Origin of the sequence: Liquorilactobacillus sicerae, assembly GCF_029916425.1 — a bacterium.
Classification (GTDB): Bacteria; Bacillota; Bacilli; order Lactobacillales; family Lactobacillaceae; genus Liquorilactobacillus; species Liquorilactobacillus sicerae.
In genome coordinates this window covers 173015-214888 of the sequence record NZ_JAHAVQ010000003.1, presented here as the reverse complement: position 1 = coordinate 214888, position 41874 = coordinate 173015, and the positions used below count along the sequence as shown (strand labels likewise).

Annotated in this window: 48 protein-coding genes, 17 tRNA genes, 1 rRNA gene and 2 pseudogenes (1 of these 68 running past the window's edge); 58 read left to right on the top strand and 10 right to left on the bottom strand. The window is 39.0% G+C overall.

Translation table 11 applies throughout. The features are described from left to right. Window positions 1–8: 8 nt before the first annotated feature. From rrf to KH893_RS03220, 18 genes are all read left to right on the top strand, one after another. Window positions 9–125 (top strand): 5S ribosomal RNA (gene rrf, locus KH893_RS03305). A gap of 6 nt (window positions 126–131) precedes the next feature. After that, window positions 132–204: transfer RNA gene (locus KH893_RS03300), tRNA-Val, on the top strand. A gap of 2 nt (window positions 205–206) precedes the next feature. Further along, window positions 207–279 (top strand) — tRNA-Lys (locus KH893_RS03295). 73 nt (window positions 280–352) lie between these two features. Continuing rightward, window positions 353–425 (top strand) — tRNA-Thr (locus KH893_RS03290). 9 nt (window positions 426–434) lie between these two features. Continuing rightward, window positions 435–506 (top strand) — tRNA-Gly (locus KH893_RS03285). Between the two features lie 9 nt (window positions 507–515). Continuing rightward, window positions 516–589, top strand: a tRNA-Arg gene (locus KH893_RS03280). Window positions 590–596: 7 nt separating this feature from the next. Continuing rightward, window positions 597–670, top strand: a tRNA-Pro gene (locus KH893_RS03275). Between the two features lie 35 nt (window positions 671–705). Continuing rightward, a tRNA-Met gene (locus tag KH893_RS03270) sits at window positions 706–779 on the top strand. A 17-nt stretch (window positions 780–796) separates the two neighbouring features. Further along, window positions 797–870 (top strand) — tRNA-Ile (locus KH893_RS03265). A gap of 45 nt (window positions 871–915) precedes the next feature. After that, a tRNA-Ser gene (locus KH893_RS03260) sits at window positions 916–1005 on the top strand. 6 nt (window positions 1006–1011) lie between these two features. Beyond that, window positions 1012–1085, top strand: a tRNA-Met gene (locus KH893_RS03255). A 2-nt stretch (window positions 1086–1087) separates the two neighbouring features. After that, window positions 1088–1161: transfer RNA gene (locus tag KH893_RS03250), tRNA-Asp, on the top strand. A 17-nt stretch (window positions 1162–1178) separates the two neighbouring features. Continuing rightward, window positions 1179–1251: transfer RNA gene (locus tag KH893_RS03245), tRNA-Phe, on the top strand. A gap of 10 nt (window positions 1252–1261) precedes the next feature. After that, window positions 1262–1332: transfer RNA gene (locus KH893_RS03240), tRNA-Gly, on the top strand. A 4-nt stretch (window positions 1333–1336) separates the two neighbouring features. Then, window positions 1337–1424, top strand: a tRNA-Ser gene (locus KH893_RS03235). Window positions 1425–1432: 8 nt separating this feature from the next. Beyond that, window positions 1433–1504, top strand: a tRNA-Glu gene (locus tag KH893_RS03230). A gap of 11 nt (window positions 1505–1515) precedes the next feature. Further along, a tRNA-Met gene (locus KH893_RS03225) sits at window positions 1516–1589 on the top strand. Window positions 1590–1591: 2 nt separating this feature from the next. After that, window positions 1592–1665: transfer RNA gene (locus KH893_RS03220), tRNA-Asp, on the top strand. On the opposite strand, the gene KH893_RS03215 is transcribed toward KH893_RS03220, so the two are convergent. From KH893_RS03215 to KH893_RS03210, 3 genes and pseudogenes are all read right to left on the bottom strand, one after another. Further along, window positions 1647–2003: a transposase gene (locus tag KH893_RS03215; protein ID WP_427859749.1), complete on the bottom strand. Its 357-nt coding sequence runs from the start codon at window positions 2001–2003 to the stop codon at window positions 1647–1649. The two genes, KH893_RS03220 and KH893_RS03215, sit on opposite strands and share 19 nt — an antisense overlap. After that, window positions 1993–2262 (bottom strand): annotated as a pseudogene (locus KH893_RS13170) (transposase); the annotation flags it as partial. The pseudogene KH893_RS13170 and the gene KH893_RS03215, both read right to left, overlap by 11 nt. Before the next feature lie 224 nt (window positions 2263–2486). Continuing rightward, window positions 2487–2858, bottom strand: coding sequence for a PaaI family thioesterase (locus KH893_RS03210; protein WP_281164731.1), 372 nt, complete (start codon window positions 2856–2858; stop codon window positions 2487–2489). Between the two features lie 59 nt (window positions 2859–2917). On the opposite strand from KH893_RS03210, the gene menB reads away from it, so the two are divergent. From menB to KH893_RS03190, 4 genes are all read left to right on the top strand, one after another. Next, the gene (menB, locus tag KH893_RS03205) at window positions 2918–3736 is read left to right on the top strand and encodes a 1,4-dihydroxy-2-naphthoyl-CoA synthase (protein ID WP_281164730.1); all 819 of its coding nucleotides are present in this window, start codon (window positions 2918–2920) and stop codon (window positions 3734–3736) included. Window positions 3737–3763: 27 nt separating this feature from the next. Further along, the gene (locus tag KH893_RS03200) at window positions 3764–5215 is read left to right on the top strand and encodes an o-succinylbenzoate--CoA ligase (protein WP_281164729.1); all 1452 of its coding nucleotides are present in this window, start codon (window positions 3764–3766) and stop codon (window positions 5213–5215) included. A gap of 149 nt (window positions 5216–5364) precedes the next feature. Further along, window positions 5365–5553, top strand: a complete 189-nt coding sequence (locus KH893_RS03195) for a hypothetical protein (RefSeq protein ID WP_281164728.1) — start codon at window positions 5365–5367, stop codon at window positions 5551–5553. Between the two features lie 147 nt (window positions 5554–5700). Next, window positions 5701–5883 carry a hypothetical protein gene (locus KH893_RS03190; RefSeq protein ID WP_281164727.1) on the top strand — a complete coding sequence of 61 codons (183 nt, stop codon included), beginning with the start codon at window positions 5701–5703 and terminating at the stop codon, window positions 5881–5883. A gap of 60 nt (window positions 5884–5943) precedes the next feature. On the opposite strand, the gene KH893_RS03185 is transcribed toward KH893_RS03190, so the two are convergent. Next, window positions 5944–6645, bottom strand: coding sequence for a hydrolase (locus KH893_RS03185; protein ID WP_281164736.1), 702 nt, complete (start codon window positions 6643–6645; stop codon window positions 5944–5946). A 325-nt stretch (window positions 6646–6970) separates the two neighbouring features. Between KH893_RS03185 and KH893_RS03180 the strand changes: the two genes are divergently transcribed. From KH893_RS03180 to KH893_RS03165, 4 genes are all read left to right on the top strand, one after another. Then, a complete protein-coding gene (locus tag KH893_RS03180) occupies window positions 6971–8422 on the top strand; it encodes an amino acid ABC transporter substrate-binding protein/permease (RefSeq protein WP_281164726.1) in 1452 nt (483 codons plus the stop codon). Beyond that, entirely contained in the window at window positions 8422–9162 is a 741-nt protein-coding gene (locus KH893_RS03175; RefSeq protein ID WP_281164725.1) for an amino acid ABC transporter ATP-binding protein, read from the top strand. The genes KH893_RS03180 and KH893_RS03175 overlap by 1 nt, the downstream gene beginning before the upstream one ends. Window positions 9163–9221: 59 nt before the next feature. After that, complete coding sequence (locus KH893_RS03170) at window positions 9222–9485, top strand: LysR family transcriptional regulator (protein WP_281164724.1); 264 nt, start codon at window positions 9222–9224, stop codon at window positions 9483–9485. A gap of 143 nt (window positions 9486–9628) precedes the next feature. Further along, window positions 9629–10813, top strand: coding sequence for an MFS transporter (locus KH893_RS03165; protein WP_281164735.1), 1185 nt, complete (start codon window positions 9629–9631; stop codon window positions 10811–10813). A 1-nt stretch (window position 10814) separates the two neighbouring features. On the opposite strand, the gene KH893_RS03160 is transcribed toward KH893_RS03165, so the two are convergent. Next, the gene (locus KH893_RS03160) at window positions 10815–11144 is read right to left on the bottom strand and encodes a hypothetical protein (RefSeq protein WP_281164723.1); all 330 of its coding nucleotides are present in this window, start codon (window positions 11142–11144) and stop codon (window positions 10815–10817) included. 97 nt (window positions 11145–11241) lie between these two features. On the opposite strand from KH893_RS03160, the gene KH893_RS03155 reads away from it, so the two are divergent. Together KH893_RS03155 and KH893_RS03150 are read left to right on the top strand one after the other, a co-directional pair. Continuing rightward, window positions 11242–11925 carry a histidine phosphatase family protein gene (locus KH893_RS03155; RefSeq protein ID WP_281164734.1) on the top strand — a complete coding sequence of 228 codons (684 nt, stop codon included), beginning with the start codon at window positions 11242–11244 and terminating at the stop codon, window positions 11923–11925. A gap of 35 nt (window positions 11926–11960) precedes the next feature. Next, window positions 11961–12929, top strand: coding sequence for a serine hydrolase domain-containing protein (locus tag KH893_RS03150; protein WP_345803723.1), 969 nt, complete (start codon window positions 11961–11963; stop codon window positions 12927–12929). Between the two features lie 72 nt (window positions 12930–13001). On the opposite strand, the gene KH893_RS03145 is transcribed toward KH893_RS03150, so the two are convergent. Together KH893_RS03145 and KH893_RS03140 are read right to left on the bottom strand one after the other, a co-directional pair. Further along, window positions 13002–13706, bottom strand: a complete 705-nt coding sequence (locus KH893_RS03145) for a type 1 glutamine amidotransferase (protein ID WP_281164721.1) — start codon at window positions 13704–13706, stop codon at window positions 13002–13004. A gap of 1 nt (window position 13707) precedes the next feature. After that, window positions 13708–15054 (bottom strand): Mur ligase family protein, encoded by a 1347-nt coding sequence (locus KH893_RS03140; protein ID WP_281164720.1) that lies wholly within the window; start codon window positions 15052–15054, stop codon window positions 13708–13710. Between the two features lie 164 nt (window positions 15055–15218). Here KH893_RS03140 and KH893_RS03135 point away from each other — a divergent pair, with 164 nt between their 5' ends. The 26 genes from KH893_RS03135 to KH893_RS03010 all read left to right on the top strand — a co-directional run bounded on the left by KH893_RS03135 (window position 15219) and on the right by KH893_RS03010 (window position 37146). Then, window positions 15219–15806: a thymidine kinase gene (locus KH893_RS03135; RefSeq protein WP_281164719.1), complete on the top strand. Its 588-nt coding sequence runs from the start codon at window positions 15219–15221 to the stop codon at window positions 15804–15806. Between the two features lie 32 nt (window positions 15807–15838). Then, a complete protein-coding gene (gene prfA, locus KH893_RS03130) occupies window positions 15839–16921 on the top strand; it encodes a peptide chain release factor 1 (RefSeq protein WP_281164718.1) in 1083 nt (360 codons plus the stop codon). Beyond that, window positions 16914–17768 carry a peptide chain release factor N(5)-glutamine methyltransferase gene (gene prmC, locus KH893_RS03125; RefSeq protein ID WP_281164717.1) on the top strand — a complete coding sequence of 285 codons (855 nt, stop codon included), beginning with the start codon at window positions 16914–16916 and terminating at the stop codon, window positions 17766–17768. Before prfA ends, prmC begins: the two co-directional genes overlap by 8 nt. 2 nt (window positions 17769–17770) lie before the next feature. After that, window positions 17771–18802 carry an L-threonylcarbamoyladenylate synthase gene (locus tag KH893_RS03120; protein ID WP_281164716.1) on the top strand — a complete coding sequence of 344 codons (1032 nt, stop codon included), beginning with the start codon at window positions 17771–17773 and terminating at the stop codon, window positions 18800–18802. 49 nt (window positions 18803–18851) lie between these two features. Then, window positions 18852–19481, top strand: coding sequence for a uracil phosphoribosyltransferase (upp, locus tag KH893_RS03115; RefSeq protein ID WP_281164715.1), 630 nt, complete (start codon window positions 18852–18854; stop codon window positions 19479–19481). Between the two features lie 320 nt (window positions 19482–19801). Further along, window positions 19802–20515 (top strand): F0F1 ATP synthase subunit A, encoded by a 714-nt coding sequence (gene atpB, locus KH893_RS03110; RefSeq protein WP_281164714.1) that lies wholly within the window; start codon window positions 19802–19804, stop codon window positions 20513–20515. Between the two features lie 17 nt (window positions 20516–20532). Further along, window positions 20533–20754 (top strand): F0F1 ATP synthase subunit C, encoded by a 222-nt coding sequence (gene atpE, locus KH893_RS03105; protein ID WP_281164713.1) that lies wholly within the window; start codon window positions 20533–20535, stop codon window positions 20752–20754. Window positions 20755–20800: 46 nt separating this feature from the next. Continuing rightward, window positions 20801–21322 (top strand): F0F1 ATP synthase subunit B, encoded by a 522-nt coding sequence (gene atpF, locus KH893_RS03100; protein ID WP_281164712.1) that lies wholly within the window; start codon window positions 20801–20803, stop codon window positions 21320–21322. Continuing rightward, a complete protein-coding gene (atpH, locus tag KH893_RS03095; RefSeq protein WP_281164711.1) occupies window positions 21309–21851 on the top strand; it encodes an ATP synthase F1 subunit delta in 543 nt (180 codons plus the stop codon). Before atpF ends, atpH begins: the two co-directional genes overlap by 14 nt. A gap of 23 nt (window positions 21852–21874) precedes the next feature. Next, window positions 21875–23386, top strand: a complete 1512-nt coding sequence (gene atpA / locus KH893_RS03090) for a F0F1 ATP synthase subunit alpha (protein ID WP_281164710.1) — start codon at window positions 21875–21877, stop codon at window positions 23384–23386. A 19-nt stretch (window positions 23387–23405) separates the two neighbouring features. After that, entirely contained in the window at window positions 23406–24356 is a 951-nt protein-coding gene (locus KH893_RS03085; RefSeq protein WP_281164709.1) for a F0F1 ATP synthase subunit gamma, read from the top strand. Between the two features lie 22 nt (window positions 24357–24378). Then, on the top strand, window positions 24379–25791 hold the full coding sequence (atpD, locus tag KH893_RS03080; RefSeq protein WP_281164708.1) for a F0F1 ATP synthase subunit beta: 1413 nt from the start codon (window positions 24379–24381) through the stop codon (window positions 25789–25791). A gap of 13 nt (window positions 25792–25804) precedes the next feature. Further along, on the top strand, window positions 25805–26230 hold the full coding sequence (locus KH893_RS03075; protein WP_281164707.1) for a F0F1 ATP synthase subunit epsilon: 426 nt from the start codon (window positions 25805–25807) through the stop codon (window positions 26228–26230). 130 nt (window positions 26231–26360) lie between these two features. Then, window positions 26361–26591, top strand: coding sequence for a DUF1146 family protein (locus KH893_RS03070; protein WP_281164706.1), 231 nt, complete (start codon window positions 26361–26363; stop codon window positions 26589–26591). 22 nt (window positions 26592–26613) lie between these two features. After that, window positions 26614–27918, top strand: a complete 1305-nt coding sequence (murA, locus tag KH893_RS03065) for a UDP-N-acetylglucosamine 1-carboxyvinyltransferase (RefSeq protein ID WP_281164705.1) — start codon at window positions 26614–26616, stop codon at window positions 27916–27918. A 174-nt stretch (window positions 27919–28092) separates the two neighbouring features. After that, window positions 28093–29079: a rod shape-determining protein gene (mreB, locus tag KH893_RS03060; protein WP_281164704.1), complete on the top strand. Its 987-nt coding sequence runs from the start codon at window positions 28093–28095 to the stop codon at window positions 29077–29079. Window positions 29080–29106: 27 nt separating this feature from the next. Then, the gene (gene yidD / locus KH893_RS03055; RefSeq protein ID WP_281164703.1) at window positions 29107–29409 is read left to right on the top strand and encodes a membrane protein insertion efficiency factor YidD; all 303 of its coding nucleotides are present in this window, start codon (window positions 29107–29109) and stop codon (window positions 29407–29409) included. Further along, a complete protein-coding gene (locus KH893_RS03050) occupies window positions 29384–29614 on the top strand; it encodes a DUF2969 domain-containing protein (RefSeq protein ID WP_281164702.1) in 231 nt (76 codons plus the stop codon). The genes yidD and KH893_RS03050 overlap by 26 nt, the downstream gene beginning before the upstream one ends. Before the next feature lie 41 nt (window positions 29615–29655). Beyond that, on the top strand, window positions 29656–30855 hold the full coding sequence (locus KH893_RS03045) for an FtsW/RodA/SpoVE family cell cycle protein (protein ID WP_281164701.1): 1200 nt from the start codon (window positions 29656–29658) through the stop codon (window positions 30853–30855). Window positions 30856–30953: 98 nt separating this feature from the next. Further along, entirely contained in the window at window positions 30954–31310 is a 357-nt protein-coding gene (locus KH893_RS03040) for an arsenate reductase family protein (RefSeq protein WP_281164700.1), read from the top strand. Between the two features lie 161 nt (window positions 31311–31471). Next, window positions 31472–32251 (top strand): Fe-S cluster assembly ATPase SufC, encoded by a 780-nt coding sequence (sufC, locus tag KH893_RS03035; protein ID WP_281164699.1) that lies wholly within the window; start codon window positions 31472–31474, stop codon window positions 32249–32251. Window positions 32252–32266: 15 nt separating this feature from the next. Further along, window positions 32267–33556 carry a Fe-S cluster assembly protein SufD gene (gene sufD / locus KH893_RS03030; RefSeq protein WP_281164698.1) on the top strand — a complete coding sequence of 430 codons (1290 nt, stop codon included), beginning with the start codon at window positions 32267–32269 and terminating at the stop codon, window positions 33554–33556. Next, window positions 33537–34775, top strand: coding sequence for a cysteine desulfurase (locus tag KH893_RS03025; protein ID WP_281164697.1), 1239 nt, complete (start codon window positions 33537–33539; stop codon window positions 34773–34775). Before sufD ends, KH893_RS03025 begins: the two co-directional genes overlap by 20 nt. Continuing rightward, the gene (gene sufU, locus KH893_RS03020; RefSeq protein ID WP_281164696.1) at window positions 34762–35235 is read left to right on the top strand and encodes a Fe-S cluster assembly sulfur transfer protein SufU; all 474 of its coding nucleotides are present in this window, start codon (window positions 34762–34764) and stop codon (window positions 35233–35235) included. The genes KH893_RS03025 and sufU overlap by 14 nt, the downstream gene beginning before the upstream one ends. Before the next feature lie 24 nt (window positions 35236–35259). Further along, entirely contained in the window at window positions 35260–36672 is a 1413-nt protein-coding gene (gene sufB / locus KH893_RS03015) for a Fe-S cluster assembly protein SufB (RefSeq protein ID WP_281164695.1), read from the top strand. A 270-nt stretch (window positions 36673–36942) separates the two neighbouring features. Then, window positions 36943–37146: a hypothetical protein gene (locus KH893_RS03010; RefSeq protein WP_281164733.1), complete on the top strand. Its 204-nt coding sequence runs from the start codon at window positions 36943–36945 to the stop codon at window positions 37144–37146. A 347-nt stretch (window positions 37147–37493) separates the two neighbouring features. Here KH893_RS03010 and KH893_RS03005 read toward each other — a convergent pair whose 3' ends face one another. Then, window positions 37494–38267 carry an alpha/beta fold hydrolase gene (locus KH893_RS03005; RefSeq protein ID WP_281164694.1) on the bottom strand — a complete coding sequence of 258 codons (774 nt, stop codon included), beginning with the start codon at window positions 38265–38267 and terminating at the stop codon, window positions 37494–37496. A 295-nt stretch (window positions 38268–38562) separates the two neighbouring features. After that, window positions 38563–38895, bottom strand: coding sequence for a heavy metal-binding domain-containing protein (locus tag KH893_RS03000; RefSeq protein WP_281164693.1), 333 nt, complete (start codon window positions 38893–38895; stop codon window positions 38563–38565). A gap of 379 nt (window positions 38896–39274) precedes the next feature. Here KH893_RS03000 and KH893_RS13300 point away from each other — a divergent pair. The 3 genes and pseudogenes from KH893_RS13300 to KH893_RS02985 all read left to right on the top strand — a co-directional run. Continuing rightward, window positions 39275–39427, top strand: a pseudogene (locus KH893_RS13300) (sunset domain-containing protein); the annotation flags it as partial. Next, complete coding sequence (locus KH893_RS02990; RefSeq protein ID WP_427859744.1) at window positions 39427–40251, top strand: DNA/RNA non-specific endonuclease; 825 nt, start codon at window positions 39427–39429, stop codon at window positions 40249–40251. The pseudogene KH893_RS13300 and the gene KH893_RS02990, both read left to right, overlap by 1 nt. Before the next feature lie 12 nt (window positions 40252–40263). Next, window positions 40264–40791 carry an O-acetyl-ADP-ribose deacetylase gene (locus KH893_RS02985; RefSeq protein ID WP_281164691.1) on the top strand — a complete coding sequence of 176 codons (528 nt, stop codon included), beginning with the start codon at window positions 40264–40266 and terminating at the stop codon, window positions 40789–40791. Here the strand turns inward: KH893_RS02985 and KH893_RS02980 are convergent. Then, entirely contained in the window at window positions 40772–41092 is a 321-nt protein-coding gene (locus KH893_RS02980; protein ID WP_281164690.1) for a magnetosome magnetite crystal formation protein family, read from the bottom strand. The genes KH893_RS02985 and KH893_RS02980 overlap by 20 nt on opposite strands. A 149-nt stretch (window positions 41093–41241) precedes the next feature. Here KH893_RS02980 and KH893_RS02975 point away from each other — a divergent pair, with 149 nt between their 5' ends. Further along, window positions 41242–41874 carry the 5' portion of a phosphotransferase gene (locus KH893_RS02975; protein ID WP_281164689.1) on the top strand. The gene runs 207 nt beyond the window's last position, so the window shows 633 of its 840 coding nt (coding positions 1–633); the start codon lies at window positions 41242–41244; its stop codon lies beyond the right edge, outside the window.

Genomic DNA, 41874 nt, shown 5'->3' with positions numbered 1-41874 from the left:
AAGAGAAGTGCGGTGGCGATAGCAAGAAGGATACACCTGTACCCATGCCGAACACAGAAGTTAAGCTTCTTAACGCCAAGAGTAGTTGGGGGATCGCCCCCTGCGAGGGTAGGAAGCTGCCGTGCTTAAATGGAGGATTAGCTCAGCTGGGAGAGCGTCTGCCTTACAAGCAGAGGGTCACAGGTTCGAGCCCTGTATCCTCCATTGAGTCGTTAGCTCAGTTGGTAGAGCATCTGACTTTTAATCAGAGGGTCGACAGTTCGAGCCTGTCACGACTCATTGTGGCAAAAAGGTATTGACATTGTGGCATCAATTTGTTATTATAATTAAGTCGTTGTGTTAATTAACTTCTGCCGACTTAGCTCAGTTGGTAGAGCATCTGATTTGTAATCAGAGGGTCGGGCGTTCGAATCGTCTAGTCGGCATTTGCTTATGCGGAAGTAGTTCAGTGGTAGAACATCACCTTGCCATGGTGGGGGTCGCGGGTTCGAATCCCGTCTTCCGCTTAGTAATATGCACCCATAGCGCAATTGGATAGAGTGTCTGACTACGAATCAGAAGGTTGTAGGTTCGACTCCTACTGGGTGCATTATTAACGGGAAATAGCTCAGCTTGGTAGAGCACCTGGTTTGGGACCAGGGGGTCGCAGGTTCGAATCCTGTTTTCCCGATGAGTGATTTTTTCACTAATGTAATTTATTTAGATCGCGGCGTAGCTCAGCTGGCTAGAGCGTCCGGTTCATACCCGGGAGGTCAGGGGTTCGATCCCCTTCACCGCGATATTCATGATGGAGCTTGGACCTTTAGCTCAGTTGGTTAGAGCAGACGGCTCATAACCGTCCGGTCGTAGGTTCGAGTCCTACAAGGTCCATAGAGGTTAAATGTAGCCTTGTAGGAAGTCATTGATTATTTATATGGAGGATTACCCAAGTTTGGCTGAAGGGAACGGTCTTGAAAACCGTCAGGTGGGTAAAACCACGCGAGAGTTCGAATCTCTCATCCTCCTTATTATCGCGGGATGGAGCAGTCTGGTAGCTCGTCGGGCTCATAACCCGAAGGTCGTAGGTTCAAATCCTGCTCCCGCAATTGGTCCTATGGTGTAGGGGTCTATCACGCCTGCCTGTCACGCAGGAGATCGCCGGTTCAAATCCGGCTAGGACCGTTTCATATTTTTTTGATGGCTCGGTAGCTCAGTCGGTAGAGCAATGGATTGAAGCTCCATGTGTCGGCAGTTCGATTCTGTCCCGCGCCATAGTTAAAATGCGGGTGTAGTTTAGTGGTAAAACCACAGCCTTCCAAGCTGTTGTCGCGAGTTCGATTCTCGTCACCCGCTTATTGGAGAAGTACTCAAGTGGCTGAAGAGGCGCCCCTGCTAAGGGTGTAGGTCGTGAAAACGGCGCGAGGGTTCAAATCCCTCCTTCTCCGTTTTTTTTGACCCGTTGGTCAAGTGGTTAAGACACCGCCCTTTCACGGCGGTAACATGGGTTCAAATCCCGTACGGGTCACTTTTAATTATCGCGGGATGGAGCAGTCTGGTAGCTCGTCGGGCTCATAACCCGAAGGTCGTAGGTTCAAATCCTGCTCCCGCAATTGGTCCTATGGTGTAGGGGTCTATCACGCCTGCCTGTCACGCAGGAGATCGCCGGTTCAAATCCGGCTAGGACCGTTATCAAATCGGATTAGTAGAGCCATGGAGTCCTCTGAGTAGGGGGGCTTTTTTATTTTACAATTAAAAGAATTCTGGCATAGAAAATGGTCTATATTTTTGAATCCGTAGCAGATCCGTTTAAGTGCTTTAGTTTTGCGATTGATTCCTTCAATCGGTCCGTTGGAAAACGCTGATTCACAGCTGCTTGAAATATATTTTAAGTTTTTCTTCAGGGTTGTAATTGAAGCATCCATTGGTGAACTTTGCTTTTGATAATTGTTCAAGATAAGGCAGAGCTTTTTCACATCATGCTTTTTAATTGACACTTGAATTTGTTGTGCTGCTTTATAAAGCAGATTTAAGCTTTGGAATAGCGCTGAATCTTAAAGCAATTAGGTTTTGTTGTGTCATATATTCATTGATTCCCCTGAAATATTTCACTTTAGAATCATCAACTTTTTCTGCATCTTTATGAAACAAGCGCCAATTGATTTTTAAAGCTTTGTAAATCCGGCTATGCTTATCGCTTTGTTGCTTTAAAATCGTAACCCTAAGCTGATCGAAAGCCTGATTTACCAATTGAACAATGTGAAAGCGATCAATAATGATTTTGGCATGCGGGAAAAGTAATTGGCATTTAAATCAATGACAACCGCCTTGAAATGATAAACAGCGCTAGATCTAACAGTTCTAAGGCCTTCAACTTTAAAAAAACTGATATTGGATTTTATGTTTCACCAATATCAGAAAGTATAGACCCTTTTCTTTTAGCTAGTGTTAGCCAGCTTCTAAATAACGCTGACTTCAGTTCTGTGCTAAAATAAAATGTTGTGTGATACTTACCTTTTATTAACTAGTTTAGTTGTCACGATGCTGTAGCTGGTTAGTACTGCATTATTTTTTAAAAAGGTTTTAACTGACCAGGTTTGGAGGGATCTTCCTAGTTGCAAAGGAATCGCTTCAGCAATGAGAACACCGTTAGTAACTGTTTTTAAGTGATGAGTATCGATTGAAACACCGATGGCAATCTGTTTTGGATTGGCTAACTGATTAGCTGCCAGGCTGGCGGCTGTTTCTGCCAAAACTGCATTGATCCCGCCGTGCAAGTAGCCAAATGGTTGTTTCAATTTATCACTGACCAACAGTGAGAGGACGGTTTTTTCACTAGATTTTTTAATGATCTTGATTCCTAAGTTAGTTAACAAATTCATAGTTAAGTCTCCATTTCGATTGATATTATGTATGATAGCAGAAAGGATGAATTAAATAAATGAGGCAAAAATGGCAAAAAGTTAAAGATTATCAAGAAATTATTTTCGAAAGAACTGGTAAAATAGCCAAAGTTACGATTAATCGACCTGAAAAACGCAATGCTTTTACTCCGTTAACAGTTAATGAAATGATCGATGCCTTTACTATTTGTCGTGATGACAGCTCAGTTGGAGTCATTATTTTAACTGGGGCTGGTGATTTGGCTTTTTGCTCTGGCGGTGATCAATCCGTTCGCGGGAATGGCGGATACGTTGGTTCAGACAAGATTCCGCGTTTAAATGTTTTAGATTTACAACATTTGATCCGCATCATTCCCAAGCCAGTAATTGCAATGGTTAAAGGTTGGTCGGTTGGCGGCGGCAATGTCTTGCAGTTAGTCTGTGATCTGACAATTGCAGCTGACAACGCTAAATTTATGCAGACTGGGCCCAAGGTTGGCAGCTTTGATGGTGGGTATGGTTCCGGTTATTTAGCTCGGGTGATTGGTCATAAGCGGGCAAAAGAAGTTTGGTTTTTGAATCACTCATATACAGCACAGGAAGCTTTCCAAATGAATTGGATCAATAAAGTGGTTCCATTGGCAGCTATCGAAAAAGAAACCTTGAAGTGGTGTGATGAGTTATTGACCAAATCACCAATGGCTTTACGCTTTTTAAAAGCTGCCATGAATGCTGATACCGATGGCTTAGCTGGTTTGCAGCAATTTGCTGGAGATGCCACCATGCTTTATTATACTTCAGCTGAAGCTAAAGAAGGTCGAGATGCTTTCAATCAAAAACGTAAGCCGAATTTTGATAAATTCCCAAAATTTCCCTAGAATTTTAAATTTAAAAGGAAGATCAAGATGCAAAATTGGTTGATTAAACAAGCAACAGCTAAACCAGATAAACTAGCTTTGATTTATCAGGGGCAACATTTAAATTTTAAAGAGTTGTTGAATAAAGTACGTCAAGTTGCTAGCGGATTGGTTGCTTTAAAAATTAGAAAAGCTGATCGGATTGCTGTTTTAGCCAGTAATACGGCTAACAGTTATTTTGTCATTTTAGCTTTACAGCAAATCGGTGCTTTGCCGGTTCTTTTAAATTATCGTTTAAGTTTGTCAGAAATTTCTCAACAGGTAAGATTATCTAAAGTCAAGCTATTATTAATCGATGATGATTTACAGCTGAACTGGTCTTCGGCAGAACTTTTAAGAATCAAAACTTTCAAGTTAAGCCAGCTTTTCAGGTTGGCTGTTTCTAAGGTGACCTTAGAAAAAGAGTTTGCTTTGAACGAGGTTGCATCAATTATGTATACTTCAGGAACGACTGGTCAACCGCGTGGAGTGGTACAGACTTTTGGCAACCATTTTTTCTCTGCTGTCGGTTCAGCGTTCAATCTTGGTTTAGACCCAGCTGAGTTATGGCTATGTGCTTTGCCACTATTTCATATCAGCGGCTTATCAATTATGATGCGCAGTTTAATTTATGGAATGGGAGTACTATTGTTGCCACATTTTTCAACGGAGTCAGTTAATAAAGCTCTACAAACTAGTCCAGTCACCTTAATGTCGGTTGTACCGCAGATGCTGCAACAGCTATTAACTGAATTTCCAGCGACAGGTTATCAGCCAAAGTTTCGTGGCTTTTTGCTGGGGGGTGGACCGATTGATTTAGCGACACTCAATCGTTGCCGCCAGTTGAATTTGCCGGTAGTTCAGTCTTATGGGATGACTGAAACCTGTTCGCAAGTGGTGGCTTTAAGTTTTGCAGATGCCCCGCGGCATATTGGTTCCGTTGGCAAGCCATTATTTCCAATTCAGTTACGGCTTAGCAAATCAGACGCTGAAATTCAGCTTAAAGGTCCAAATATTGTTACTACTTATTTAGATAACCCAGCCAGTTTTCAGCAGCAAATGACTGCCGATAACTGGTTTAAGACCGGAGATATTGGATATTTTGATCAAACTGGTTATCTCTATGTCAAAGGTCGAAAAAATGAGATGATCATTTCCGGCGGAGAAAATATTTTTCCACAAGAAATCGAAAACGTTTATCAAAACTATGATTCAGTGACCGAGTTTGCGGTTATTGGTGTTCCAGATCAAAAGTGGGGTCAAGTTCCCTGTGCCTTTTTTACTGCTAGAAAACGGATCGATTCAAGGTTGCTGAAAGCTTACGGTTATCAGCAATTGGCTCATTATAAAGTTCCACATTATTTTTGTCAGTTGGATCAAATGCCAAAAACTGCCAGTCAAAAAATAATTCGCCCCGCCTTATTTAAAGCTTTTGAGAAATTTAAAAGCCGTTTAAGCTAATGGATGTAAAGTAATGGGGAGAAAATTTTTGTTTGCTGAATGAAAAGCTGCTTAAAAATTTGTTTTTAAGAAATTAGAGTAATCTTTAAACTAAATTAAATGAAAGTGGTATAATAAAAATTAGAGATAGATTAAAATGGGGTGATTAAATGACAAGAGTCGAGGTTGAATTAATTAATGGAGGAAAATTTAAACAGACTTTTGATGGCAGTTTTAGCGAAGTTTTTTCAAGCTTGAATCAATTGATGATTACTAATGGCTATTTGGTGATTGCTGGTCATTTAATCGCTGCTAGTCAGATCAAAAGTTTGCATCCGATAGCTGCGGAAGGCGTTTAGCGGTTAAGTACAATCATATTGAATTGAAAAGGGAATTATAGATTCTTTAAATTAAGTTGGGAGCTTTTCCAGCTTTTTTTTAGCAAAAAATTAAGAAGCATCAGTAAATTTCTATGGTAAAATTCAATTATAAAGGAGGATCGATGGATGATCTTATTAACAGTTTTGCTTTTGATTTGGCTAAGCTGGAAGTTGTTTAAAGGCTTTTTAGGAATTTTAATTCCGCTGGTCTTGATTGTGATTGGGATTAAACTTTTGTTTGGCCTGTGGTGGTTATGGTTAGGTCTCTTCTTATTGGTAGGTGGAAGTCGATTCTTTCAGCAAAATTAAAATAACTATGTAAATATAAAAGGTTCGTTGAACTGGGAAAATCCGGTACAATGAACCTTTTTAATTGTTTTGCTGTCGATAAAGCTCCATCTTCCTTTGGAAAACTGCTTCAGTCATTCCATAAGCAGTAAAAGTGATCGCATTTGCACCCGCATCAATAGTTTGTTGAATACTGGCAGCCGTTTTACCACCAGAAGCAATAATTGGAAAATTAGGAGCAAAAGGTTCGATCTGTTGACGGACCCAACTAACTAATTGAGCAGTTTGTTTGCCCCCTGCAATATTGAATGCTTTCACGCCGGCCTGGATTCGTTCTTGCAAATCAACACTTTGATTGACAACCGTATAAATAATTGGAACGTCAACAACGCGTTTAACACTATTGATCGTATCAAGCGTTGTTGGTGCATTTAAAACAACTGCCTGGGCACCATTTTCTTCAGCAAAAAAACCAACAGTTGCTGAGCGCAGGCCTTTTGTTAGACCACCGCCGATGCCAGCTAAAATTGGGACATTTGAAACAGTTGCAATTGCATTGAGAATTTTAGTATTTGGCGTCCAAGGATAAACAGCCAAAACAGCATCAGCATTGCAATTTGCGATGACTGCAACGTCCATGGTATAAATAATGCTCTTGATTCGTTTCCCAAAAAGATTGATTCCTGAAGCATTACGAATAGTAGTTGGAGCTGACACAATATCTGAACGTAATTTTGAGGTTAAATTGGGAACATTTTTACGTTGGAAGTCTGATCCATTCATCAAAACAAATCACTCCGTTCTAATTGAATCAATAACTGGTCGCCAGATTAGATGACCAGTTAAGCAAATTTTATTTGAAAATAAAATAGTTTTTACTTTTCGATTATAACATCAAAATTGCAGAAATAGGCGTAAAATCATCATCATCAAATTGACATTTTAAGCCCAATAATTTAAAAATAGCTTTTGAAAAGAAAGCAAGCAATGGATATTTCTTTAAAAAAAAACTAATTAAGCTAATTAAAACGCTATCAGTTACCTTGCTTAATAAATAATTACAGATTTATGATATAATTTTAACATTATAGTAAAAGGTGGGGGAAAAATGAAGAAACACTTTGCAGCACTTTGTTTGTTGTTAGCGGCTTTTTTTGCTGTTTTAGTTGGCAAACAATCACAAGTTCAAGCAAAAACTTATACAATTGGGACGGATGTGACTTTTCCACCATTTGTTTATGCTAATTCTCACAATAAGTATGTGGGAATCGATATGGAACTGATTCGGACGATTGCCAAAACAGAAGGATTTAAAATCGAAATCAAACCGGTTGGATTTAACGCCGCTGTCCAGGGGGTTAGTTCTGGGCAATTTGATGGAATTATTTCTGGCATGACAATCACTAAGGAAAGAGAAAAAACCTTCCAGTTTTCGACTCCTTACTATGAATCGGGCATCGTCATGGCCGTTGCACCTAAAAGCAATATTAAAAGCTTGAAGGATTTAAAGGGCAAGCGGGTAGCTGTGAAAACTGGAACACAAGGTGCCACATATGCTAATTCATTAAAGAAAAAGTACGGTTTTAAGACAGTTACTTTCGATGATTCAGATAATATGTATAACGATGTCAAAACCGGTAACTCGGCGGCTTGCTTTGATGATAGTGCAGTTTTGAATTACGGAGTTCGAACCGGACTTGGTTTGAAGATTGTCACTAAACCAGCTGATATTGGTAAGTACGGCTTTGCTGTCAAAAAAGGCCATAATCAAAAACTGATGAAGATGTTTAATGCCGGATTGGCCAAACTTAAGAAAAACGGTAAGTATGACCAGATCATCAAAAAGTATACCGGCAACTCAGCGACTTCAGCTAAGAAAAAGGCCGATGAGAAAAAAGATGATTCCAGCAATACGTTTGCTGGTTTGATCAAAGAAAATTACCAATCAATTTTAACTGGTTTGCTTGAAACTATTAAGTTGACTGTTGTTTCGATTATTTGTGCTACGATTTTTGGGATTTTAGTTGGTTTGTTGGGTGTCATCCCTAATAAATTCTCGCAGGGAGTTTCAACAACAATTATCTATATTTTCCGTGGCCTGCCATTGCTGGTCTTGGCATTATTTATTTACAATGGGGTTCCGAGCTTGACTGGATCTAAAATTCCAGCCTTTGTTGCTGGAATTATAACTTTAACTCTGAATGAGGGAGCCTATACAGCAGCTTTTGTTAAAGGTGGAATCGATGCGGTTGACAGTGGTCAAATGGAGGCTGCCCGCAGCTTGGGACTTCCATTTGGCAAAGCAATGCGCAAAGTAGTTTTGCCGCAGGGAATTAAAATTATGATTCCTTCGTTTATTAATCAGTTCATTATTACTCTAAAGGATACGTCGATCTTATCAATTATCGGGATCCTTGAACTGACTCAAACCGGCAAAATTATTATTGCTCGGAACTTGCAAGGCTTCCGTGTCTGGACGATCATTGCAGTTATTTATCTGGTGATCATTACGATTTTGACCTTGTTATCGAAATGGATAGAACGGAGGATTAATGACTGATGACTAATTTAAAAGTAGACGTGACCAATCTAAAAAAGAATTTTGGTGACAATCATGTTTTAAAAGGAATTGATTTTAAAGTTGCTGACAATGAAGTGGTTGTTTTGATTGGTCCTTCCGGTTCCGGCAAGAGTACTTTATTACGCTGCTTGAATCGTTTGGAGACGCCAACTTCGGGTAAAATCATTATTGACGGTCGCGATATCAGTGATCCGAAGACGAATATTGATTTAGCTCGGCAGAACATTGGCATGGTTTTTCAGCACTTTAATTTGTTTAATAATTTGACTGTTGGTGAAAATATTGAGCTAGCACCAGTTGAATTGGCCAAACTCTCGAAAGAAGAAGCGGCCCAACAAGGTAAAAGGTTACTCAAAGCTGTTGGGTTGGAAGATAAATTTTCAGCTATGCCACAGTCTTTGTCTGGCGGACAAAAACAGCGGGTTGCAATTGCTCGTGCATTGGCGATGAAACCTGATATAATGTTATTTGACGAACCCACTTCGGCACTTGATCCAGAAATGGTTGGGGATGTTTTGGAAGTTATGAAAAAGCTTGCTAAAGAAGGGATGACAATGGTCGTTGTCACCCATGAAATGGGTTTTGCCAAAGAAGTTGCCGATCGGGTCGTTTTTATGGCTGATGGTAAAGTTGTTGAAGAAGGCAAACCGGAACAGGTCTTTGACCATCCGCAAAATGCTCGAACTAAAGCCTTTCTCGATAAAGTTATCAATGTTTAGGTTTTGATCTCTGATCGGCTGGTCGCAGGCACGATTCAAGCTAACGGAGGGTGATTTTGTTGTTTAAAGTTCTGCTTGTAATGCATGATGGTGAAAACGAGTATTACCGGATGAATAAGGCTTACTTTGAAAGTATGCCAGTCGCGGGTCAATACATTTATAATTCCGACGGCTTGGCCTATCAAGTTGAGGAAGTGGCCGAATTTGCCGGTTATGTCAGCAGTAAAGGTGCAACAACAATTCTCGTTGTTCATCCGATTGATAAAAATAAACCCGTCAGCAAACTTTATGGTTTAAATATTGAGCGAGATTTAGATGATTAAGGATTCTTGAAAAACTGAAAGCTAGGACAAATTGTTAGTTTTTGTCCTAGCTTTTTTGGATAGAAGTAAATTTTAATGTTATGATTAATTAGACTGCAACTAATTAATTGTGGGAGGGTAATTGATTGGCAGAGATAGATTTGATGCATAGTCGTCAGTGGCGGCAAAGTTTTTTTATTTTATGGTTTGGGTGTTTTATCACTTCTTTGGGTTATTCGATGACGATGCCCTTTATTTCACTTTACATAGATTCGCTGGGAAAATTTAATAATTGGCAGTTAAACACTTATTCCGGATTAGCTTTTGCAATTACTTTTTTGTCACAAGCAATTGTTTCACCTTTTTGGGGGAAATTAGCTGATTTACGTGGCCGAAAATTAATGTGTTTGCGAGCATCCGGTGTAATGGCCTTGACAATCTTTTTCACTGGGTTAGCCCAGAATGTTTTAACAATCATTATTTTACGTTTTTTGCAAGGAGTTTTTTCCGGTTATATCAATAATGCGACTGCACTGATGGCTGGAGAAACACCACATCAGCATAGTGGGCAAATTATGGGGAACTTGATGACAGCCAGTGTGACTGGGACTTTGCTTGGCCCGTTATTTGGCGGAGTGATGGCCGGTGCGTGGGGTTATCGAATGCCGTTTTTTATTACCGGTCTGTTGATGGGGGTAGTATTTGGCTTGACTTATCTCTTTGTCAAAGAACATTTTGTTCCGATTCCGGCTAAAAAATTAAAACCGATGAAAGAAATCTTTCATCGGCTAACAAATAAAAAATTAATTATTGTTATGTTTTTAACGACACTTTTAGTTCAGTCATCGTTAATGTCAATTTCACCGATCATCAGTCTGCTAGTCCGCCAGTTGATGCATCATCAAGGAAATGTTTCTTTAGTGAGTGGGATAATCGCTGCCATGCCAGGTTTTGGCACCTTATTGGTTGCTTCAAGAATTGGACATTTAATGGACGAAATTGGTGCCCAAAAAGTCTTGCTGAGTGGTTTATTGATCAGTATGATTGTGTTTGTGCCAATGTATTTTGTACAAACTACCTGGCAGTTAGGAATTTTGCGTTTCTTGTTGGGGCTTTCCAGTGCGGCAATGTTGCCGGCTGTCCAAACAGTTTTAACCGTTGATGTTCCACAAGAAGCTTTCGGTCGAATTTTCAGCTACAATCAATCCTCGCAGGCAATTGGTGGGGTTTTGGGACCGCTCTTAGGCTCAGTTATTTCTAGCGCCTTTAGTTATCAAGCAGTTTTTCTCTTCACGGCCGGTTTTTTGCTGCTGAATTTGATTTTATTGCAATCCGTACGCTTTAAATAAGTTATTCATATGAAAGTTCAATAAAATAATAATTGGCGGGCTGAATGAAGGTAGTTGTTACCCAAACATCAGTATAATGCGGTTTTTGCATATTAGTGAATTTTTGGTAATAATCTAAAAGTTCACCGTGTTGAGCAACAAAATTATCAGTTAGCCGATTAACCATTAAATGATTAGTTGGAAAATAGATGTCAGCGTCTGCAACTTTGATTTTGGCATCGACCTTTAAACGAACAATATTATTTTCGTGGACCGGCAAACAGCTAGCTGCTTGTGGATGTCGTTTTAAGTGTGATAATAAATAAAAAATTGAATCAGAATTACTTGCCAATGTGCTCAATCCTCTTTTATCTTGTCTTTTCCTTAATTGTAACAATATTTCTGTTATAATTGAACCATCTAATAATTTCAAGAGTTAGTTAATGGGGGTGATTGAATTGACTGTTCATTTTTATCTAGTCCGTCATGGACAAACCAAATTGAATCGTTATCATCGTTTACAGGGAATCACGGATTCACCATTAACTAAAAAAGGAAAAGCTGCCGCTGTTAAAGCTGGACAAAACTTAAAAGGAATCAATTTTTCAGCTGCTTACGCCAGTGATCTGGATCGTACCTATACAACAGCCAAATTAATTTTAAAAGAAAACAATCAGCCTGATGTACCGATTTATCGCGATCCAGGCTTGCGTGAACTGAGCTTTGGCCGTTTTGAAGAAGGTAAAAATCGCCAAGTTTTGCCGGAAATTATTCGTTTGCTGGGACCGGTGAATATTTGGCGAGCTTTTTATCAGCCACACCATGCCAGTAAATTGACGGATTTATTCCAGCAAGTTGATCATAGTTCACAAATCGAAAGCGCTCGTCAATTGGTTAATCGGATGACACAGACTTTAAGATACATTGGTCATAAATATAATTCAAATCAACCTGAAAGCAGTATCTTGGTTGTAACCCATGCTTTGATTTTATCAGTTTTTATTGAAAGCTTAAACGGAAAAGTTCCACGAATGTTGTTAAAAAATGTTCAAATTTGCCAGGTTGATTATACTGATGAAAAATTTGTTCTAAAAACACCAGTTAAGCCTCAGAAAGGAAGTCGAAAATCGTGAGTTTAGACTCACAGACAGTTGCGCTATTGCGGCAAATGGTCACAAATCAAATCGTTCCAGGTCTTTCTTATGCAATTTTACAAAAGAATCAAATCGTAGAGACCGAGGTTTTAGGGTATAGTCAGTTAGTCCCTGAAAAAAAGCTGCTCAAACCAAATCAATTATATGATTTAGCTTCTTTGACCAAAGTCGTTGGAACGACAACAGTGATTTTAAAATTGCTTTCAACTGGCCAATTAGATTTAGTGGATTCAGTCAGAAAATATTTGCCAAGGTTTTATGATCCACGGGTTACGATTCGCGAATTATTAACCCATACAGCAGCGATTACCGGTTATATTCCTCATCGTAATCAATTGCCAGCCAAAAAGTTATTAGCAGCTTTATACACACTTCAGACTGGTGATTGGCTGGGCAAACGAGTTGAATATTCTGATTTAGGAATGATATTCTTAGGCGAAATTATTGAACAGCTGTTTAATAAACCAGTTCAACAAGTGATTACTGCTGAAGTTTTAAAACCTTTGAAAATGGAGCACAGTACTTTTTCTCCACGGATAGCTGATTGCGTGCCGACGACTTATTCTTCTCAGCATGGATTGTTACAAGGCATTGTTCATGACCCTAAAGCGCAAATTTTAAAAGAACATTGCGGTTCAGCCGGCTTATTTGCTCCGTTAGCTGATCTAATCAAGTTTGTTCAGTGGCTGTTAGCTGATCGATTGTCGCCACCGCTATTTACTGAGAAATTGCGGGATCAGTTGTTCACCGATCAGACACCGACCCACAGTGCTGGTCGTTCTTTAGGCTGGGATCTGCGCTATGATCGGGCTGGTCGAGCATGTATTTATCATACCGGCTATACGGGGACTTTTATGCTTTTAGATCGTAGTTCGCAAAGTGCCTTAATTGGCTTAACTAATCGGGTTCATCCTAAAGAACACAACCAAGAATTTTTAACTTGGCGAGATAAAATCATCACAACTTATCTTACCGAAAAATAACCAGTCAAACTTAAATGGTCGTTCGAGCTTTCTCGAACTTTTCCGCCACTTTAAGTCAGACTGGTTATTTTTTTAATAGGTTGGTTTAATTTTTAATTCTGCTGGTAATTTTAAATCAGCTGTTGGATAACGCCGCTTTAAAGCAATTAATAACAGTCGTTTAGCTAGTTCACCGTTGCGTGCCAGAATTGGGCCGTGAAAGTATGAACAGAAAGTATTTTTATAAATGGCCCCTTCAGTTTGATCTTCACCATTGTTCCCATGCCCACTCAGGACTCTTCCTAACGGTCGCTCATCTGGTCCAAGATAGGTTAGGCCATTATGATTCTCAAAGCCGTGATATTTCTGACCAGTTTCTTCATTTTCAATTTCAATGTTACCGATAAAGCGGTGATTGATCTGGCTTTTAGTATAATGCGACAAAGCACTGATTCCAGCAATTTTTTCACCTTTGGCACCAATGTAATATTTGCCCAATAGTTGATAGCCACCGCAAATTGCTAAAACAGGACCGCCATCATTGATAAAGTCAGTCAAGTTGTTTTTCTTACGCTGAATATCGCGTGAAACGATTAGTTGTTCATAATCTTGACCGCCACCAAAAAAGACTAGATCGAACTCGTCGGGATCAAAAGGATCATTCAGACTAACAACTTTCACTTTGACTTGGGTATCCATTTGCTTAGCATAGTAATTCAACACCAATAAATTGCCAATATCGCCGTAAGTGTTTAACAGATCACCGTATAAATGTGCAATCTGCAATTCATATTTCATGCTAATCCATCCCTTCTTTAATGAATCCTTGTTCAGCTAAGAGTTTCCTTAATTGCAGCATAGCAGTATAAGTTGCGAGAATATAAATTTTTTGTGTTGGCAGTTTTTTAATTTGTTCAACAACTTTGCTTAATGCCGGTGCTTGCTGGAAATTTGTCTGATCTGCTCCAGCAACTCGCAGGCGGAAAGTGATGTCGCGCCAACGCTCTCCGCCGGTCAAGACAACCGGAATCCGTTCAAAGGGGAGCTTTTCAAAACCGCCATCCCAAATCCAACTGGTATCGATTCCGTCAGCATAATTAGCATTTAATAAAACGGCTAACGAGAATTGATCTGGGTCAGTTTTAATCATTTCCAGCACTTGATCTAAGCCAACCGGATTTTTGACTAAAATTAAAGTTGCTTGTTTATCTTGAATGGCAATGACTTCTTGACGACCAAAGACTTTTTCATCGTTACGATCAAAGATTTCAGCAATTTTGGCCGCTGAAATTCCAAAAAAGCGGGCAACACTAAAAGCTGCTAAAGCATTATAAATATTATAAGTCCCACCAATCTGCAAAGTTAATGGTTGGTGGTCAATTATGAGGGTTGAACTGGTCGGCTTTTGCCGAATAATTTTTTCAACTTGATGAGTTAAAACCGGCCGTTTAAAATCACAGTTAGGACAATAATATTTGCCAAGGTTGCTATAAGATAGTTGGTGATAGCGTAAAATGTGCTGACATTTTGGACAAAGCAAGCCGTCGGTATTCGGTGCGGCCTGCAGTTGTTGATCATTGCCCTGATCGATTCCATAATAAATTGTCGGATTAGGTAATTGTTGACTGTTGAAGATTGGTGCATCGCCATTTGCAATGATTGTTGCGGTTGGCTCTAGTCGAATGCCCTTTAAAATCTTTTCATAGGTTGTATAAATTTCTCCATAACGATCCATTTGATCACGGAAAATATTGGTTAAAACGAAAACCTTGGGATGCAAATAACGTGTAACAATTTCAACGTTAGCTTCATCAGTTTCGAGAACCGCCAAATTTTTGCCGCTCTTGGTTTTTTGAGCAGTTAAGAAAGCTGTTACGATCCCTTGGTTCATATTGGAGCCACTTGGGTTTGTTAAAACGGAATACTTAGACCGCAAAGTTTTAACAGTCAAGGCGGTCGTTAAGGTTTTTCCATTGGTTCCGGTGATGATGACTGTTTCATAATTAGCACCCAGAGTTTTCAGGACGTTCGGGTCAATTGCCAGAGTCAGTTTTCCCGGCAGAGCAGTGCCCCCATGCAAAAAGGTTTTTAAAAACCAATGGGCACTTTTTCCGGCTGTGATCGCCACTGCACTTTTTAGTGACATAACTGTTCCTCCAATTCAAATTGCTTAACTAGTTAAGATACCTTTTGTATCATACCACAAATTTAAATTTTACCGCGAAAGATGCTAACGATTGTTGCTAGTGAAATTTTATTCGAAATCATTTATACTAGATAAGAAAGTCTATTTTTTTGGAGTTGTTTAATGTGGCACAGTTATTTTTTCGCTATGGAACAATGAATAGCGGTAAAAGTATTGAAATTTTAAAAGTGGCTCATAATTATGAAGAGCAGCATAAACGAGTGGTGCTGCTAACAAGTGCCATTGATAATCGAACTCAAGTGGGTGAGATTGCCAGTCGAATCGGCCTAAAACGGTCGGCGCTAACAATTTTTGATCAAACGAATCTATTTAAGATCATTGAAGATGATCAGCAAAAACATGATCTGGCTTGTGTTTTGATTGATGAGGCGCAATTTTTAAAAAAGCACCACGTTAAAGAATTGGCGCGAATTGTTGATGAACTGAAGATCCCAGTGATGACTTTTGGCTTAAAAAACGATTTTCGCAATGAATTATTTGAAGGATCAAAGTACTTATTGCTTTATGCGGATAAAATTGAGGAGATGAAAACGATTTGTTGGTTTTGCGGCAAAAAGGCAATCATGAATTTACGGATCGACAATGGTCAGCCGGTTTATAGCGGTGCTCAAATCAAAATTGGCGGAAATGAGAGCTACTATCCCGTTTGTCGGCATCATTATTTACATCCGCCATTTAAGCAATGTCGTTAAAAACGAAATTAGTATGGAGGAAATAAGATATAATGAATGATTTATTTAAACGGCTGCAAACACTTGAGGATCGCTATGAAGAATTAGGCGAATTACTTTCTGATCCAGAGGTGATTGCCGATACGCCTAAATTTACTAAATTATCAAAAGAAATGGCTGATTTGCGCGAAACAGTCGAAAAATATCGCGAATATAAAAAAGTTGGTCAAACGATTGCTGATGACCAGGAAATGCTGAATGAGAAATTAGATGATGAAATGGCTGCAATGGTCAAAGATGAATTGAATACTGCTAAAGAAAAATGTGCTCAGTTGGAAGAAAAGATCAAATTGCTGTTGTTGCCTAAAGATCCTAATGATGAAAAGAATATTATCATGGAAATCCGTGGAGCAGCTGGCGGTGATGAAGCAAGTCTGTTTGCGGCTGATTTGTTCAGTATGTATTCAAAATATGCAGAAAAACAAGGTTGGAATATTCAAGTTGTTGATAAAAATGTGACCGAAGTCGGTGGTTTTAAAGAAATTGCGCTAGTTGTTAATGGCAAGAGCGTTTATTCCAAGCTTAAATATGAAAGCGGCGCCCACCGCGTTCAGCGAGTACCAGTTACTGAATCAGCAGGACGAGTTCATACTTCAACCGCAACCGTTGTCGTGATGCCAGAAGAAGAGGATGTTGAAATCGAGCTTGATCCGAAAGACATTCGAGTTGATGTTTTTCGGTCATCGGGGGCTGGTGGACAACATATCAATAAAACTTCCTCAGCTGTTAGAATGACTCATTTGCCAACCGGAATTGTGGTTTCAATGCAAGATCAGCGTTCACAACAGCAAAATCGGGAAAAAGCCATGCAGATTTTAAAAGCCCGCGTCTATGATTACTATGCATCACGTGAACAAAAAGAATATGATCAAAATCGAAAGTCGGCAGTTGGAACAGGTGACCGTTCAGAACGAATCCGGACTTATAATTATCCGCAAAATCGAGTGACAGACCATCGAATTGGTTTAACGCTTAACAAACTTGATCGAATCATGAATGGTGAATTAGAAGAGGTCATTGATGCACTGATTTTATATGATCAAACTAAACAATTGGAGAATTTAGAAAATGCGTAAACCGCTGGTACTAGCTCAGTTGTTGCGGCAATTGAGAAATCAAGTCCAAGCTGAAGGCGGTGAGTCGGCGGCGGTCGATAGTTTGCTTTTGGGAATTACTGGTTGGAGTCAAATTGAATTATTACGGAACCTGCGCCAACCATTACCAACTGAAACTAAAGGTCGGCTCATTAAGTTAACTAATCAGTACTTAGCTGGCTGGCCAGTGCAGTATTTATTACAGCAAGCAGAGTTTTTTGGTCATGAATTTTATGTTGACGCAGCGGTACTGATCCCGCGTCCAGAAACTGAAGAATTGGTTGAATGGGTCTTAGCTGATACGGCGGCTCGACAGCCTGCATTAAGAGTTGCAGATATTGGAACTGGCAGTGGTGCCATTGGAATTTCGTTGAAAATGGCACGCCCAAATTGGCAAGTGGTTTTGAGTGATATTTCGACCGCAGCTTTGAAAGTGGCCAAAAAAAATGCTACCAGGTTGCATGCAGACGTTACTTGCTGCCAAGGAGATTTATTGGCGCCTTTGTCGGGTGATTTTGACTTAATTATTTCTAACCCGCCTTATATTGCAGCCAATGAAAAAAAATTCATGGACAAAAGCGTCCTTGAACATGAACCACAACAAGCTTTATTTGCAGCTGAAAATGGCTTATACTTTTATCGGCAATTGGCTCAGCAGGTTCAAAAATATTTGCGTCCAGCGGGCCGTTTATATTTAGAAATTGGTTTTCAACAGGCAGCTCGTGTCAAAGAAATTTTTTTGAAAAGTCCAGCGCAGGTTGAAGTTACTGTCAAAAAAGATCTTACTGGTAAAGATCGGATGGTGCGAGTAGTTTATATGGAGGAATAAAATTGGTAATAACAAAAATTTATCGGCCTGATCAAGTAGACCAAGCTGCTGATGAATTAAAAAAGGGTGAATTGATTGCTTTTCCAACTGAAACAGTTTATGGCTTAGGGGCAGATGCAACTAATGAGCAGGCAGTTAAACGAGTTTATTTAGCTAAAGGCCGTCCATCAGATAATCCTTTGATCGTGACAGTTTCATCTGTAAAAATGGTTGAAAAGTATGCAACTGAAATAAGTCCAGTAGCTCACAAATTAATTGAACATTATTGGCCAGGTCCTTTGACTTTGATTTTCAAAATTAAATTAGGGTCTTTACCAAATGCAGTAACCGGTGGCTTAAAAACAGCTGCTTTCAGAATGCCAGCAAATACGGTTACTCGTAAGTTAATTGAATTAGCCGGCGTACCAATCGTTGGCCCTTCCGCTAATTCATCTGGCAAACCGAGTCCAACGACTGCAGCTCACGTTTTTCATGACTTAGAAGGTCGGATTGCTGGAATCATTAATGATGGATCAACGCAAGTCGGAGTCGAATCAACGATTATTGATCTTTCAACGAAGATACCGACTGTTTTGCGGCCAGGGGCAATAACCGTAGAAGAACTAGAAAGCTTTTTACAACGGCCGGTAATCTCTGATCGTCATCAGGTTGGTGCCCAAGAGATTCCTAAAGCACCCGGAATGAAATATAAACATTATGCACCAGATGCCCAAGTTTTAATGGTCAAGGAAGCATTGTGGCCAGCGGCTTTGCAGTGGGCAGCCAAACAACCAGAAAAGATCGGAGTGATGGCGTCAACTGCAGTGATCAAACAAGGTTTGCCAACTAATTGTTTGCCCTATGATCTCGGTGAAACTGTTCAAACAGCAAGTCATCGTCTCTTTGCTGGCTTGAGAAATTTTGATGATCAACAAAAGGTCAACTGGATCTTAACGGCTGCCTACCCAGAAACTGGTTTAGGAACTGCTTATATGAACCGTTTGCGCAAGTCTTCAGGGAACGCTTTTTTTACTAGAAACAATCCTGGAAATTAGAGTGTTAGTCAGTTAAAATAGAAAAAGAAATCAAAGGAGTTGCTTAAAATTGGGAAAATTTAAAGTTTTGGACCATCCGCTGATTCAGCATAAATTATCAATCATTCGTAATAAAGATTGCGGAACTCGTGAATTTAGAGAAGTCGTAAATGAAATTGCTGAATTAATGGCTTATGAGGTTTCGCGTGACATGCCATTGGAGGACTGTGTGATTGAAACACCGATTGCTAAAGCTAAGATGAAGCGTTTAGCTGGTAAGAAAGTTGTAGTTGTACCGATTTTACGAGCTGGGCTAGGCATGGTCGACGGAATTTTGGAATTGATCCCGGCAGCTAAAGTTGGTCACGTTGGAATGTATCGTGATGAAAAAACTTTAAAGCCAGTTGAATACTTTGTTAAAATGCCCGATGATTTGGCAAGCCGCGAAATCTTGATCGTTGATCCAATGTTGGCGACTGGCGGCTCTTCAATTATGGCTGTTGATGCCTTAAAAAAACGAGGAGCAGTTAATATTAAATTTGTTTGTCTAGTGGCAGCTCCTGAAGGTGTTAAAGCATTGCGGCAAGCTCATCCTGATGTTGATATTTATGCGGCTGCTTTAGATGATCATTTGAATGAGAATGGTTATATTGTTCCTGGCTTGGGGGATGCTGGTGATCGTTTATTCGGCACAAAATAATTAATAAAGTTTCGGAGGATTCAAATCATTTTTGGTTTGAATCTTTTTTACTTTTTTTTGATAACTTTTTTCATGATCCTTGCTAAAAAGTACACAATTTTATTGAAAATTTAAGAAAACCCCATTTTTTTATGAATCATTTTCTGAAAAATTTGCCTTTAAACTGCGACGGTAAGCGTTTTCTTAATTTCAAAAATGTTTTGTGTTTTTTGTAAATTAGTGGTATTATTCTCATTGTATTCAGAGAGTAATTTTTTGGAACCTTTTTTGTATTTTCTTTATGTTGTTTGATTGTTCAGTGTGAAAAGAGGTGAGACTTGGTGGGTGAAGGAGCTAATGTTCAGACTTTTTTTGGCATTCCTTTCGATATCGGTAACGATGTGCCAGGATTAATAGCAGCAGTTATTGTCTTTGCTTTAATGTTTTTCCTCTCAAGAAATTTGGAATTAAAGCCGAATAAAAAGCAAAATGTTATTGAATGGATCGTTGATTTTACTAATGGTATTATCAAAGGTGTCATGCCTGAACGCGAGGGTCAAAAGTTTGGATTGTTGATATTTACGTTGTTTTCATTTATTTTCATTTCAAATCAGTTAGGTTTGATGTTGCAAATTTCTGCAAACAACGTAACCTATGTCAAAAGTCCAACAGCTGATGTAATGACAACTATGACCCTTGCATTCATGGTTTTGGTATTAGCCCATTTTCTTGGAGTTAAAAAATTGGGGTTCAAGAATTATTTTAAAAATGCTTATTTGAGCCCAGTTCCATTTTTACTACCGATTAGTATTTTAGAAGAGTTCACCAACTTTTTAACGCTGGCTCTTCGTTTGTATGGAAACATTTATTCAGGTGAAGTATTACTGAAATTGATTTATCAATTTAGTAATGCTTATGGGATTGCCTCGTTTATTCCGGCAATACCGCTTGAATTGATTTGGCAAGGCTTCTCAGTCTTTATTGGAAGCATCCAAGCCTACGTATTTGTCACATTAACAATGGTTTATATTTCTAAAAAAGTCGAAAAAGAGTAAACAAGGAGGATTTTAATATGGGTTCATTAACTATGATTGGTGCAGGTCTTGCTGCTGCTGGTGCTGCGATTGGTGGTGCGATTGGTGATGGCTTGGTCATTGCTAAGTTGCTTGAAGGAATGGCACGTCAACCTGAATTGGAAGGCAAATTGAGAACTAATATGTTTATCGGTGTCGGCTTAGTTGAAGCTGTTCCGATTATTGCCATTGTTATCTCATTCCTGTTACTTGCCAAGTAATGTTTTTTGCAAATTATTATGGCTTGAAAATAGGAGGTGTCAATAAATGAGTTCAGAATTTTTGTTAGGTGCTAGCGGAATACTTTGGGGAGATACACTATTTTATTTAGTTCTTTTTATCGTTTTGATGGCTTTGATTAAGCATTTTGCTTGGGGACCTGTGACTTCCATGATGGAAAAACGGGCCGATAAAATTGCTTCTGATATTGACAATGCAGAACAATCTCGCCAAAAAGCTGAGAAGTTGGAAAACCAGCGCCAAGCAGCCTTGAAAGACTCTCATGTTGAAGCTTCTCAAATTATCGAACGTGCTAAATCCAATGGTGAACAGCAAAAAGAAACAATCGTTGATAATGCAAATCAGGAAGTAGCAACGCTTAAAGAAAATGCTAAACAAGATATTGCTCGTGAACGTCAGAATGCGTTAAATAGCGTTAAAGATGATGTTGCCGAATTATCACTAGCAATTGCTTCAAAAGTCATCGTTAAGAATCTCAAACTTGAAGATCAAAAAGAATTGATTGATTCTTACATTGAAGGGTTGGGGAAGCAAAATGAAGCTAAGTAAAATGACTATTGCTCAACGCTATGGCAAAGCTTTATTTGAGTTGGCTGAAGAAAATAGTCAGCGTCAGCCGATGTTGATTGAACTTTTGGAGCTGAAGAAAACTTTGCAACAACAACCGGAACTGCTTAAAGTTTTGGACAGTAAACGAGTTAGTTATCAGGAAAAGCGGACAATTTTACAAATTTTAGTTACGGCTGCTTCTCCTTTAGTAGCCAATTTATTGCAGATGTTGTTTGATTATGATCGAATTGATGATCTGGCAGCAATTATTGATGAATATGTTCGCTTAAATGATCAACTTGAAAAAACTGTTCATGCCCAAGTTGTAACGGCAATTGCACTTGATGAAGTTCAAAAAACAAGCTTAATGGCTTCATTTGCTAAAGTAGTTGGTGCAAATAAGGTAATTCTTGAAGAAAAAGTTGATCCAGAAATTATTGGTGGTGTTGTATTAAAATCTAATAATCATATTTATAATGGGTCATTACGCTTAAAACTTGAGCGGATCAAGAGACTGCTATTAAAATAATTTGATGAAGAGGTGAAACTTCTATGAGCATTAAGGCTGAGGAAATCAGTGCTCTGATAAAGAAGCAGCTTGCAAATTATCAGGACAAGCTCGAAGTTGATGAAGTTGGCATCGTTACTTATGTTGGTGATGGTGTTGCTCGTGCTAGTGGACTTGAGAATGCCCTGGCTGGCGAACTGTTGGAATTTGAAAATGGAACCTATGGAATGGCCCAAAACTTGGAATCAAATGATGTTGGGATTGTTGTTCTGGGAGATTTTAAGGGCATTCGTGAAGGCGATAGTGTTAAACGAACTGGCCGGATTATGGAAGTTCCTGTTGGTGAAGCATTAATTGGAAGAGTTGTTAATCCTTTGGGTCAGCCAATTGATGGTTTGGGAGAAATTAAGACTACTAAGACCCGTCCAGTAGAAAAGAAAGCACCTGGTGTTATGCAGCGCCAGTCAGTTAAAGAACCATTACAAACTGGTATTAAGGCGATTGATGCATTGGTTCCGATCGGTCGTGGCCAGCGTGAGCTGATCATTGGTGATCGTAAAACTGGTAAAACTTCCTTAGCAATTGATACAATTATCAATCAAAAAAATCAAAATATGATTTGTATCTATGTTGCAATTGGCCAAAAGGAATCGACTGTCCGTAGTCAGGTTGAAACTTTGCGCAAATATGGTGCAATGGATTATACGATTGTTGTTTCAGCTGGACCATCATCTCCAGCTCCATTGCTTTGGTTAGCTCCATATGCTGGTGCCGCAATGGGCGAGGAATTTATGTATAACGGCAAACATGTTTTAATTGTTTATGATGATTTAACCAAACAGGCTGATGCTTACCGTGAAATATCTTTGATTCTTCGTCGTCCACCTGGTCGTGAAGCTTATCCCGGCGATGTTTTCTATCTGCATTCACGGTTGCTTGAAAGAGCAGCTAAATTGAGTGATGAATTAGGTGGTGGATCGATGACAGCTTTGCCATTTATTGAAACCAAAGCTGGCGATGTCTCTGCTTATATTCCAACTAATGTTATCTCAATTACTGATGGTCAGATTTTTTTGGATAGTGATAATTTCTATTCTGGAATTCGGCCTGCCATTGATGCAGGAACCTCAGTTTCACGTGTTGGGGGTGCTGCACAGATCAAAGCAATGAAGAAAGTTGCCGGGACCTTGCGTGTTGATTTAGCATCTTATCGTGAATTGGAATCATTTGCTCAATTTGGATCTGATTTGGATGCAGCAACTCAGGCTAAATTAAATCGTGGACGTCGGACAGTCGAAGTTTTAAAACAGCCATTGCATGAACCATTAGCTGTTGAAAAACAGGTCTTGATTTTGTATGCTTTGACTCATGGCTTTATTGATAATATTCCAGTTGATGACGTCGTTCGTTATCAAAATGAAATGTTTGACTTCTTTGATAATAATCATCGTGACCTTTTAGATACAATTAAGGAAACTGGTAAGTTAGGGGATACAGACCAACTTGACAGCGCCCTAAAAGATTTTGCGGCTGCATTTCAAATAACTGCAAAATAAGAAAGGGTGGTGAAAAATAATGGGAGCTTCATTACAAGAAGTTAAACGTCGGATCACTTCTACTAAAAAAACGCAACAGATAACTGGAGCAATGCAGATGGTTTCAACGGCCAAACTGAGTCAGATTCAGCATCAAGCTACTAGTTACCAAGTGTATTCAAGTAAAATTCGGAGCGTGATCACCCACTTGGCTCAATCCCATTTATTGGATGGAAATCCAGCTGCAACCACAAAAGCTACAAATGATGGTGCACACAAACATGAAATATCTGGTTTAGATATGTTGGTCAAACGTCCGTTAAAACATTTTGGTGTTTTAGTTATTACCTCTGATCGTGGTTTAGTAGGAAGTTACAATAGCAATGTTATTAAACAAACGCTTGATCTGATTGCTAGTGGACATCACACGCCTAAAGATACGGTTATTATTGCAGTTGGTGGTACTGGGGCAGACTTCTTTAAAAAAAGAGGTTTCAATGTAGTTTTTGAATATCGCGGTGTTGCAGATATTCCCCAATTCAGAGGAAGCCGGGCATTAGTTCGGAAAATTGTTTCAATGTATAGTGATGAAGTTTATGATGAGTTATATGTTTGTTATAATCACTTTGTCAATATGTTGACTTCTGAATTTCGTTCAGAACCATTGCTACCAATCTCTTCAGCAAATTTAGGGCATGATGATTTGGCTTCTGAAGATTCAACCGGCTTTCAAGCTGAATATGATATGGAGCCTTCCAGTGATGCTATTCTTGAAGTTGTGTTACCTCAGTATGCTGAAAGTTTGATTTATGGTGCAATTTTAGATGCAAAGACTTCAGAGCACGCTTCAAGTTCTACTGCAATGAAGTCAGCAACTGATAATGCAAAAGATTTGATTTCTTCTTTGCAGTTACAGTTTAATCGTGCTCGTCAGAGTGCAATAACAACAGAAATCACAGAAATCACGGGTGCTCAGGCAGCCCTTGAATGATAGATGATGGGAGGAATTATGAATGAGTTCAGGTAAGGTTGTCCAAGTTATCGGACCTGTTGTGGATGTCCAATTTCCTCTTGATGAATCTTTACCAGATATCAACAACGCCTTGACAGTTAAACGCTCAGATGGTTCAGAGTTGGTCATCGAGGTTGCGCTGGAACTAGGCGATGGTGTCATGCGGACTGTTGCGATGGATTCAACTGATGGTGTCCAACGTGGCGCTGACGTTGTAAATACAGGTTCATCAATTACAGTTCCTGTTGGCAAAGTAACATTAGGGAGAGTATTCAATGTTCTCGGCCAGCCGATTGATGGCGGCCCAGAATTTGGCAATGATGTCAGAAGAGACCCAATTCATCGTGAGGTACCACCTTATGATCAACTGAGTACGAATGTTGAAATTTTGGAAACAGGGATCAAAGTTATTGATTTATTAGCACCTTACATTAAAGGTGGCAAGATTGGTTTATTCGGCGGTGCTGGAGTTGGTAAAACTGTTTTGATTCAGGAGCTGATTCACAATATTGCTCAAGAACATAATGGTATTTCTGTTTTTACCGGTGTTGGCGAACGGACTCGTGAAGGCAATGATCTTTATTTTGAAATGAAAGAATCAGGTGTTTTGGAGAAAACGGCCATGGTGTTTGGTCAGATGAACGAGCCACCTGGTGCTAGAATGCGGGTTGCATTGACTGGCTTGACGATTGCTGAATATTTCCGTGATGTTGAAGGCCAAGATGTGTTGCTCTTTATTGATAATATTTTCCGCTTTACGCAGGCTGGTTCTGAAGTTTCCGCTTTGCTTGGTCGTATCCCATCAGCCGTTGGTTATCAGCCAACATTGGCGACTGAAATGGGTCAATTGCAGGAACGAATTACATCAACTCAGAAGGGTTCTGTAACTTCGATTCAAGCTGTTTATGTACCGGCTGATGATTATACTGATCCTGCTCCAGCAACTACATTTGCTCATTTGGATGCAACAACGAACCTTGAAAGAAGTTTGACCCAGCAAGGTATTTATCCAGCCGTGGATCCACTGGCTTCGACTTCAAGTGCTTTGGCTCCAGAAATCGTTGGCAAAGAACACTATGAAGTTGCAACTGAAGTTCAGCACGTTTTGCAACGTTATCGCGAGTTGCAGGATATCATTTCAATTTTGGGAATGGATGAATTATCAGATGAAGAAAAGGTGACTGTTGCTCGTGCCAGAAGGATTCAATTCTTCTTATCACAAAACTTCCATGTTGCTGAGCAATTTACTGGTCAGCCTGGTTCATATGTGCCAGTTAAAGAAACTGTCAAAGGTTTCAAGGAGATCCTTGAAGGAAAATATGATGATCTTCCAGAAGATGCCTTCCGTTCAGTTGGCCGAATTGAAGAAGTTGTCGACAAGGCTAAAAAGATGAAAGCAAGTATGGCCAAATAAGGGGGCATAGCAAATGACAGATCAAAAAATGTTGACCGTCAATGTTGTTACTCCAGACGGCAGTGTTTACGAAAAGCAGACCCCTTTTGTTATTTTTAAAACGACACTCGGCGAGCTTGGAGTCTTGCCAGACCATATTCCTTTTTTAGCATCCTTGGCAATTGATGAAGTTCGTGTTAAACAGGGTGATGCTGAAGATAAGTTTGAAGAAATTGCTGTTGGTGGTGGATTCGTTGAATTCTCTAATAATTTGGCAACCGTTGTAGCTAATAGTGCAGAGCGAAAAGAAAATATTGATACTGCACGAGCTGCACGAGCTAGGAAACGAGCTGAAGAAAGGTTAGAGAAGGCCAAACAAGCCCATGATACTGATCAAGTGAAACGGGCTGAGGTTTCGTTGCGCAGGGCAATTAATCGTTTGAATATTGCAGGTCATTAATAAATATATTCCTGAGAAAAACGCTGATTTAAAAAATCAGCGTTTTTTTAAAGATTACATTTTTGTTACGTAAAACAAGACGATTTTGCATTTTTATGCTATGATAAAAACAAACTCAGGAGGATACTAGATGAAGATTTATGGAATAAATGCGTTATTAAATCTAATCAGTAATTTTCTTTTTATTTTTATTGCTTTTGCTGCTTTGCAATCATTACGCTTGGATCGTTATATAGCTCCTTCAAAGCAGAAAAATTTTAAATGGTTGCTGGTTTTGATTGCAGTTGCGATAGGTTATCAATGTAGTTCATTTTTCCTGGACTTTATTAATAACGTCAAAAATTTATCATATTTAATCTAAGTTTGTGATGGAGGAAAATCGTTTGGAAAAAATAATTGTTCAAGGCGGAAATCGACTAGTTGGAGAAGTTGAAATTGAGGGTGCTAAAAATGCTGTTTTACCAATTTTGGCAGCTAGCATTTTGGCAAGTGACGGGGATTTGGAATTGGAAAATGTTCCAGTTCTTTCAGATGTTCATATGATGAATAATTTATTAGAGTTTTTAAATGTGAAAGTTGCTTTTGATGAGAATAAAAAAATTGAGATATTAAATGCCACTGAACAGTTATCTTCTGAAGCGCCCTTTCAGTACGTTTCTAAAATGCGTGCTTCAATTGTCGTTTTTGGACCATTGTTAGCTCGTTTAGGTCGGGCACGAGTAGCGATGCCAGGTGGTTGTGCAATTGGTTCACGACCAATTGATCTGCATTTAAAAGGTTTGGCAGCAATGGGTGCGACCATTGATCAGCATGATGGTTTTATTGACGCTAGAACTGATGGCTTAAAGGGAGCAAATATTTATTTAGATTTTCCAAGTGTTGGTGCCACACAGAATATTATGATGGCCGCAACTCTAGCACAGGGGACGACAATTATCGAAAATGTGGCACGTGAGCCCGAAATTGTTGACTTAGCAAATGTTTTGAATCAAATGGGAGCTAAAGTCAATGGTGCAGGCACAGAAAGAATTAAAGTTATTGGTGTTAGCAAACTTCATGGCGTCAAACATACTGTGATTCAAGATCGAATTGAAGCAGGAACATTTATGGTTGCAGCAGCGGCAACTAACGGAAATGTTTTGATTAAAAATGCAATTGCTGAGCATAATCGACCATTAATTTCTAAGTTGGAGGAAATGGGAGTCACAGTTCAAGAAGAAGCAGCAGGAATTCGGGTCATTGGTACAAAACATTTAAAATCGACAAATGTTAAAACTTTGCCCCATCCGGGTTTTCCTACCGATATGCAACCGCAAATTGCGGTTTTGCAGCTATTAGCAAAGGGTGAGAGTACTTTAACCGAAACAGTGTTTGAAAATCGTTTCCTTTATTTAGAAGAGCTAAGACGAATGAATGCTCGTTTTAGAATTGAAGGGAATTCTGCATTTTTGATTGGTCCAACCCATTTTCAAGGAACTCAGGTAAATGCGACTGATTTACGAGCAGCGGCAGCTTTGGTTTTAGCTGGTTTAGTGGCTGATGGTTATACCGAAATTGGTCAATTAAAATACCTTGATCGTGGCTATTACCATTTTCATCAGAAGTTGGCTGCTTTGGGTGCCAAAATTAAGCGTGTAGTTATTGAAGGCTCGAGTAGTTTAAAAGTTCAGTTACCGATAAAAGATTAGAATAGTATAACAAATAGTTTATTTTTATTTAAATCTAATTATTTTAAGCAGGACAACATTTTGAAATTAGTGCTTTTATGCTATAATGATATCTGATTTTGCAGATTAGACCAATTTTTGATCCTTTGCAATGACTGTACTGCTGGTACATATAAAAATTAAAGGAGAATCAGTATGGCTAAAGATATCGGAATCGATTTAGGCACAGCGAATGTTTTAATCAATGTCAAGGGTAAAGGTATAGTTTTAAATGAGCCATCCGTTGTTGCAATTGACACTGATAATGGGCGTGTCTTGGCAGTCGGTTCAGAAGCTTATAAAATGGTTGGTAGAACGCCAAGCAATATTCGAGCAATTCGTCCACTAAAAGACGGGGTAATTGCTGACTTCGATATGACAGAGCAGATGCTTTCATATTTTATTAAGAAATTAAATGTTAAGGGCTTTATGTCAAAACCAAATATTTTGATTTGCTGTCCAACTAATACGACTTCAATTGAACAAAAAGCAATTCGCCAAGCTGCTGAAAAATCTGGCGGTGGGAATGTTTACTTGGAAGAAGAGCCCAAGGTAGCGGCAATTGGTGCTGGTTTAAATATTTTTCAACCCAAAGGTAGCATGGTGATTGATGTTGGTGGAGGAACCAGTGATATTGCGGTTATTTCTCTTGGTGACATTGTTGTCAGCCGCTCGTTAAGAGTTGCAGGTGATCAATTAAATGCCGATATTACGTCGTATGTTCGTAAAGTCCACAGTTTACAAATTGGAGAACATACAGCTGAAAAGGCTAAAATTGAAATTGGAACAGTTTTACCGGATCATCGGCAAAAAGAAATGGAAATTCGTGGGCGTGATGTGATCAATGGTTTACCAAGAACAATTACTTTGTCTTCAAATCAAATTGAAAAGGCATTACATGATACCATGTTAGCGGTGATTGATGCTGCTAAAAATGTTCTTGAACAAACACCGCCTGAACTGGCAGCGGATATTATTGATACTGGCATCGTTTTAACTGGTGGTGGAGCATTGCTTGATGGTATCGATCAGTTATTTTCTAATCATCTGAGGGTACCGGTAATGGTTGCTGATACCCCATTAGATGATGTCGCAATGGGAACCGGTTATTTATTAGATCACATTGAAAAAAGTCAAAAGTAAAAATGGAAAAGTATTAGGAGGATTCACTTGAAACGAATTTTATTGTGGTTGATTCGTGGTTATCAAAGGGGAATCTCTCCTTTTTTTCCGCCTACTTGCCGTTACTACCCGACTTGTTCACATTATGCTGTTGAAGCAATTGCTCGCTTTGGTGCCTTAAAGGGAAGTTTAATGAGCTTGGCACGAATTTTGCGTTGTCATCCATTTGTTAGAGGCGGTTATGATCCTGTTCCAAAGAATTTTTCTTTGAAACGTAATCGGGCAGCTGAACAAAAAGAGTTTGGAGATTTATTGGAGGTTAGCAGTGTCAAAAAAAGAAAAAAATATTGAGGTTATTGAGGAAAAAAGAGAAGAAAACGGTCAAACAATTGTCGAATTAAAAATTGGCAAACAAAGCTTAGGAACAATTAAACCTAATTCGCGTATAAATAGTTTTCAAGCTTTGTTACCTAATGGTTCAGTATATCATACTAACTCGCAAGTTGAAGCTGTCAATTTGTTATTGCGAGATTATCATCTTCATCAAGCTAATTAACCTTAGTTTGCGTGATTTTTACGTAGAAAGGAGTAGATTGGTTGGAAGGAAGAAGAACACGCAATGAAGAAAATCAAGACGCCCGAATCGATTATGGAATTATTTTCTCGGTTCTGGTGCTAGCGGTAATCGGAATGCTGTCAATTTATGTTGCAGCTAGTCATGATAACAGTACTACTAGCATCAGCCATACGCTGTTAATGCAGTTTGCTTGGTATGTGATTGGAACGATTGCAGTGGTTGTTATTATCCAATTTGATGCTGAGCAGCTATGGAAATTAGCTCCAGTAGCTTATGGAATCGGAATTACATTGTTGCTACTGCTTTTAGTTTTTTACAGTCGGTCTTATTTTGCTCGTACAGGTGCTAAGAGCTGGTTTGCAATTGGTAGTTTAACATTTCAGCCTTCAGAGGTCATGAAGCCGGCTTATATTATGATACTGGCGCGAGTTATTTCGCAACATAATAATGAATATCCAGAGCATCAGATTAGATCAGACTGGTTATTAATTGGGAAGTTAGCCTTATGGTCATTACCGGTTGCGGCGTTGCTAAAGTTACAAAATGACTTTGGTACGATGCTGGTGTTTATTGCTATTTTAGGTGGTATGATTTTAGTTTCTGGGGTTTCTTGGAAAATTATTGCTCCGATTGCTTCAATTGCCATAATTTTTGGTAGTGCAGCAATCTTACTAGTCATCTATGGTCGAAGTATTTTAATGCAGATTGGTTTTAAAACCTATCAGTTTGACCGAATTGAGGCCTGGTTAGATCCATCAGCGAGTACTTCGTCAACTAGCTACCAGTTATGGCAAAGCATGAAAGCAATTGGGACAGGTGGACTTTTTGGTAAGGGGTTTAATGTCTCTAATGTCTATGTGCCAGTTCGTGAATCAGATATGATTTTTTCGGTTATCGGAGAGAATTTTGGCTTTATCGGTGGCTGTGTTTTGATTTTTATCTATTTGCTATTAATTTTTCAAATGGTTCAAGTAACCTTTGATACCAAAAATGAATTTTATGCCTATCTTTCAACGGGCGTTATCATGATGATTTTGTTCCATGTTTTTGAAAATATTGGGATGAGTATTGGGCTTTTGCCGTTGACGGGTATTCCGTTGCCCTTTGTCAGTCAAGGTGGTTCGGCTTTGATTGGCAATATGATTGGGATCGGCTTAATTATGTCGATGCGATATCATAATAAAAGCTATATGTTTAGCAATACTAAAGACTTTCATTAAAAAAGTGACTGCAGCCTTCAAAGCTGTAGCCTTTTTTTATCCAAAAATTGATTTTGGGTTTATAATTAATTTTAAAGTAAGTGGAAAGGATCAGTGCAATGAAAAAATTTTACTGTTATAATCGTTGCTCAACTTGCGCTAAAGCTCGCAAATGGTTAAACGAACATCAAGTCGAGTATGAAGAGATTGATATTGTCAAAACTCCTCCAAGTGCTGATTTTTTGTTCAAGTTGATTGAAAAAAAACAGCATCCAATCAAGTATTTTTTTAATACTAGTGGCCTTAAATATCGGCAGTTAAATTTAAAAGATAAGGTTAATCAGCTAACTACCAAAGAAGCTAGTCAATTATTAGCTAGTGATGGAAAATTGATCAAACGGCCTTTAATGGTTGAAAGTGGAATTTTTACTTGCGGTTTTAAACCTGATGTTTATCAAGAAAAATGGAATAATTAAATGAAATCTATTTTCTTTTTAATTATGTAATTTTTCTAAAAAAGCTTTGAAAAGTAATTGCCTCAAACAAAAGCAGCTCGATTGAGTTGCTTTTTTCTAATTGAAAATGATTCGCAATTAAGATAGAATGAGAATGTGATTTAACATTGGAGGAATTCAAAATGGCAACACTTGAAGTTAAAAACTTACATGTTTCAATTGAAGGAAAAGAAATTTTAAAGGGTGTTAATTTGTCAATGAGGACTGGTGAGATCCATGCTATCATGGGGCCAAACGGTACAGGCAAATCGACGCTTTCAGAAACGATTATGGGTAATCCGGCCTACAAGGTAATGGCAGGTCAGATTTTATTGGATGGCCAAGATTTGCTCTCAATGTCAGTTGATAAGCGGGCACGTGCTGGATTATTTCTCGCTATGCAATATCCAGCAGAAATTCCTGGAGTAACTAATGCTGAATTTATTCGGGGCGCAATCAATTCTCGGCGACCAAAAGATAAACCAGTGCCAATTCGCAAATTCTTAAAGGAACTGGATGAAGCAATGAGCACGCTTGATATGACCGAGGAAATGGCCGATCGTTATTTAAACGAGGGATTCTCCGGCGGTGAGAAAAAGCGAAATGAGATTCTGCAATTAATGATGATCAAACCTAAATTTGCAATTTTAGATGAGATCGACTCTGGTTTGGATATCGATGCTTTAAAAGTTGTTTCTCGCGGAGTCAATAAAATGCGTGGGCCAGAGTTTGGTTCATTGATCATCACCCACTATCAACGGTTATTGAATTATATTGTTCCTGATACGGTTCACGTTATGATGGATGGCCGGATCGTTAAACAAGGTGGTCCAGAGCTAGCTAAAAAACTTGAGGATGAAGGGTATGCCGGCTTGCGTGATGAATTAGGTTTAGATATTAAATTAGTTGATGAAGACGCTTAGGGGAGATGGAAGCAGATGACAGATTTACAAACTTATCCGGAAATTGCCAATTATGCTCAGCAAACATCGGAACCAGCGTGGTTTTCTGATTTAAGGATCAAAGCCTGGCAACAAGCAAAACATTTGCACTTACCTTCTTTTGGTAAGATTCGTTATCAACGCTGGCCAATTCAGCTGCAACAGCCGCTTGAATTTCACCAGTCAGATACTAAACTGCTCGAAAAATTAAAGATTGAAGCAGCCAAGCATTTAATCGTCCAGTTTGGGCAGACAACTGTTAAACAAACCGGGCTACGGTCTTTAGCGAATAAAGGAGTGATTGTTTGCGACTGGGCTACGGCTTTGCGCGAACACGAAGATTTGGTCAAAAAGTATTTTATGCAACAGGCAATTAAATACGATCAAGATTTGCTAACAGCACAGCATGTGGCCAAATTGACTAGCGGTTTGCTGATTTATGTGCCAAAGAATACCGTTTTAACTGAGCCAATTACTAGTTACTTTGTCCAGGATGCAACCGGCAAACAAGATTTTGTTCACCATGTAATTTTAATTGTTGGTGAAAATAGTGAAGTACCTTATATGGAAAATTTAACAACTGTTGGTGAACAGTCGACCACCGCAAGTGTGATTGTAGAAGTTATTGCTAAAGACAATAGCCATGTTAAATTTGCCAGTGTAGATCGTTTAGGTAAAAATACGACAACTTATTTAAATCGGCGAGCTCACCTTGGCAAAGATGCAAAAATCGATTGGTCGATGGGAATGATGAATGACGGGGATATTGTTGGTGACTTCGATTCTGATTTGGTAGGGGCTGGAGCTCATGCTGAAACCAAAGTTATTGCAATTTCAACTGGGCGCCAAGTCCAAGGAATCGATACGCGAGTTACCAATTATGGCCAACATACAATTGGTCACATCTTGCAGCATGGGGTGATCTTATCACGATCGACACTGATTTTTAATGGTATTGGGCATATTATCAAAGGTGCTAAGGGCGCTGATGCCCAGCAGGAAAGCCGTCTCTTGATGCTTTCACCTAAAGCAAAAGGAGATGCGAATCCAGTTTTGTTGATTGACGACAACGATGTAACAGCTGGTCATGCCGCTAGTGTTGGTCGTGTCAATGCCGAGCAAATGTATTATCTGATGAGTCGTGGATTGCATAAAAAGCTGGCTGAACGTTTAGTAATTAGAGGATTTTTAGGACCGGTTTTGGCAGCAATTCCGTCCGACTGGATTCGGGATCAATTAAAAGCAACAATTGAAGGGAAGCTTATAGATGGTCAAAAAGATGAGTGAGTATCGAGCGGATTTTCCAATTTTAAATCAGACAGTTAATGATGAACCATTGGTATATTTAGATAATGCTGCGACTGCCCAAAAACCTAAGGCGGTTGTTCAGGCGGTAACGGATTACTACTATCATGATAATGCTAATGTACATCGTGGAGTTCACACATTAGCCGAAAGAGCGACTAAAGAATTTGAAGCGGTTCGTGATAAAGTCGCTAAATTTATTAATGCACCAAGCCGCGAAGAGATTGTGTATACCAAAGGGACGACTGAAGGATTAAATTGGGTAGCGGCAAGTTATGGGGCAACTCATGTTAAGGCTGGCGATGAAATTGTTATTTCGTATCTGGAACACCACAGTAATTTAGTCCCTTGGCAGCAGTTAGCTAAAAAAAATGGTGCAGTTTTGAAATATATTAACCTATTGCCAGATGGTGAATTAGATTTGGCAAGTGCTGAACAGCAAATCACTGATAAAACGGCCATTGTTTCTTTAACGCAGGCTTCTAATGTTTTGGGTGTGGTGAATCCAATTAAAAAAATAGCTGCTCTTGCTCATCAACATGGTGCAATTATGGTTGTTGATGGAGCTCAGTCTACCCCACATTTTAAAGTTGATGTTCAAGCAATGGATGCTGATTTTTATGCTTTTTCCGGTCACAAGTTAATGGCACCGACAGGGATTGGCGTTTTATGGGGTAAGCGTGAATTATTAGCGGATATGCCGCCGTTGGAATTTGGTGGTGAAATGATCGATTGGGTCCAGTTGCAAAAAACGACCTTTAAAGCGGCACCATGGAAATTCGAAGGTGGAACGCAAAATATTGCTGGAGTAATCGGTTTGGGAGCAGCAATTGATTACTTAAGTGCTATCGGGATGGATCGAGTTCAGGCGCATGAGCAGCAATTAGTCAATTATTTACTGCCAGCTTTATTAGAAATACCAGGGGTCACGGTTTATGGACCACATGATCCAGCTAAACATAGCGGGGTAATTTCCTTTAATCTGGATGGTCTGCATCCCCATGATGTCGCAACAGCGTTAGATATGGAAGGAGTTGCAGTTCGTGCTGGTCATCACTGCGCTCAACCTTTAATGGAATGGTTAAAAGTTGCCGCGACTGCCCGCGCTAGTTTATACTTGTATAATAATTTAGCTGATGCTCAAAAATTAGTCGAAGCAATCAAAGCCACAAAGGAGTTCTTCAACCATGGCACTATCTAAACTTGAAAATTTATATCGGCAAATGATTTTGGATCATGCAATGCATCCGCACCATTATGGTTCTTTGAAAGCTGCCAGCCATAAATTAGAGCTACGTAATCCAACTTGTGGGGATGTTTTAAATGTTCAGGTAATTTTAAAAGACAATAAAGTTGATCAAGTTGCCTTTTCCGGCTCAGGTTGTACGATTAGTCAAGCCTCAGCCAGCATGATGACCGATGAAGTTCTGGGCAAGAGTCCACAGCAGATTGAAAAGATGGTGGCGGTATTTTCAAATATGGTGACAGGTAATCCACCGCAAGACTATGAAGAAGTTTTAGGTGATGCTGCAGTTTTAGAAGGAGTTGCCAAGTTTCCGGCTCGCATCAAATGTGCGACCTTGGCTTGGAAGGCGATTTATCAAGCTTTAGCCAATGGTCAGCAAGAGTCGACAATCGGTTTTATGCGGCATGATCAGTAAATATAAAGGGAGGAGAGTTATAAAATGGCAGAAACAGCAAAGGCAAATATGCTCGGCTTAGGTGGCGAGTATCAATATGGTTTTAAAGATGATATTCAGCCAATTTTGACGACCGGCGAAGGATTAACTGAAGCAACTGTTCGGCAAATTTCAGCTGCTAAGCATGAACCTGATTGGATGCTGGATTTTCGATTGAAAGCCTTTCATCGTTATCAAGCAATGGAAATGCCAGATTTTGGGCCAGATCTTTCGCCTTTAGATCTTGATCATATTAATTATTTTCGACGTGATAGCGATCACGTTGCTCGCAAATGGGAAGATGTTCCTGAAGATATTAAAAAAACGTTTGATCGGTTGGGTGTGCCGGAAGCTGAACGTAAATATTTAGCCGGATCTTCCGCTCAGTACGAATCAGAAGTTGTTTATCATAATATGCATGAGCAACTTGAAAAAGAAGGTATTGTTTTTATGGATACTGATTCAGCTGTTCAAAAGCATCCTGAATTAGTGCGTAAATATTTTGGCAAGCTGATTCCGCCGGCAGATAATAAATTTGCAGCCTTAAATTCAGCTGTTTGGTCAGGTGGAACTTTTATTTATGTTCCTAAAGGTGTTAAAGTAAAAACTCCAATTCAAAGTTATTTTCGAATTAATGCTGGCAATAGTGGCCAATTTGAACGCACGTTGATTATTGTTGATGAAGGCGCTAGCGTTAATTATGTTGAGGGCTGTACAGCACCAAATTATTCAGAGGATAGCTTGCATGCTGCAGTAGTAGAAGTTAATGTTCTTAAGGATGCCTATTGCCGCTATACAACGATTCAGAATTGGTCGAATAATGTCTACAGCTTGGAAACCAAACGTGCCCAGGCTTTAGAAAATTCGACGATGGAATGGGTCGATGGTAATTTGGGTTCTAAAGTCACCATGAAATATCCAAGTGTTTATATGAATGGCGAAGGTGCACATGGGACGATGCTGTCAATCGCTTTTGCTGGTAAAAATATTGATTCAGATACTGGGGCGCGAATGATTCACAATGCAAAAAACACTTCCAGTTCAATCATTTCCAAGTCGCTTTGCAAGGATGGCGGCAAGGCTGACTATCGTGGAAAAGTTCGTTTTGGTCCACACAGTGATGGCTCAAAATCGCACGTTGAATGTGATACGATCATTATGGATGAGCAAAGTTCAAGTGATACGATTCCGGTTAACCAAGTAAAAAATGGCAATGTTTCGATGGAGCATGAGGCTAAAGTTTCTAAGATTTCTGAAGAACAGTTATATTATCTAATGAGTCGCGGAATTCCTGAAGACAAAGCTACCGAAATGATTATTATGGGATTTGTGGAACCATTTACCAAAGAATTGCCAATGGAATATGCAGTTGAGCTAAACCGGTTGATTGAGTTTCAAATGGAAGGGTCTGTCGGTTAAAATGAAAATAGATCTGGTAAATGCTGAAATAAGGGCATTTGTCAGCCGTATTTATTTTACTAATTTTGACTTGACCCACAATTTGACCCATACTGGCTAGCTTTTCTAGGGACAAGAGGTGGCTGAAACAGAGTTATTAACCTAATTTAAATTGCTTTATATCTAAAATTTCCTTATAATTATTAATTGCATAAGGAGGATTTAATTTTGGAACAAGAAAGCAAATTTATAAGTATATTAAGCAAAGTTGCGACAGTTTTAGCAGTTTTAATGTATGTTTCGTATATTCCACAAATTTTCAACAATTTACAAGGTAATTATGGCAATCCAATTCAACCGCTAGTTGCTGCTATTAATTGTTCATTTTGGTGTGTTTATGCATATTTTAAATTACACCGGGATTGGCCAGTATTTTGGGCAAATCTTCCCGGGATAATATTTGGTGCAGTTACTTTTGCAACAGCTTTGCATTAGGTCACTTTTTTGATTGCTGATTAAGGTTGAAAATAAACCAGCTCAAAGTTATTTTTGCAAACAGCTAAGGGTAATATTTAACCTTTCTTTATGAGTTCTTCAAAAATTATTAATACTCCTGGTTTATGATTAAGCAAGATAAGATAGGAGGGCTCATAATGGAACTTTTTAAAGGGTTAAAATATTCGTTGTTGCCGAGTGCCGCATTATGGGTTATTTTGATTTTGATAGCAAAAATAGTATTTTCTCGAATTTGAAAATGAACGTAAATCATTCAGCTAACTAAGTTAATTACAAAAACCACTGAAGCTTGTTTAAAAGAAAACAAGCTTCAGTGGTTTTTTATGTTAGGCAGTTTTAAAAAAATTGATCATGATTTGATCATACTGAGCAGTATTTTCTAATCGGAGTAAATGTCCAGAGTTAAAAATCTTCATTTGGCTATTAGTTAATAAATGATTAATAACTTGGCTTTTTTGTGGCGGGTTTACTGGATCAAAGCGACCGCTGGTAATTAATACCGGACAAGTTATTTTATTTAGTTCCTGACTAAAATCAAAAGCACTGATTGATTTTAAAGCTCGATACTCAGCGGCTGGGGACAAGTTATTCTTTTGAAAACCAGATTTTTCAACTAAAGCCAGTTTTTTTTGATCATAAACTAGATGCTTACTCCACCATTTTCGACGAGCAGTCAAATCAGTTGGCAAAGTATCATTCTTAACAGTTTCGGCTAAAGCGGAAGCCGGATTGTGAGCCGCCGAAACATTCAAAATCAATTTCCGAATCTTTGTGGGAATTTTCACTGCAACACCTTGAGCGATATAGCTGCCTAGTGAACCACCATACAAATAAAAGTCGTTTAAATTGAGTTGCCGGATCAAAGCTAGGGCATCTTCGACATGATCTTTTAAATCAAATTGTTTTTTTGATAAGGTTGAATGACCATGACCACGCAAATCATAACGAATGACTTTAAAATGTTTGCTCAGCTCCGGTAAGTCACGATCGTAAGTTTCTTTACAGTCAGTAACGCCGTGAATCATTAATAAAGGACTTCCAGCCCCATGAATGTCATAACAGAGCTTGATCCCGTTGGTTGTCAGAAATTTTTCTGTCAAAGTATTACTTCTTTCTTATGTTTTTTATTACTATTCAAATCTATAATAAAAAAATCTTTGAAACAAGTAATCGAGAAAAAACTTATACTTTATTTACTTTCTGCTAATTTTAAAATAATTATTTTGAACAATAAAGCTGATAAATGGTTTTGACAGCAAATTGGTTGATTAGAATTTGGTACCATAAAAATAGCAGCCTGCAAAATTTCCCTTTTTGCTAGTTTTGTAAGCTGCTGCTAATTTTAGTTTAGTTAGCCATTGTCAGTTGATCATAACTACAGCGATCACGGTGCAATTAATTTTCATAAGCAACAAATTTAACAGCTGTTCCATAAGCCGCGACCGCCTGCATGTCCTGACCAATTGCACTAGAATCAAAACGCATCATGACAACTGCATCAGCTCCCATTTTGGCTGCATTTTTTCGCAACCGTTCAACGGCAACACGTCGGGATTCTTCCAGCATTTTGGTATAATCCTTGATTTCACCGCCAACAATGTTCTTTAAACCAGCTCCAAGATTACGAATCAGATTTTTAGATTGAGTAGTCATCCCAAAAACTTCGCCAATTACTTCATATTTTTTTTCAGGGATATGTTCAGTGGTGACAATTAAAACACTTTTCATGATTGGTCGCACTCCTTTACTGATTTTATTGTAGAATAAAGTTAGTGATTTGGGAAAGTAATTTACTTAGAAAGAAATGAAAAGTATGAGAAAAATCATCAGGTTGCTGGTTTTATTGCTATTATTTGCTCCGCTGAGTGGCTGTTCCCAGGCGGTGTTGGCTTCAGTTGACAGTAAAACGCAGCAAATTCAGCAGTTAAAAAAGACTTCCAGCTCGCTTAAGCAAAAGTTAGCTGCTAAAAAGTATCAATCAGCTTCATTAAAGAGTAAATGGCAATCAGACAAAAATGCTCAGCAACCGGAAGCCGTTTCGGCTAGCGGTCAGTCCAGCTCAAGTGCAGTTTCAACCAGCAGCTCAAGTAGTTCAGCTGATCAGATTACCACCGGACAAGGTCAGATTGTCGGTAATCGCAATTCGCATATTTATCATGTTCCTGGTCAAGCTGGTTATAAGATGAATGCTGCCAATGCCGTTTATTTTTCAACTGAAGCTCAGGCTCAAGCGGCTGGCTATCGAAAGGCGTTAAGATGATGAAAAAATTAACAAGAATTTTGCTACTTTGGTTCACGATTTGTTTATTGTCGGCAGCAATCTTGCCGCAACCGGTTTTAGCGACAGGCAAGCAACAAAAAATCAGTTGGCTTAAGCGGCAAATCAAAACAACAAACAAGAAAATCAAACTTAAAAATCGACAAATCAAGCACTGGCATCAAAAGCTTAAAACCTTAGCGGCTGCTTCAGCAACAACTGCCAACCAGCAGACTGTAACTGCAACGACGCAGCAGTTAGCTGAACTGAATTACAGCGGTCAAAATGAAATTACCGTCAATCATAATAATCCAGAATTTTCAACCAGTGATCTGTCGACTGCTAAGGGTGCTTGGCAAACTTATGGGCAGTTGGACAGCCTAAATCGTGTGACAGCAGCGAATGCTTTATTGAACCAGTCGTTAATGCCGACAGCTAAGCGGACGGAATTGACTTGGGATCCAACTGGTTGGCACAATAAAAAAATCAAATCTGGCTGGCTTTATAACCGCAGCCATTTAATTGGTTATCAACTGACAGGTCAAAACAATAATCCCCGGAATTTGCTGACTGGGACTCGCGAGTTAAATGCTCCAGAAATGCTGGCGCATGAAGATGATATTGCATATTATTTGAAACAAAATCCGCATGGCTATGTCAGATATCGAGTAACACCAATTTTTCGAGGAAACGAATTATTGGCGCGCGGTGTGCAGATGGAAGCTCAGTCAATTGACAGCAATGAAATTCATTTTAATGTCTATATCTTTAATGTTCAGTCGGGAGTAACTCTTAATTACGCGGATGGTACAAGTCAGATTAATTAAAGGGATGAGTAGATGAAAGTCGGACAATCAGAAATTTTCTTGCAGCGAGGAGATATCACCAAACTCAGTTGTGATGCGATCGTTAATGCTGCTAATTCCAGTCTGCTAGGTGGCGGCGGGGTCGACGGCGCGATCCATCAAGCAGCTGGACCACAGTTATTGGCAGCTTGTCGTAAACTGCATGGTTGTCAAACTGGGGAAGCTAAAATAACGCCTGGTTTTAAATTACCGGCGCGCTATGTGATTCATACAGTTGGACCAATTTATCAGGCAGCTTTAAAACCGGCGCAGCTCTTAGCAGCCTGTTACTCCAACTCGCTTGATTTGGCATATCAATACCAATTAAAAAAGGTCGCCTTTCCGGCCATTTCGACCGGCGTTTATGGCTACCCTTTAAAGTTGGCAGTGCCAATCGCAGTTGATACGGTCCGCAACTGGTTAAGACAACCTGTAGTTAATGAATATAAAATTATTTTTTGCTGCTATGATCAGCGAACTTGGCAAGCCTACCAAAATTATTTTAAGCAACTAACAGCTTGATTCCCTTATATAAATTGTAAATGAAAATCAGCAGTGTCACTAAGGCAATGATACCAAGCAAAATGACGATCATTGGTCCAGCAATTTTCCAGGAACTGGTTGCTAATCCCGTTATCCCTAAACTAATCAGGCAGAAAGTACCAAGCAGTAGGGGCAATAACTGTAACCACAGAGCAATTGCAGCGTGGTGACGGATAATTGGTTCATGTTTGCAGATGATCCAAACAATCAACGGAAAAATAAAGGGTGCAAATAAGATTGAGAGATAACTCAAAGAACTAACGATTTGGTTTTTGGTCATAATAACCTCGCTTTATTTTTTGATAGTTCAATTGTAACGTGAATAATTTTCTTTAGCAATTTTTTGAGATTTTTAGGTAGGAGTTCTTGCCATTTAAAACCTGGTTAAGTTACAATTAATTTAAAAGGGTACGAAATGGGGATGGCTGAATGCTAATTGATTTTTTGAATGATTACTATCAAGCAGATTTAAAAAGTATCCACGATGTAGCAGGAAATCAACATCTGGTTGGTGAAAGCAGGTTATATCATGCTAAACTTTTTGTCAAAATTTTTAAGGAAAAGGAAATGTTTTATGCTGAGCAGCATGTCAATGAGGTCTATGCACCGAATGTTTATTTAGACAACGTTATTTTTGAGGATAATTATGTTGTTACCTTGCGTGATCGACAAATGCAAGAATTGGAGGATCGGCAAATCAATGGTCAGGTGGCTTATCAATTTGGCAAACTGCTGGGTGAGTTTCACAATCTGGTGACTGGTAAAGTCTTAGTCTATGAAGATCAGCGGCCGTTACCTTTGCAAATTAAAGAAAAAGCGGAACGTTTAAAAGATTCCGCCTATGCTGCACCCATTTTAACCAGTTTGAAGTTGTTGCAAGCGGACTTTTCGCGAGCTGATGAAGAGTATGAGCAATTGCCCAAAGTTGTTTTGCATGGTGATTTCAGTGTCCGGAATATTATGGAATACCAAGGGAAATTAGTTCTGATTGATTTTGAACGTTCAAAAATTGGAGTAACCTACCAAGATTTTATTAAATTCTTTTATAATGAAGTTAAAGAT

Excerpts from the sequence above, each read along its gene's own strand:
- KH893_RS03210 (WP_281164731.1), bottom strand. The coding sequence starts at position 2,858 with ATGAATTTGTTAACTAACTTAGGAATCAAGATCATTAAAAAATCTAGT.
- menB (WP_281164730.1), top strand. The coding sequence starts at position 2,918 with ATGAGGCAAAAATGGCAAAAAGTTAAAGATTATCAAGAAATTATTTTC.
- KH893_RS03200 (WP_281164729.1), top strand. The coding sequence starts at position 3,764 with ATGCAAAATTGGTTGATTAAACAAGCAACAGCTAAACCAGATAAACTA.
- KH893_RS03195 (WP_281164728.1), top strand. The coding sequence starts at position 5,365 with ATGACAAGAGTCGAGGTTGAATTAATTAATGGAGGAAAATTTAAACAG.
- KH893_RS03190 (WP_281164727.1), top strand. The coding sequence starts at position 5,701 with ATGATCTTATTAACAGTTTTGCTTTTGATTTGGCTAAGCTGGAAGTTG.
- KH893_RS03185 (WP_281164736.1), bottom strand. The coding sequence starts at position 6,645 with ATGAATGGATCAGACTTCCAACGTAAAAATGTTCCCAATTTAACCTCA.
- KH893_RS03180 (WP_281164726.1), top strand. The coding sequence starts at position 6,971 with ATGAAGAAACACTTTGCAGCACTTTGTTTGTTGTTAGCGGCTTTTTTT.
- KH893_RS03175 (WP_281164725.1), top strand. The coding sequence starts at position 8,422 with ATGACTAATTTAAAAGTAGACGTGACCAATCTAAAAAAGAATTTTGGT.
- KH893_RS03165 (WP_281164735.1), top strand. The coding sequence starts at position 9,629 with ATGCATAGTCGTCAGTGGCGGCAAAGTTTTTTTATTTTATGGTTTGGG.
- KH893_RS03150 (WP_345803723.1), top strand. The coding sequence starts at position 11,961 with ATGGTCACAAATCAAATCGTTCCAGGTCTTTCTTATGCAATTTTACAA.
- KH893_RS03145 (WP_281164721.1), bottom strand. The coding sequence starts at position 13,706 with ATGAAATATGAATTGCAGATTGCACATTTATACGGTGATCTGTTAAAC.
- KH893_RS03140 (WP_281164720.1), bottom strand. The coding sequence starts at position 15,054 with ATGTCACTAAAAAGTGCAGTGGCGATCACAGCCGGAAAAAGTGCCCAT.
- prfA (WP_281164718.1), top strand. The coding sequence starts at position 15,839 with ATGAATGATTTATTTAAACGGCTGCAAACACTTGAGGATCGCTATGAA.
- prmC (WP_281164717.1), top strand. The coding sequence starts at position 16,914 with ATGCGTAAACCGCTGGTACTAGCTCAGTTGTTGCGGCAATTGAGAAAT.
- atpE (WP_281164713.1), top strand. The coding sequence starts at position 20,533 with ATGGGTTCATTAACTATGATTGGTGCAGGTCTTGCTGCTGCTGGTGCT.
- atpF (WP_281164712.1), top strand. The coding sequence starts at position 20,801 with ATGAGTTCAGAATTTTTGTTAGGTGCTAGCGGAATACTTTGGGGAGAT.
- atpH (WP_281164711.1), top strand. The coding sequence starts at position 21,309 with ATGAAGCTAAGTAAAATGACTATTGCTCAACGCTATGGCAAAGCTTTA.
- atpA (WP_281164710.1), top strand. The coding sequence starts at position 21,875 with ATGAGCATTAAGGCTGAGGAAATCAGTGCTCTGATAAAGAAGCAGCTT.
- KH893_RS03085 (WP_281164709.1), top strand. The coding sequence starts at position 23,406 with ATGGGAGCTTCATTACAAGAAGTTAAACGTCGGATCACTTCTACTAAA.
- atpD (WP_281164708.1), top strand. The coding sequence starts at position 24,379 with ATGAGTTCAGGTAAGGTTGTCCAAGTTATCGGACCTGTTGTGGATGTC.
- KH893_RS03075 (WP_281164707.1), top strand. The coding sequence starts at position 25,805 with ATGACAGATCAAAAAATGTTGACCGTCAATGTTGTTACTCCAGACGGC.
- KH893_RS03070 (WP_281164706.1), top strand. The coding sequence starts at position 26,361 with ATGAAGATTTATGGAATAAATGCGTTATTAAATCTAATCAGTAATTTT.
- mreB (WP_281164704.1), top strand. The coding sequence starts at position 28,093 with ATGGCTAAAGATATCGGAATCGATTTAGGCACAGCGAATGTTTTAATC.
- KH893_RS03040 (WP_281164700.1), top strand. The coding sequence starts at position 30,954 with ATGAAAAAATTTTACTGTTATAATCGTTGCTCAACTTGCGCTAAAGCT.
- sufC (WP_281164699.1), top strand. The coding sequence starts at position 31,472 with ATGGCAACACTTGAAGTTAAAAACTTACATGTTTCAATTGAAGGAAAA.
- sufD (WP_281164698.1), top strand. The coding sequence starts at position 32,267 with ATGACAGATTTACAAACTTATCCGGAAATTGCCAATTATGCTCAGCAA.
- KH893_RS03025 (WP_281164697.1), top strand. The coding sequence starts at position 33,537 with ATGGTCAAAAAGATGAGTGAGTATCGAGCGGATTTTCCAATTTTAAAT.
- sufU (WP_281164696.1), top strand. The coding sequence starts at position 34,762 with ATGGCACTATCTAAACTTGAAAATTTATATCGGCAAATGATTTTGGAT.
- sufB (WP_281164695.1), top strand. The coding sequence starts at position 35,260 with ATGGCAGAAACAGCAAAGGCAAATATGCTCGGCTTAGGTGGCGAGTAT.
- KH893_RS03010 (WP_281164733.1), top strand. The coding sequence starts at position 36,943 with ATGTATGTTTCGTATATTCCACAAATTTTCAACAATTTACAAGGTAAT.
- KH893_RS03000 (WP_281164693.1), bottom strand. The coding sequence starts at position 38,895 with ATGAAAAGTGTTTTAATTGTCACCACTGAACATATCCCTGAAAAAAAA.
- KH893_RS02990 (WP_427859744.1), top strand. The coding sequence starts at position 39,427 with ATGAAAAAATTAACAAGAATTTTGCTACTTTGGTTCACGATTTGTTTA.
- KH893_RS02985 (WP_281164691.1), top strand. The coding sequence starts at position 40,264 with ATGAAAGTCGGACAATCAGAAATTTTCTTGCAGCGAGGAGATATCACC.
- KH893_RS02980 (WP_281164690.1), bottom strand. The coding sequence starts at position 41,092 with ATGACCAAAAACCAAATCGTTAGTTCTTTGAGTTATCTCTCAATCTTA.